Below are 57,348 nucleotides of genomic sequence, written 5' to 3'. Positions count from 1 at the left end.
CCCCAGGGTGCCGGACAACGGCATCAGCAAGCACAAAATACCTGCCTGCCAACCAGCGGTCGGCCCGAACCAGCGCGCGGCCATGCGCACCACAAACCAGGGAATGATTGCGCCGATGGCCAAGAAAGGCAGGCGCAAGGCCAGTACATGCTGCCCACCCAGCTCCACTCCCAGGCGGGTCAGCCAGGCCGTCAGGCCGGGCAGGTCCGAATAAGCCGGCGCCAGATGCTGGCCTTCCTGCCAGTAGAACGCCTCATCGACGAACAGGGGCAATTGCGAAGCAATCAACAGTTTCAACGCTGCAGCAGTAGCCCACAGCACCAGAAACCATTTTTGCCACCGCGTTTGTGCCTCGACCACCATTACACTCCCAGTGTTTTCGTTACCCGAGCTCCCCATGCCCGACTTGCGCTCCATCGACGCCATCGTAACTGAACAACAGAAAAATTCCCTTGCCAGGGCGATTGATCAGGTCAACACGTTGGTGGTGGGCAAACCACAACAGGTCAAGCTGGCCTTTGTTGCGGTGCTGGCCGGTGGTCATCTGTTGCTGGAGGATGTGCCCGGGCTGGGCAAGACCACCCTGGCCCATGCCCTGGCGCAGACCCTGGGCCTGGGGTTCAAGCGCGTGCAGTTCACCACCGACCTGCTGCCGGCCGATGTGATCGGCGTGTCCATCCACGAGCCGCAACACGGGCGTTTTGTCTTCCATCCCGGGCCGGTGTTCACCGGCGTGCTGCTGGCCGATGAGATCAACCGCGCACCACCGCGCACCCAGAGTGCCCTGCTCGAGGCCATGGCCGAACACCAAGTCACCGTGGATGGCGTCAGTCACCCGCTGCCGGACCCCTTCTTGGTCATCGCCACCCAGAACCCGACCGACCTGAGCGGCACCTTCCCGCTGCCGGATTCGCAACTGGACCGCTTCACCCTGCGCCTGAGCCTGGGTTACCCCAGCCCGGCCGCCGAGCGCGCCCTGCTGCGCGGCGAGCATCGCCGGCAGATGATTGCCAACAGCCCGGCGCAACTGGATGCAGCCAGCATCACCGCCCTGCGCCAGGCTGTGACCCAGGTACACGTCAGCGATGCCCTGCTCGATTACCTGCAGGCCTTGCTGGCCGCCAGCCGCCAGCATGCCGACATCGCCACCGGGCTGTCCCCGCGTGCGGGCCTGGCCCTGCTGCAATCGGCCCGGGCCCATGCCCTGCTGCGTGGCCGCGGCCATGTCCTGCCCGATGACATCCAGGCCGTGTTTGTCGCCCTGGCCGGCCATCGCCTGGTTGCTGCCGGCGGCCTGCTTGATGGCCAGGCCCTGGCGCAGACCCTGCTGGCACGGGTGGCGGTGGATTGAAGCGGCGCGCACTCCTGCAGCAACACGCCCGCCGATGGCTGCGCCGGCTGATCCCGGCCCGGCGCCGTGCCCTGCCGTGCGTGATCGAGAACCGCCGCATCTATGTGCTGCCCACCGGCCTGGGGCTGTTTCTGGCCGTTCTGGTCCTGATGATGACCCTGGGCGCACTCAACTACGCCAACAACCCGGCCCTGCTGCTGGCCCTGCTGGTGGCCGGCGCCGGCCTGGCCAGCGCGCTGGCCGCACACCTGCAACTGTCCGGGCTGGTGGTCAGCGCCGTCCACGCCGCCCCGGTAGCGGCAGGCCAGCCATTGCAGGTGCAGATCCAGCTGGAACAGACCAGCGGGCGTGCCCGTGACGGCCTGCAACTGCACTTTGATGATGCGCCGCCGGCCACCGTGACCATGGCACCGGCCGGCCTGCAGGCCACGTGCACCTTGCCGACCCAGCGCCGCGGCCTGCTGCCGCTGCCGCCGCTGTCGCTGTCCACCACCCAACCCCTGGGCCTGGTACTGGCTTTCAGCCGCCTGCTGCCGCACGCGCAGTGCCTGGTCCATCCTTGCGCCGAGCCCAACGGCCCACCCCTGCCCATACCGCCGGCGCCGGCCGGCAACCGCAGCAGCCACCAGGGCGAGGACGAGCAGCTGCGCGACTACCGCGCCGGTGACAGCCGGGCCCGCATTGCCTGGAAGGCATCGGCACACCGCCAGGGTCTGCTGGTACGCCAGCCGACCAGTGGCGGGCCGGCACCGGTGAACCTGGACTGGCAGCAGCTGGGCAGCCTCGGCCACGAGGCCCGGATCAGCCGCCTGACCCACTGGGTCCAGCTGGCCGCCCACAGCGGCGTGCCCTGGCAACTGCAGCTGCCGGGCCAGGCCGCACTGGGCCCGGGCAGCGGCCATGACCACCTGCAGGCCTGCCTGCGCGCACTGGCGTTGCTGCCCGATGGCCGCTGACAGCCTCTCCCCGCCCCTGCCCTTGCCGATGCGCTGGCCGGTGCTGGCCACCCTGGGCCTGGCCCTGCTGCCACTGCTGCTGCAGCTGCCCGGCACCCTCGCACTGCTGGTGGCCGGCAGCTGGTTGCTGGTCAGCGGACTGAGCCTGCGCTGGCCACTGCCGACCATCGTGCGTCTGCTGCTGGTGGCCGTCATGCTGTTCACCATCGCCGCGCAGATGGGCCTGCGCCCGGGGCGCGATACCGGTTGCGCCCTGCTGGCGGCGATGCTGGCGATCAAGGGCAGCGAACTGCGCACCCTGCGCGATGCCCGCAGCGCTGCCGGCTTCGCCCTGTTCGCCCCGTTTGCCGCCTTCCTGCTCGACCAGGGCCCGCTCACCCTGGTTCTGGGCTTGGCGGCCGTGCTGGCCACCCTGGCCTGTCTGGCCCGGCTGGCGCGCTGGTCCACCGGGCTGGCGCCACAACCGCTGCGTCCGATGCTGCGTCAACTCGGCGTGCTGCTCACCCTGGCCCTGCCCCTGACCCTGTCCGCGTTCTGGCTGCTGCCACGCCTGGACGGCCCGCTGTGGGGGCTGCCCGACCGTGCGGTCGGCCGTCCCGGTCTGGGTGACACCCTGGAACCGGGCAAGTGGATCGACCTGATGGCCGATGACAGCGCCGCGGCCCGGGTGCATTTCAAGGGGGCGGTACCGCCGCCGGAACAGCGCTACTGGCGCGGCCCGGTGATGAGCCTGTTCGATGGCCAGCGCTGGGAACGTGCCGACATCACCCTGCCCTTGCCCAGCCACGCCCCTGGCACGGGGCAATGGCGCTACACCATCGAATACGAACCCACCGACCGCCGCCAGCTGGTGGCCCTGGACCTGCCGCTGGCCGCCCCAGCCGGCAGCCGCCTGGATGGCCAGTACAGCCTGCGCAGCGAGCGCCGCCTGACCACCCTGACCCGCTGGGAGCTGGAATCGCGCCCCGCCGGCAACGATTCCACCCCACTGCCCGCCGCCCTGCAGCGCCACTACCTGTCCCTGCCGCCGGGCTACAACCCACGCACCGTGGCCCTGGGCCGGCAATGGCGGCAGCAGGCCGGCGCGGCCACCGACGCCGATGCCGTCGTGGTCCAGCGTGCGCTGGCCTGGATCAGCCGTGATTTCAGCTACTCCCTGTCCACCCCGCTGGCCGGCCGTCACAGCGCCGATGAGTTCCTGTTTGACCAGCGCGCCGGTTTCTGCGAGCACTACAGCTCGGCCTTTGCCATCCTGATGCGCAGCGCCGGGGTACCGACGCGGGTGGTCACCGGCTATGCCGGCGGCGTGCGCAACCGCTATGGCGATTACTGGCTGTTGCGGCGCATGGACGCCCATGCCTGGAACGAGGTCTGGCTGGCCGGCCGCGGCTGGGTCCGGGTGGACCCCACCGCTGCAGTGGCGCCGGAGCGCATCTTCGACACGCTGGAGCAACGCCTGGCCGATGGCCAGGTCGCCGGGGACGGTCTGCTGCCGGCCATCCAGCTGCGCTGGCAGGCCCTGCGCCAGGCCGGGGACTGGCTGCGCCAACGCTGGAACCAGCAGGTGCTGGGCTACGACGCGGCCGCCCAGGCACGCCTGCTGCGCTACTTCCAGCTGGACAACGACCAGCTCGGGCGCAGCCTGTTGCTGCTGGCCTGGCTGTGCGCCAGCGCCCTGGCCATCACCTTGATGTGGTGGTGGCTGGGCCGCCGCCAGCGCCCGGCCGATCCATTGCTGGCCGCCTGGCAGGCCCTGGGCCAGCGCTACCGCAAACTGGGCCTGGAACCTGCCCACAACGAAAGTGCCCAGGCCTGGGCACTGCGGGTCCAACGTCACCTGCCCGACAGCCCGCTGCCGGCCCTGGCCCGGCGCTACAACGCCAGTCGCTATGCCGGCCAGCACGACCGGCAACTGCTGGCCCAGCTGCGCCGGCACCGCCCCAAAAGCAACTGAACGCCTGTACTGCTGCCCGCTGCCACGTCACAGGCAGGCGGGCTACACTGCCGCTACTGCGGTGAGGCCCCACCGACATCAACGGAGTTGCCTTATGAACATTCGTCTCTTGCTGCCCGCCCTGGCCAGCGTGCTGCTGGCCGCCTGCGCCACTGCGCCCAAGCCGCTGCAGGGCCAATTCGCCCCGATCACCCCGCAACAGAGCCTGGCCGCCGGCACCCAGGGCCAGAGCGTGCGCTGGGGTGGCCGCGTGATCGAAACCCTGCCCGGTGCCAACCAGACCTGTTTCCAGATGCTGGGCCGCCCGCTCAACAGCCTGGGCCGGCCGATGACCAACAACAGCGACGCCAGCGACGGGCGTTTCCTGGCCTGCCGCGCCGGTTTCTATGACCCGGCCGTGTTCCAGCCCGGCCGCGACATCACCTTCATCGGCCGCGTCGACGGCCAGGAAGACGTCACTATCGGCGAATATCAGTACAAGCTGCCGCGCCTGGCCGCTGAAACCATCTACCTGTGGCCGGAACAGACCACCTCCAACCTGCCGCCGCCCTACCCCTACCATGGCCCGTGGGGCCCGGGTCCGTGGGGACCGCGCTGGGGTTGGTACGGCTGGTGGTGAACCGCCTCGCCCAATAAAAAACGGCGCCGCAAGGCGCCGTTTTCACATGCACCAAACCACCGCCTCAGACGCCGAAGTCCCCCAGCGCAGCACCGGCCAGCAGGTGCATGTGGATGTGGAAGACAGTCTGTCCGGCATGTTCGCGGCAGTTCATCACGATGCGGTAGCCATCCTCGGCCAGCCCCTGCTGGCGGGCATAATTCGCCGCGGCCAGGGCCAGTTTGCCGACCAGCGGCGCCTGCCCGGCAGTCAGGTCATCCAGGGTCGGGATGATCACGTTCTTGGGGATGAACAGCACATGCACCGGAGCCTTCGGCGCGATGTCCTCAAAGCCCAGCACCTCCTCGTCCTCGTAGACGATGGTGGCGGGAATCTCGCGGCGGATGATCTTGCTGAAAATCGTTTCCTGGCTCATGGGCTGCCTTGTGCAATCAAACTGAAAGGCAAGCTTAGCCGATGGATCAGCGTGGCACTTCGGCGCGGCTGCCGAAGGCATGCGACAAGGTGCCGCGGTCCACATATTCCAGTTCGCCGCCCAGCGGCAGGCCTTGGGCCAGACGGCTGGGACGCACCCCGTGCCGACGTGCCAGCTGGGCCAGATAGTGCGCGGTGGCCTCGCCCTCCACGGTGGCACTGGTGGCAATGATCAGTTCGCCGACCTCACCCTGGGCCAGGCGCTGCCCCAGCAGCTCCAGCCCCAGCTCGACCGGACCGATACCGTCCAGCGGCGACAGGCGCCCTAGCAGCACGTAATACAGGCCGCGAAAGCCGGTGGCCTGTTCAATGGCCAGGCGATCGGCTGGTGATTCCACCACACACAGCTGGCCACGTTCGCGCCCGGGGGCACGACACAGCGGGCACAGCGCGTCCTGGCTGAAATCACGGCAACTGTCACAGCGGCCGATCACTTCCACGGCCTCGGCCAGCACCCGGGCCAGCTCGGCGCCACGCTCGCGGTCGCGCTCCAGCACGTGGTAAGCCATGCGCTGGGCACTCTTGGGCCCGACCCCGGGCAGGATGCGCAGGGCCGAAATCAATTGATCCAACAAGGGGGCAGTCACGATGGCACCTTCGATGGCAGTGTGCGGAAAAACCGCACACTGGCCGGTCATGCTCAGAACGGCAGCTTCATGCCCGGCGGCAGCTGCATGCCGGCGGTGGCCGCACCCATCTTGCTCTTGGACTCAAGGTCGATCTTGTTGGAGGCATCGTTGAAGGCGGCCGCGATCAGATCCTCAGCCATTTCCTGGTCCGCCAGGATCGACGGATCGATACGCACCTTGCGGCATTCCTTGGTGCCGGTCAGGGTCACGCTGACCATGCCGCCACCGGCGCTGCCGGTCACTTCCAGCTTGGCCAGGTCTTCCTGGGCGCGCTGCAGGTTTTCCTGCATCTTCTGCGCCTGCTGCATCAATTGAGCGATATTGCCACGCATAGTTTTTACTCTTGGTAAGGACGAATGGAATCGGGCACCACACGTGCGCCCTGCTGTTCAACCAGCGTGCGCACATGGGCATTGCCCAGGAAGGCAGCCTGGGCTGCATCCTGACGCTCGTTGCGCTCGCGGTCCTGGCGGGCATGCAACGTCTCGGCCTGCGCCTGGCCGGTGCCGAACACGATCCTGCGCTGCCCGCCGAAGCGGGCTGTCAGGGCCTGCTCCAGCTGCTGCAGCGAACGATCGGTCTGCAGGTAATCAAACCCGTCGGTCAATGCCAGACGCAGCACGCCATCGGCATGGGCAACAAAGGCACTGTTGGCGGCCAGCTCACGCGCCGGCCCGCTCAGCTCACTGGAAGCGACAAAGGCCAGCCAGTCATCGGCATCATGCAGCCCCCCTGACGCAGCGACTGGCGCCACAGGTGCGGGTGCGGGTGCGGGTGCGGCAGGCTGCGCCGGCGCGGCAGGCATGGCGAGCTGATCGTCCGCCTGTTCGGCATAGTGCTCGGCCATGGCCAGATCCCGCGCATCAGCCAGATCGCTGGCCACCATCGGCGGCGCAGACACCTCCGGGGTCGCCTGCACGGGCGCAGCTGCTGGAGCTGGAGCTGAATTTGGAGCCGATGCCACCGGCCACGGCGGCAGATCATCGCCGGCCGCCACCGGGGCAACCGCAGCGGGTGTCGGAGCCGGCGCCAGAACAGGAGCTGCCGGAGCAACCGGAGCAACCGGAGCAACCGGAGCAACCGGAGCAACCGGAGCAACCGGAGCAACCGGAGCAACCGGAGCAACCGGAGCAACCGGAGCAACCGGAGCAGGATCGACACTGGGCGTACTGCCGGCAAGCGCGCCGCCAGCCACCTGCGCCGGCACCTGGGCCGACGGACGGAAGGCCAGCATGCGCAGCACCACCATTTCAAAACCGGCGCGCGGATTGGGCGCCAGCGGCAGGTCGCGGCGGCCGGCCAGGGCCATCTGGTACCACAGCTGCACCACTTCGGCGCGCAGATGCGGGGCGAACTGGTCGGCATCGATGCCCTCGGCCACCAGTGGCGCGGACGGCACCAGCTGGCGCACCTGAATGCGGTGCAGGCCTTCGGCCAGTGCATCCAGCACCCCGGCCCAGTCCGGCGAGAACTCGGCCAGGGCCTGCACCACACCGAGCAAGGCGGCGCCGTCACCGGCGGTGAGCGCCTGCAACAGTGCGGCTACCTGCGAGCGGTCCACGCTGCCCAGCATGCTGGCCACCACGTCACTGCGCAGCTCGCCACCGGCATAGGCAATGGCCTGGTCCAGCAGGGAAAGACCATCACGCAGCGAACCATCGGCCGCACGCGCCAGCTGGGTGATCGCCGCGTCCTCGGCCGGAATCTGCTCGGCAGCCAGGATTTTGTGCATCTGCCCGCTGATCTGGGCCTGGTCCAGGCGCTTGAGGTTGAACTGCAGGCAGCGGCTGAGCACGGTGACCGGCAGTTTCTGCGGGTCGGTGGTGGCCAGCAGGAACTTCACATGCGCCGGCGGCTCTTCCAGGGTCTTGAGCAGCGCATTGAAGGCCGCCTTGGAGAGCATGTGCACTTCGTCGATCAGATAGACCTTGTACTTGCCACGGCTGGGCATGTACTGGGCGTTCTCGATCACCTCACGCACGTCATCCACACCGGTGTTGGAGGCGGCGTCGATTTCCAGCAGGTCGATGTAACGGCCGGCATCGATGTCCAGGCAGGCCGCGCATTCCCCGCAGGGATCGGCACTGGTGCCGCGCTCACAGTTCAGCGACTTGGAAAAAATGCGCGCGATGGTGGTCTTGCCCACGCCGCGGGTGCCGGTGAACAGGAAGGCGTGATGGACCCGGCCGGTGTCCAGCGCATTGGACAGCGCGCGCACCACATGCTCCTGGCCGACCAATTCGGCAAAACGCCTGGGGCGCCACTTGCGGGCCAGAACGAGATAGGACATCGGCTCGAGAGGTAAGGTGGATGGGACATTGTGCCATGCCCGACCCACCCGTACCGACGCCTGCAAAGAAGCTTGCACGCAACCCTTGTCCTCACCGCAAAGTAACGTTATGATTTGCGCCCCTGCACTGCTGCATACGCAGCCGGTACAGGTCCCGGAGAGGTGTCCGAGTGGTTGAAGGAGCACGCCTGGAAAGTGTGTAAGCGTCTAAACCGCGCTTCGGGGGTTCGAATCCCCCTCTCTCCGCCAGATTCAGTTGTAAACCCGGGCCGCGCTCAGCGCGGCTCGCGTCTATGGAGGCCCTGTCGGCCCCTCGCGACGCTAGATCGAAAACTCCGCCAGGGCCGGAAGGCAGCAACGGTATCGATCGACGCGGGCGCCGAGGTCAGCCGGCAGGGCTTCCACCTTTTTGCAACACACAAAAAGCCCGGCGCTGCGAGCCCGGGCTTTTTTGTTGCCACAAAGCGCCGCTCAACCGGCGCGCGGTGCCTGTGGCTCGGCCAGCGGCCACACCTGCCCGGGCCGGGCCACGCGCAGGCCACGCTGCTCTAGGGCCTGGCCATCGGCCACGCTGGCATAGTGGTAAAGCAACATGCGCGCGCGCAGCTCGGCACTGTATTCACGCTCCAGGTCATCCACCCCGGTATGCGACGGGTTGCCGACCAGGCCACAGTCATGGGCAATCAATTCACCTTGCCCGGCATGGCGCGCCAACTGCTCGGGAATCGGCCGGGTGTCACCGGTCCAGACCACACTGCCGGCCAGACGCAGGCCGTAGGCGGTCTGTGGCCAATGATGGCGGGCCTCGAACACCTCCAGGCGCAGGCCGTCATGCCAGAACGCCTCACCCACCACCACCAGCTGGAAGGCATCCCAGAAATTGACCCCACCCTCGGCCAGCACATTGGGGTAATCAGCCACCCGCCGGTGCAGCAACGGCACCACCGTGGCCGGTACGTACAGACGCACCTTGCCGCGCCGGGCCGGGTCGAACCAGGTGGCAATGAACAGGCGCTCGAAACCGGCCACATGGTCCAGGTGGACATGGGTGACAAACATCGCTTCGGGCATCGCGCCGTAAGTGGCGCGGTAAGCCGTGAGCCCTTCGCCGCCGCAATCAATGGCCAGCCACGGCGCGCCGTCGCGCTCGATCACCGCCATCGGCGAACCCAGCTCGACGGCAGCGGCGCTGCCGACACCCAGAAAACGCAGCCCCCAGGACATCAGCAGCCTCGCGACCAGGCCAGGTCGTAAGCCCGACGCAGGCGGGCAAAATCACGCTCGACCATCTCCATGCTGCGCTCGCCGCGGTACTTGAGCAGCGACCGCTTGAGCCGGCGCAGGTTGCGCTCACGCCAGCCGGTGGCAAGGATGCGGATCTGGCCACGGTCAAAATCAATCAGCCAGCAGTGGCCATTGGCATCGATCAGGATGTTGTGGGCATTGAGGTCGGCATGGTCCAGCCCGGCGCGATGGAAGCGGGCAATCATCCGCCCCACCTCTTCCCAGGGGGCGCCTTCGCCGGCCACCAGGGCACGGTCGGCCAGCGAACGCACACCCTCGATACGCTCCATCAGGATCGCGGCGCGATAACCCAGGCCGTTACGCAGGTAACAGGCCGCCAGTGCATGCGGCACCGGCAACCCCTCGGCACGCAGCCGGCGCATCAGCCGGAATTCGGCAAAACTGCGGCTACGCTGCGAGCCTGTCCACAGGTAACGGTCAGCACTGACGCGCGCCACCAGGCCTCCGCGGCGATAATGGCGCAGCACCGTCGCACCGAACGGCGCATCGACAAACCAGGCACTGCCACGGCCGCCATCACCCACCGGACGCGCACGCCCGGCCCAGTAGCCCGGGTCGAACAGGGCCGCATCGACTTGTCGCAGCCGCTCCCGGTCAAACACAATGGCACCGTAACTCCGCCCCGAGCGGCATGGCGTCATTGCTTCATTGGCGTCAAAAGCGACCATTCCATTGAGTCTAACAACACCATGCAGCAATCGTCCTCCCCCCTGTGCCTTTTACGCCTGTCCGCACTGGGCGATGTGACCCATGTCGTCCCCCTGGTCCGCACCCTGCAACGGGCCAATGCGCAGCAGCCGATCCACTGGATCATCGACAAGGCCGGGCACAAACTGCTCGAAGGCCTGCCGGGTGTGCACTTCCACACCTATGACAAGAAGACCGGCCTGGCCGGCATGCGCGCCCTGCGCGCGGAGCTGATGCCACTGTCCCCGTTCGATGCACTGCTGCAGCTGCAGGTCTCCCTGCGCGCCAATGTACTGTCAGGCTTCATCCCGGCCCGGCGCCGGATCGGCTATGACGCCAGCCGCTCCAAGGAGCTGCACGGGCTTTTCATCAACGAGCGCATCCCCGCCTTCCAGGGCGGCCACGTGCTCGATGCAATCGGCCGCTTTGCCCGCCCACTGGGCGTGGAGCAGACCGAGGTCAGCTGGGACCTGGCCACGCCGCAGGCGGCCATCGACTGGGCACAGGCGCAATGGGAGGACGACGGCCGCCCGGTACTGGCCATTTCACCGTGCTCCAGCCATGCCCTGCGCAACTGGCACGCCGCCGGCTACGCCGCCCTGGCCGACCACGCCAATGCAAACGGCTGGCGCGTGGTGCTGGTGGGCGGGCGAAGTGAACTGGAACGCCAGGTCAGCGACGCCATCCTGGCGCAGGCACAGCAGCCGATCCTGGACCTGGTCGGCCGCGACACCCTCAAGCAGCTGCCCGCCCTGCTGGCCCGCGCCAACCTGCTGGCCACCCCCGATTCGGGCCCGATGCACATCGCCAATGCCGTCGGCACCAAGGTGCTGGGCCTGCATGCGGCCACCAACCCCGAGCGCAGCGGCCCGTACTCGGACCGCCGCTACTGCGTGAACCGCTATGACGATGCCGCGCGCAAGTTTGCCGGCAAGCCCGGCCACGCCCTGAAATGGGGCAGCAAGATCGAGCATGACGGCGTCATGGACCTGATCACCGTCGATGACACCCTGGCCGCGTTCCAGCGTTACTGCCAGGACCATCCCGGCGGCCACCGCTGACAACCCCATGCAAAAGGGCTGCCCCATGGCAGCCCTTTTTTCCTCGTGCACAACGCCCTGGTGATCAGCCGGCGCGGTAATCGCGGTAGGACTTCTCTTCCACGTAGCCCGAGCCCAGGGCCAGGTTGATCGCCTTCTTCACCCGTGCCCGTTCGTCATTGTTGAGGTAGACGCTGCGCGCCAGGGCCACGAAGTCGGCATCAAAGGCCTGGTCACGCTCCTTCAGGCGCACCGCATCCTCGATGTCCCAGAGCGCCTCGTTGACCACCTTGAGCTCCTCGCGCAGGCCGGACACCTCGCGCACCGCCGCCGGATGCGCCTGCCAGGTCGCCTCCAGGGTCTGCAGTTCGTGCCGCACATTGGCCAGCTTGGCTGCATCGGTGATGCGCTCGGACTTGATCTGCAGGATGGAGATCTTGTCCAGCAACTCACCAAAGGACACGGGCACCTGGATCTCGGACATGACACACACTCAAAGGATGACCGGGCCAGTTTAGCGCCCGCCTGCCGCCACGCCCAACACCACGGATGGCCGACCGATGCGATCCGGCCATGGCAGGCCCGTAACGAAACAAGCCGCCCGAAGGCGGCTTGTTTCTTGTATCTGGCGGAGAGGGGGACTGCCATAGATCCGTCCAAGGAAATCCAGTGGCATCGCAAATAACATATATTTGCCATTTAGTTTCAATGGCTTACAAGTGACATCATCCAGCACCGTCCAGCAACACCCATCACCACCCAACGCGAAATGGCATACCAGATGGCATACTGGATGGCATACCAGATGGCATACCAGACACCCATGGCACTGCTTACCGACATCAAAGCCAGAAGCACCACTCCCGGGAGCACAGCACTGCCACACGGCGGAGTCCCCGGCCTAAGCCTGCATCCTTCACGCACAAAGAAGGGGCAAGGTAAGTGGGTCCTACGCTACGTGAGCCCTACCACTGGCAAACGCCGCAATGCAGGCCTCGGCAGCTACCCGCATGTGAGCATCGCCCTTGCCGGCAAGCTGGCTCGCGAAATGCGCGAAGAGATTGCACTTGGGCAAGATCCCCTGGCGACCAAGGCGCCCGCAGTTGCTGCACCCGTGATGCCAACCTTCCAAGAGGCGGCAGAACAGGTACATGCCGAACTCAAGCCAGGGTGGAAGAATGCCAAGCACGCCCAGCAGTGGATCAACACGCTTACCGAGTACGCCTTCCCCAAGATCGGCTCCTTGCCGATGGACCAACTTCAGCCCCGTCATATGGCCGATGTCTTGCGCCCGATCTGGCTGGAAAAAGCGGAGACCGCTTCCCGGGTAAAGCAGCGTTTGCATGCCGTGATGGCCTGGGGCTGGGCGCACGGGTTCAACCAAGCCAACCCTGTGGATGTAGTCACCCATCTGCTACCGGTACAACCCAGCAAGACGGTCCGACAAGAGCACCAACCTGCCATGCCCTGGACTGACATCCCGGCGTTTGTCAAAACCAGACTGGTGGATACATACGAGCTAGATGTCACCAAACGTGCGCTGCTGTTTTTGATCTTGACCGCTGCGCGCTCTGGCGAAGTCAGGGGAATGACTTGGGATGAGGTCAATTTGCGCAACAAAGTCTGGATCATTCCTGCCGATCGCATGAAAGCCAGCCAGACCCATCGAGTCCCACTCTCTGAGCAAGCCATCACTTTGCTGCAGGTACAGGTAGGCAAGCACGATCATCTGGTCTTCCCATCGATCCATTCCCGAACAGTCCTCTCGGACATGACCCTAACTGCGCTATTGCGCCGCCTGAAGGCCCACAGCGATAGCGACAAGCGGATAGCCACCGCGCACGGCTTCCGGTCAAGCTTTCGCGACTGGTGCAGCGAGGAAGGCTATGCTCGGGATCTTGCTGAACGCGCGCTGGCCCACACTGTCCAAAACAAGGTCGAAGCTGCCTATCACCGCACCGATCTGCTGGAGCAACGACGCCCCATGATGCAGGCATGGGCTGATTTCATCCTCCCCAGACCTGCTCCGGACTGAACCGCCCCGACTTTCTTGGAGGCCATTTGGTTTGAGTCAGGCCGCTTTGGCCTGACCGGCTTGCTGCCGATAGTAAGCCGCTTCGGCTTCCGCTGGCGGGATGTTCCCGATCGGCCCCAGCAGTCATTGGTGGTTGTACCAGTACACCCAGTCCAGCGTGGGGCCAGCTCCACCTGATCGCGATTGCGCCACGAATGCCGATGGATCACCTCGGCCTTGTACAGCCCATTGGTCGTCTCGGCCAGCGTGCTGCCATAGCTATCGTGCACGCTGCCCGCCGACAGTTCGACCCCGGCCTCGGCTAGTTGTGTAGCGACCCATCGGTTCCTGCTCAGGTCATGCTACTAACAACCAAGCAGTTGGACAGCGCCGCCAAACGAAGTGGTCACAGCAGCCAGCCAGTTGGACTCTTGGCATGGCACCGATGTCCGCTTTCGGCCAACTCCTGCCGTTTGCAACGGCAGGTTGTGCGGTTGGAAATTCGACAGAGTCGGCGAACAGCAGATTTGGAGTGTGCTGATTCTATTGATCCTTTCAGGCTGATCTGCGACGCACGAACGAGGGGATGACGTCACTCTGTCGCGGTAAGTTATAGTACTGACATGGGCGACCATATAACCACGTGGAAAGCATGAGAATTCTTTTTAGCGGCAGCGAATTTTCCTGTACATTCGAATCGACCCGTTGACTTGAGTCGACAAGTCTTGAGTTCCTCTCTCGTTTTTCCTGCGAAGTCGCCGCCTCCGGACCGAGTGATCTCACTTGGCAGCGGTTTGCCCGTCGTGCCGGAGAGATTGTTACTCGCGCACGCGCGAGGGCACGTTCTATTTATCGCCGGCGCCGGTGTGTCCAAGCCCGCGGGGTTGCCCGACTTCCGCGAGCTGGTGGTCGACGTCTACGCGAAGCTAGACACGGGCGTGCATGCTGTTGTGACCGGCAGCAAGGATGACGAGCCCGGCGACCTTAGCGGCCTGACCAGCCAGCAAATCGCTGAAGTCAAAAGATTCAAGCGGCGGGACTACGATGTCGTACTAGGCATGCTTGAGCGCAGGATCGACGACAAACCCAGCGGCACGAGTCGGGTGAGAGCAACGGTCACCGAAGTCCTTCGTGCCGCTGGGACGAAGCCGGCCCCGATCCACAAGGCGCTCATGCGACTGGCCGACCGTGGTGGCGCTTCCGCTATCGTCACCACGAACTTCGACCTCCTGCTACAGAGCGGGGTTAGCGGGAAGGCAAAACTGCAAACGTACTCACTTGGTGGGATTCCTCGGCCGGGGCGAGGCGGCGAGTTCGCGGGCATTCTTCACATTCATGGCGCCTTGGACCGCAACTCCAGAAGAACCTCTGATCTCGTCTTTACCGATCAGGATTTTGGCGAGTTTTACATGCGCAGGCGCACCGTGCCAGATTTCATCTACGATGCAGCGCGGCTGTTCCATCTCGTGCTCATCGGCTATAGCGCCGACGACCCTCCGATGCGTTACCTATTGAACGCCATTGCCGCCGACGGAGTACGCTTCGACGATCTCAAGGAGCGCTTCACGTTCGTCGGCGTCGAAACGCCGGATCCGGTTCTTGTTGAAGACTGGAAGGGCCGTGGAATCACGCCAATCGCCTACGATAGCAAGGGTCATCACCAGTCGCTTCTGAAGCTACTGGAACGCTGGGCCGAACTCTCCGCTGTAAACGGAAGGCCCGGGAAGATTGAAGCCGAGGTCAAGCGAATCGTAAAGACGCCAAGGAATGCCGCAGACGAGTCCGATCGTGACCTGTTCGACCACTTGGTTCGCCGCGGAAACACCAGCGAACGCGTAAGGATTTCCAGTCTAGCCTCTAAAGCCGGAGCAGACACCGGTTGGCTTGATGCCATCGCGGAGATCGCTTCGGAGCGAGAGAGCGAGGCGTCAGCATGAAGCCCCACTGGCCCCTATTGAACGACAGGGATCGCGATGCGGTACGGATGCTGATGGCGTTTCTGCATGGGCGGCTTTCGGAACGGCCGATTATCGAATGGGCGCTGAGGTCCAAACCACACGAGATCGTCAAGCGCGTCGCCGTCCTGCAATCTCTGGAATTCCTGGATGCGAAACAGCTCAAGGAACCATGGCGCTCGGCATGGCGCCTGATTGAGGAAAGCTGGGATCAAGAACTGCCGCAGTCATCGGGAATCGATGCCTACCGTGTACAACGACGCATCGCTGCCGGCGAGCGCTCCGGCTCCCTGATCTCCGCCATCATCGCTTTAGTGCAACCGAGGCTTGAGGTCGATGCACGATCTGAACGGCCCAAAGCAGTGACTTCCAAACGCCCACGCCGGGTAGAGGATCTGTTCCATGCCTCGCTCAGTAGCCAGAAGTTGGCTGATCTCGACATCTATCGACTCGATAGTATCGACGAGGTCGATTTTCTCACCTCACTTGGCATAGCGATCGAAGGAGCAGTGAACTACGGCATTGCCCTCGGGCGCAGGTTGGGATGGGAGGGCGACCACAAGTTCTGGCGGATTGGACAGCTGCACTACGTTGGTTACCAGGTTCGAAACGAAGACGGATACAACTGGGACGTAGACAAGTTTCACGATGGAATCGCGCCGTCGGTCAAGCTTCTCGACGCTGTTGTGAAAAGGATAGGTGCACTCGATCCGGGACAAGCGCGGGCGTTTGTGTCCCGCTGGAAACAGATGTCGACTCCGATTCATTTGCGGCTCTGGGCCTCGCTTTCGCAGGTCGGAGAACTCACGTCGGCCGACGAATTGACGGAAGCTCTGCCCGCATTGGAGGATCGACCGTTCTGGGATATTCATGCATTCCCAGAGATCGCCGAGTTGCGCGCACTTCGCTTCGACGACGTTGCGGAGAAGGCACGGAACAGGATGGTGGCCCGCATCAAGAGGGGGCCACCGCGGACGTTCTGGCCACGGGGCACGGATCGCGTCCGTGTCAAGGGCGCGCAGCAGTATTGGGCGGCGCGCGAGTTGCGTCGCATAGAGGTGGCCGGTAGTCGACTCCCGGCATCAGCTGCGAGTTGGCTGGCTGGGCTTCTGGACGAGTTCCAGGAGCTGAGGAACATGAACTCGATCCAGTTCGGGTTCCTGACCTCCGGGACAGCACGATGGGTCAAACCCGAGCCTGACGATCGCTTCAACGACCTTGTCGGTGAAGCGCTTCTGCGCGCCTTGGAGGGGGCGCTAGCCTCTGCTAGCAGCAGTTGGAGCGACGATCCCGCCGAGCGCGCTTCGGATTGGATCCGGAGTGGCGATAACGCCAGCCTGATTCTGTCCGAACTTGAGGCCGCTCGCGATGGCGGCGCCGAGTTTCCCAACACATGGGATCGTTTCGGCTGGTCTCACAATCCGCCGAATCGGGATAACGAGGGAGCCCCGGAGCACCGGCGCACGGGCGATCGAGTGCTAGCTTTGCTGGAGCTATTGCCTGCCGCGACGGTCGAGCCCGCAATCCAGGGAATCACGCACTGGATCTCGTCGTGGGAGCGTGTCGTCACGCAGTCGCCAACACTATTGGCGGTGTGGATCAAGCTCTGGCCAATCGCGGTGGCGGCCACGAACGAGACGACCGACGAAACTGACACGATTGATCTGAACCAGATCGTCGGATCTAGTCCCGAAGAAGAACCATCGGACTTGGACACTCTCAACACGGCGACGGGCCGGCTGGTGGGCGTCTTCCTTGCCTCCTGCCCCACCATCCAGGGAGATGAGAATCCCTTCGAAAGGAACGAACCGTTGCGCGTCATGCGTGATTCGATCATTGCGGCGGACGGCAAGTCAGGCTTGATTGGGCGGCACCGACTTATAGAAGAGCTTCCATACTTCCTGAAGGCCGACGAGGAATGGGCCAAGCGCAACCTGGTGGCGCCGCTGGCCGAAAACGATGCGGAATCCCTAGCTCTTTGGCGCGCCATTGCGCGCCGCACGCAGTTCACCAAGGTGTTGGAGGTAATCGGCCACCAGTTCGCGGACAGGGCAACCGACCGCCGACTCGGGCGCGAGACTCGAAGCTCCCTGCTGTCCAGCCTAGTGCTTGAATCCCTACACGCCTTCCGCGAAGGAAGGGATCCGGTGATCGCGAACGCGAAGGTCCAGCAAACGCTACGGGCTGCAGATGACGAAGTGCGGGCCAATGCCGCACAAACGGTGCAGCGCTTCCTAAGTTGGATGTCCACGGATCCGACGGTTCGGCCGCGGCAGTCCGCGGACGAGATATTTCGCCTTGCCATCGCACCTTTCCTCGAGAACGTCTGGCCGCAGGAGCGCTCGCTGGCCACGCGCGGTGTTAGCGCGGCATTCGCAGACTTGCCTGCCGCCGCAGGCCGGGCATTTAGCGAGGCGGTCGACGCGGTCGAGCGCTTCCTCGTGCCGTTCGATTGCTGGTCGATGTCCGACTTCGGACTGGGGGGCGACGTTGACGGCACTCCCCGATTGGCATTCATCAGTACGCCTGAAATAGCAGCCGCGCTCCTGCGCCTGCTGAACATTAGCATCGGCACCGCTGAAGGCTCGGTCGTCCCTATGGACCTGGCGGAGGCGCTGGATCAGATCCGATCCGCCGCCGGCAGGCTCGTACAAGATTCTGCGTTTCGGCGGCTGGAGACTGTAGCGCGTCGGCGATAGGCCGAGTCATGTATGCCACAAAATTACTCGCCTCCAACAATGATCGACTAGGGAGCGTTTGGATGGGTGACAGATGTCTGCTTAGGGTCGAAAGCAGCCATCCGCCCTACCCCGATAGCCAGCCCTAACCGTCACGGCGTCCCGCTCACATCGTTGCGGATCCGAGCGCCATGACGCCATCGCCGTAGGATCGCCAAGGCGACCACGAGCAGTGTCGCCAGCGTCCCGAGTCCAACCCACACCGCTCCTCGACCGATGCCCATTGTTTGCATCAGCAAGCCCAGCTTTCCTTGCGCCATAGCCGGAGGATGCACTTTCAGTTCCGCATCGCTCACGCGGCGTCCCACAAGGAAATCGGCGATCTGCGCGGCCATTTCAGGGTTACCTAACCACAGTTCGTCGTCATGGCTGGCACCGCGGACGAGCAAATGAGCGGCATCACTGAAGCCGGGCAACAGCGCCTCGGCATTTGCCGGCGGCGTGCGGCCATCGAGCGTACCGCTGACAAACAGCGCCGGAACATCACTCTGCAGGGGAGCACGGAACGCCTCGCCGAGATCCACCAGCCCAAGGCCATCGCCAATCATCGGAAAGGGAAAGTTCATCGCGTCGCCGAACAGGCTGTCCTTTGCCTGAGCCTCGACCATCGCGCGTCGATGCGGGCTCTGACCGGATGCCACATCCATCGCCAGCGGCATCGCCCGGAACTCGCCAAGCTGCTCCCGCACCGCAAGCACCAGGCTTGCCAGCAGGTCGTAGTCCCCCGCTTCGGCATCACGCAATACCAGGGGCAGCATCTGCTGGGTGGATCGTCGTCCGAGCGCGGCCGCGATCGCCAGCTGCGCGTCGTAGACGCCGAAGGTCACTTCCCTGCCTCGGTGCATGAGGCTGCGGCCTCGTGCGGGTTCCTGGCGCAGCTTGGCCAGCACGCGTCTGGTCATTCCTGTCAGGTCTTCAAACCCCTGCTCCCGGGCGACAAGGGCAAGGTCGGCGAGCACCGTATCTGCCGCCAGCGGTAGCTTCAGGGTGTCGTCGGGCCCTTCAACGCCGATCAGCACCACGCGGTCGATGCCCGCACCGTGCAGGCGGAGGCTTGCCAGGGCCAGGTGAGTGCCGTAGCTCATGCCCCACAGGCTGATCCGCGATACGCCGAGCGCACGCCGCAGGTCCTCGAGGTCGGCAGCACTCTCGGCAGTGGTATAGGCCTCGAGGTCGACGCCCTCCTCCCGCCAATGGGCGATGCATCGGGCGGCCGTGTGGCTCAGCGCCGCCAGCGCGACTTCGCGGTCCAGGGGCGTGGCATCGTCGAAGCGCTGGACGTACGGGCACGGCGGCGGAGGCTCGGAGAGGCCGGTGCCCCGCTGGTCGAACAGGAGGACGTCGGTTTCGCGCCGGACCTGGTCGAACACCGGCCAGCGCGGTCCGCGTGCCGTACCGACGCCGGATCCGCCAGGACCGCCGGCAAGATAGACCACAGGTGCGGCGCTGCCGTCGCCACCGGTGGCCGGCAGGCGCACGACGCGCAGCCGCATGCGTGGGCCGTCCGGTTCGTCGTGCCGACGCGGTACGTCCAGAAACGCGACCTGCGCGTCGATCGTGCCGTGTCGCTCGGTCTCGAATGCGTAAGGCGCGAACTCCAGCGGTGTATCGGCGCCGTTCGCATGCATCGGCAGCATCCCCACGAACAGCATGCAGGCCACCATCCAGCGAAGGGGCAGCGTCAGCGGTCGGGGGCTCGGTCTGGAAATCTCACTCAGGACATGGGGCATGACGGGCTCCGGATGGAAGGATGCAAAGGCGTTCCACCAGCATCCACGCTGCTCCGAAGGTCAGGGCGTCCCCGTCCGCCCAACGGCTCCAAGCAGGGGACGAATGTCTCCGTGCGGCCAGTACGATATGGCGCATGAAGATCACGAAGGTCCTGGCCGCCCCTGCCGCGCTGGTGATGATGGTCGCCGCTTGGCTGCTGGCGGCGTCGCATGGTCCAGTGGCCGTGCAGGTGCTGTCCGCCGAGATGGCGCCCGCCACGATGCCGATGTCGGGCCGCCTGCCGGAACGCCCACCGGACGATCTGGACTGGCAGCCGCTCGATCCCGGCGTGCTGTCCGGGTGGCAGGATCCCCACTGGCTGCGCTGGCGCCTGTCCGCCCCGGCGGACGATGCCGGCCGCCTGCTGCACCTGTCGCTGCGTGCCGCCAGTCAAGCTTATTGGAACGGACAGCCGCTGGCTGCCAACGGCATCGTCGGACGCAGCAGGGATGAGGAGCAGCCGGGGCTGATCGACATCGTCCGCGTGCTGCCACCATCCGGGCGCACCGGCGCCGATGAGCTGACCGTTCTCGCATCGAGCCACCATCAGTGGCTGCGCATGGACACGACCGATGCCGGGCTCCGGGTCGTGCCGGTCGGGGGTCCTCCCCTCCATCGTGCAGGACCATGGCTGATCGTGGCCTTTGCCGTAGGTGCGCTCACAGCCGCCTGCCTGTACTTCCTCGCGGCGCAGCGCGGACAGCCGCGCGTACACGGCGCTCCGCTGCTGCTCGCGCTGGGCGCCGTCGGCCTCGCGCTGCCGGTGGTCGAAGCCTGGCGTCCGCTGTTCGGATATCCCTATCCATGGCACGGCCTGCGCATGTTCGTGCTGCTGGCGCTGCACGCGGCGGCGGCGGTGCTGTTGCCGGCCTACCTTGCGCGGCGCTTCGACGTCGACGTGCCGGTGGCTGCACGCATCACCTATCTGGCGACGCTGGCCGGCGTCGTGGCCTTCCTGCCCAGCTTCGATGGCCGCGGAGCGACTGCCCTGCTGCTGAGCCTGTTGGCCTCCGTATGGCTGCTGCGGCGCGCACAGGGCGAACACGGGGAACGCCGGCCGATCCTGGTCCTGATGCTGGTCGCTGCGCTGACGATGCCGGTCGCCGGCGGCGCATTCCTCGACGGGCCGTATTTCCTGCTGCTGGCGGTCCTGATGGGATTCCTGCTGCTGCGCCATGCGGAGCGGCTGCGCACGCTGGACCGACACAATGCGCGGCTGCGCGAGGAGCGTGCCCGGCTCTCGCTGCAGCTGTTGCAGCGTGGCATCCAGCCGCACTGGCTCATGAACACGCTGACCTGCCTGCAGGAACTGATCGAGCAGGCACCTCCGCGTGCCAGCCGTCTCGTCGAGTCGCTGGCAGAACAGTTCGACCGCCTGCGCGAGAGCAGTCGCCACGCGCTGGTTCCGCTGGAGGACGAGCTCGCGCTGTGCCGCAATCATCTGGACATCGTCAACATGGCGCTGGGCCAGCCGATCGCCTTAGAGGTCGACGTCGACGACATCGATTTTCTGCTGCCGCCAGGGGTGCTCCACGCCCAGGTCGAGAACGCACTCACCCACGCCGGCGCCAGCGCCTGCACGCAGCAGCCCTTCCGGCTGCGCGTGCAGCGCGAGAACGGGCGCAGGGTGCTTGAATTGCGCAGCGCCCTTGGGTCCGCGGCGCATCGCGGACAAGGCACCGGCACGCGCTACATCGAGGCCAGCCTGGACGCCGCCTTCCCCGGCGGGTGGCGCTTCGCCCAAGGCCCTGACGGCGCGGACTGGTGCGGTCGGATCGAGTTGGCATGCGCATCCTGATCGTCGAGGACGAACCGCTCATCCGTGAGCGCCTGCTGCGCATGTGCGGTGAACTGGCGGGCGGACGGGCGCGTTTCGATGCCGTCGCAGACCTGGACCTGGCCGGCGACCGGCTGCAGCGCACCCTGTACGAGGGCCTGCTGCTTGACCTGAACCTCGGCGGCGAGGACGGCTTCGAACTGCTGCGACAGGCGGTGGCCGGACGCTACCAGTGCGTGGTGGTATCTGCCCATCGCGAGCGCGCCCTGCAGGCATTCGAGTACGGGGTGCTGGATTTCGTCCCCAAGCCGTTCACGCGTGAGCGCCTCGGCCTGGCTCTCGATCGCCTGCTCGACGCCGCCCGCTATCGCCCGGGGCTCTCGCGATACCTTGGGATCTGGCGGGCAAATGGCACGGCTCTGATCGAGCTGGCCGACGTGCTCTGGATCCGTGCAGACGGCGACTACAGCGAGGTGCGTCTGATTGATGGCCGTAGCGAACTGCATGACAAGTCCTTGGCCGCGCTGACTGCCGTGCTACCGCCTGATTTCGTGCGCTGCCACCGCTCCTGCCTGGTCAATCTGCGCCATGTCCGCTCACTGCATGCCGGCTCAGGCAGCCGCTACTGGCTGGTCATGGCGAATGGGAAGGAACTGCCGGTGGGCCGCGCTCATGTTTCCGGCCTGCGGCGGGAGCTTGGCATCGAATGATGCTTCCGGTGCCCTACCCGCGATAACGTCCCCTAATCCCAGCACTCACCTGCCCTTGATTGGGTCGGACGAGGACCTTCCCGAGTGCACTTCTGCCTTGTAGACCGTTCGCCGACCGATCGATCTGACATCCTTCACAGTGGGTCGGGTTCTACCCCGGGTTCACCCCCGTTTTCACGGACACTTACAAGAAGGCCGATCGAGGCCATGAGGAGTGTTCATGTCAAAGCGTCGCAAGTTCAGTGCCGAGTTCAAGCGTGGCGCGGTGGAGCAAGCCAGTCGGCCAGGTGTCAGCTGCGCCCAGGTAGCCCGTGAGCTGGGCATCCGTGACAGCCTGCTGACTCGCTGGAAGCGGGAGGCACAGGCGGTGGGAAAAGCCGCCTTTGTTGGCACCGGTAGCCCGCGTGACGAGGAAGTTGCCCGGCTCAAGCGCGAGTTGGCCCGGATCACCAAGGAGCGGGATTTTTTGCGAGAAGCGGCGACGTTCTTTGCCAAGGGATCATCCTGAGGTATCAGGTGATCGAACGTTGCCGCGATGAGTTTCCGACTCGCCTGATGTGCCGCTGCCTGCGGGTATCGACCAGTGGCTACTACGACTGGAGCAAGCGCCTGCCCAGTGCCCGCCAGCGCGACAACGAGCGCTTGCTGGGCCGTATCCATGCGCTGCACCAGGACAGCCGGGGCACGCTGGGTGCCGGCCGCATGCAGGAGGATCTGGTCGAGGAAGGGTTGATGGCCAGTCGGAACCGGGTTGCCCGGCTGATGGCGGTAGCCGGCCTTCAGGGCTGGCCACGCCCGAAACGGCGTGGTCAGCGCGCCCAACCGGCACTGACGCCGCCGGGCGTGCGCAACCTGCTGGAGCGTGATTTCAGCGCCTTGGAGCCGGAAACCAAGTGGGTGGCCGACATCACCGAGATCAAGACCCAGCAGGCCAAGCTGTATCTATGCGTCGTGCTGGATCTGTTTGATCAGCGCATTGTGGGCTGGTCCATGCATCATCGGCAGGACCGGCAGATGGTGATCAGAGCGGTGCAGATGGCGGTTTGGCAACGGCAGGAGCGGCATCCGCTGATCCTGCACTCCGACCGCGGCAGTCAATTTCGTAGTGGCGATTACCAGGGCTACCTGGCCGCCAATGGCCTGCTCTGCTCGATGAGTGCTGTGGGGCATTGTGGCGACAATGCAGCCTGCGAGGGCTTCTTCGGATTGCTCAAGCGCGAGCGGATATATCGCACAACGTATCCAACACTCGATGCCGCCGTAAGCTCCCCCGATCGGCAGGCATCCCATAAGTAGAACTTTCTGGCATCTTTCCCCAGTCAGGAGGTTTCATGCGCACATCAAAGTTCACCGAAACGCAGATCGTCGCCGCGCTCAAACGGGCCGATGCAGGCGTGCCAGTCAAGGACATCTGTCGCCAGACTGGGATCAGCACAGCGACCTACTATCAATGGAAGAGCAAGTACGGCGGCCTGGAGGCCTCCGAGTTGAGACGGGTCAAGGAGCTGGAGGCCGAGAACGCCAAGCTCAAACGGATGTATGCCGAGCTGGCGCTCGACAACGCGGCGATGAAGGATTTGATCGCAAAAAAATTCTAGGGCCGGTGCATAAGCGTGAAGCAGTGCAGTTCCTTGTCCAGGTCCATGCGCTGCCACTGCGCCGGTCGTGTGCATACGCCGGGCTATCGCGGGCTGCATGGTACGCACCGCCTGTGGAGTGGACCGTGCGCGATGCCGAGCTGATCACGCAGATCACGCGATACGTTGAGGCCCATCCCAGTCGTGGTTTCTGGAAGTGCAGCGACCACCTGCGCAAGCAGCAACCGGCCTGGAATCCGAAACGGATCTACCGTGTGTACAAGGCCATGAAACTCAACTTGCGGCGTGCAGCCAAACGACGCCTGCCCAAACGCGAACGTGTACCGCTGTACGTGCCGAGGTTGCCAGACATGGTCTGGTCGGTCGATTTCACCAGCGATGCACTGGCTTGTGGTCGCAGGTTCCGCACCTTCAACGTGCTGGATGATTTCAACCGTGAGGCGGTACACATTGAAGTGGATACCTCACTCAACTCACAGCGGCTGGTGCGTGTGTTTGAGCAGCTAAAGCGTACCCATGGCTTGCCGCAAGTTGTACGGTCGGACAACGGGCCGGAATTTCTGGGGGAAGTATTCACCAGCTGGCTCAAGGCCAATGGGGTAGCTCTGCAGTACATCCAGCCAGGCAAACACAATCAGAACGCCTTCATCGAACGCTTCAATCGCACCTTCCGTGAAGAAGTTCTCGACCGAAATCTCTACGCCCGTCTCGACGATGTACGCGAAGCCACCTACTGGTGGATGATCAATTACAACGAAGAGCGACCTCACGATTCGCTTGGCGGCATGAGTCCGGTCGAGTACCGCAACCAGTACGTCGAAGGTTCTACTTCTGAAGTGTCTACTTGCCGGGGAAGCTTACGCAATTGGTCAGAAACCGGCGGGTCATTACATTCGTTCGCAGATCAAAACATTGGATTTGACGATGGCACACATTAATATTGAATCCAAAATTTAAATGCTTTACCAACAAAGAAGGTTGAATGATGACCAAGAGGCTCACGGAGCAGAGCAAGTTCGAGAAAGATAAGTCAGTATTCGACTTCAGGGCAAGTGAGGAAACAAGCACCCTTGGAAGCCTTATAAATGAGCTCAACGCTCAGTACATCAAGAAAGGTGGCGAGCCGATAGCAGCAAGAGATCTACGGAGGACGCTCGATTTCCTAGAACAAGCTATTGATGTCAAGGTAAAAGACAGTACCCAAAGGATGCCTTTCTCGACTTTAAAAACCATCAAGCTGCTGTATGTGACAGACGCTAATAGCGGAAAGCATCTACTTAATTTAATTGCTCCGCCAAGCGAGGGCGAAGCGACGATGGAGTTCAGCACAGGCACGACCATACCACGAGACAAGAATGCCGCAGCAATAATTAATTTACTTACGAACAATTTATCCATAGAAGTTGACCCCGCGAAGCTGAGGCTCTTCTACAACATGCTTGGCAACAAGGAGCTACACACCTCAGCGGAAAAACTTCTGTTACATTCCGAGCGCGCCAACGATGAAGCAAGACATATCCTAACGAGCTCAATACGCGGCGATGACTATACACTTGCTTGCGCGTATACCAAGCTTTCAAAGCTTTTGAATTCATTAGGCGTGCGTCGAAATTCAGATTTGAAAACACATGCGCATGAAGCTCTATTCATATATTTAGAAACGCTAGCATTCCGACACTTCGTCCATCACTATCCACTACACCTTAATGAAACCCGAATCAAAAAAGAAATCGGGCAAACTAAGGAAATCATGGAGAAATTCTTTCGAATATTGCGCAAGGAAGCCAACGCCCACCATTCCCCTTCGACGAAGATTTTCTCTGTCAACAATTTTCACCATCTAGTCTTTGGCTGGCCTAAGGAAGTTGCAGCCTTGGTGAAGGCTGCCACCGGCTTTGACACATCACCGTTACTATTGAAGAAAAATACAGTCAGGTCCAGAGCACTTCTGACCTCACATGCCTACCGCTCATTCGACTGCTGTGATCCCGATGCCCAGGTCATCTCCATTCATGACATCGTGGCTGCATTGTGCTCGTTCCGGTATCAGCAAGAGGCAGGTGATGACTACAAGCCGTATTGGCACGGACAAAGTGAACAAGGAAAGGATCCACAGAGGCTCTATGACAAGGGATTTAGGAAGAACGATCCCCATCAGCACCAGGGCGTTATTCAGATCTACCTTAATCGATTCTATGAGTTCCAAGCATCATTCCAAGGAACAACGCAGAGCCATCACGCCTGGATGCAGCTCCAGATTTCTCGTCTAAGGGCCTACTTCCGCCTAGTTGAGGTCAACGACATTGTCGGCTTTGTCACGGGTGTGATAGCGATGAACTACGTCTGCATGGATATGGCCAAGGACATCGCGATCAAACACCTGAATCACGATAAATAAATTTTAACTGAATATACCCTTATCTCTATGGAGATGGAAAACGCAGTCCGATAGCACAGAACAGAAATTAACTGATGCATCGGATAGAGAGAGAAAGAGCACGCGCACTTACCCTTTCTTCTGAACTATTAAGTTTATGCAACAACTCATCTCCACAGTGGCCGTCGAGAATTCCCTCGACGGCCTTTTTTTATTCCTCATGGAGAAAGGGTGATACATCAATGGCAAGCTTCCACTACAGCATCAAAAGCGGCAAGAAAGGAAGTGCTCGCAGGCACGCCAACTACATCGAGAGACAGGGATCACATAGTGACAAGAAAGACCTTGTCCATACAGGACACGGGAACATGCCGGAATGGGCGGACAACGATCCGAAACATTTCTGGAGCATTGCTGACAAGCATGAGCGCGCCAATGGAGCAGTCTACCGTGAGCATGAAATCGCACTACCGAGTGAGCTCAGCACCCAACAACAGAACGAACTTGCCGAACGGCTCGCAAAGAACCTGGCAGGAATTAAACCGTACCAGTACGCGCTCCATGCACCTGAAGGAAAACTCGGTGGCGATCCGAACCCGCACATCCATCTGATGTGCTCGGACAGACTGCCTGATGGCATCCCCCGTACACCTGAACAGACCTTCGCCCGCTACAACGCCAAGAACCCTTCCGCAGGCGGATGCCGCAAGGATAGTGGCGGAAAGAGCCCAATGGAGTTGAAGCAGCAGGTGACTGCACAGCGAAAGCTTGTAGCGGACACCCAGAATCAGTTCCTTGCTGAGAACGGATACTCCGCCCGTGTAGACCACCGCAGCTTGCGCGACCAGGGCATTACCAGGTCACCGGAGCGCCACCTCGGTCAACGCTTCGTCAAGGAGATGGCAGATGCAGAGAAGTCACAGTATGCTCAATGCCGTAAAGAAGCGCAGGTAGCTTCAGTCACTTAAAACCGGGTAGAGGCCAGTACCTCACCCAGTGATTATGCGACAAAGTCGCAGAATCGCAATGGCACCTACTGACCACAGCAAAAAAGCCCCGGCCTATCGCCGGGGCTCCCTTGGTATAAAGACCGCTTACAGCGCCCTCCGATCGAAGTAGTTATTCATCAAGAGCAGATACGTCCTCTTGTCCCGGTACCCACTGCAGATCTGAATTGCTCCCTGGCCTTCAAGAACCGAGATAGCTGCATTCAGCCTTGCTCGGTCACGTACAGGTCCACAGCGCAAAATCTGATTCTTAGGTGCGTATGTATCGGAATAACGCCCCTGCCACCACCGCGTGAAGAGATAACTATCCAGTGCTTGGGCATCAACTTGGTCCTGAGCCATCACGAACGCAGGCGAGAACAGATGCTTGTACTCATCAACATGCCACCGAACGATGTCGAAGGCACGATTGATCGTATCGAGGGTGATGTCACCGCCCTCTCCACTGAAGTACTGCATCGATGCAGCGAGTCGTGCCACGATCTCCATGATCTTTGCCGCGAAGTCATTGATATCACTCAAGTACTCCCCGTCGCGCAGCAGAGACTCAGTTTCTGATGCCAACTCTACCCAGCGTGCCCTAGCATCGATGGAGAAGCACACCACTTCACGAGCAATGGCGCCCGAGGCTGACCGCTCCTTATACTTGAACAACAGCTCCGCGATTCGCTCATGGAATGCCGGCAAATGCTCCCACACCGGTTCTACGTCCTCGATTCGCCGGTAGCCCATCATGGAGCGAGGCCACGCAACCAAATAGCGTGCCCAGTGTCCACTCCCCTTTGCAACAGAGCCTCGCCTATTGAGGAACTGCTTGAACGGTTCGTACTGGGTCATGATGCTCACAGAAACGCGCGGATTCATCGCAATCAGATGCTCGTTCTCCGCACGATCCAACGGCATCATTCCTGGCGAATCCCAGAGACGATTGAGCAGGCCCACATTCGCCATTGCTTCGCTCTTGAACAGCATGTGACCTTCATCAGTCGTGATGGCGATCGATTCACCATCACCCTGCACAGCTTCCATGATGGCCTTGGCCGTTATGTCTTGCCTGAGGAAGCAACGAAGGCGAGGCTGCAGAGGCTTCTTTTCTGCATACTCCTTCATCTGTGCCTCCAGTGCTTCCACAGACTTACCACCGGCAACCGTTTTACTGATCGCGCTCTTCAGGCCCTTCATCTTGGCCATCCAGAGTCCAAGCTCGATCTCATAAGACTCTGACTGCTGCTTGAACGCAGTCATCGCCTTCGTATCTGCATCGCGGAAAGGTGCCTGCAGCAGCTCGAACACCGTCGACTTGCGCTCACCTGACTCAGCCACAAGCATCAAGTTCTGCGTTACGGGCCTGATCTGGCCCGTCGGCAACTTGACATCAATCAGCCCCTGGCATGCCATCGAGATGGCATTGATGAGACCCATGCCAACCATGGCATCAGGAACCTGCACGTTGCGGAAGAGCTCAAGACCAGCCTCACGCGCAATGTGATGGAAGCTTTCCAGGGGATATTTGGGGGCATAACGCTGCCAATGGGTAGTCATCATGCATCCTCCTCTGCCGCGCCAAACGCGGTCTGCTCTTCAGCCTCGACCAACAGATGGCCACAGCTCTGGCACCGAGCAGCATCGCCCTCCGCATGGCGACGAGCACGCTCCTCCTTGAGCAGCTTTCGGAACTGAATCAGGTTCAGCTCATGCTTGTACGCAGCATTGAACTGATCTACCAAGACCTTCTTGCGCATCTTCCTTGCTATGTGCTCTTCCAGGATCGGATAGGCCTCCCTGAAATCCTGCTCAAGCTTGTTCTTCCCCTTGGACAACTGCTCACCCAGAGCGTGCGTGAGTGCGTCAAGCGGCGAGGTGTGGCTCACGAAATTAGTCATCATCACTTCGCCTCCTTCGCACGGCGGAACTTGACGGCACGCCCTTCAGCCCATGCCATGGCCTCATGCGTCCAGTAGAACTTCGGGGACAGTTCGCTGTCATAAAGCGGAATGCCCTTCGGGAAGTCCGGATCGGACTTCATGAGTTCGTAGGCCTTGCTCCTGCTGACACGCAGCAGCTTGATCAGCTCCTTCAAGCGCAGCGTCGGGCTATCCGGCCAGCCGGCCTTGCATTCCGTCTGGTTCACATTGGACAAAGTCGGGCTCTTGTCCGCGCCGTGGCGCAGGCCATTCATCTTGTGCTGCATGTTGACTCCTAAACGTTGTGAAAGTACGTGTGTAGGAAAACGGCCGGTTCCTGACTGGAGCCGTGCTCCAGTGGAGGAGATTTCAACCGAACAGGTCTCCCTGAGCCATGCAAAAAAAATCAAGATTTGATCTGGTCACTACCCGTAACCGCACGAATGTACTCATTCCATAAAAAAATCATGTACTTACAAAGCCAGGGAGCTTTCGCTCCCTGGCATGTCTCGTCCTTTGCGCCCACAAACCGGTCCGTTCCATCCGATGTCCGCTCAGGACCTGAACTGCCTCTTGTCCGTACCTGATACAGATCCGTACCGGTACTGCTCTCCTACGACACCAACCGAGACGCTTGCGCTTCCAGTCTGTCCTTGAGACTTCCGTTCGCAGGAGCCTGTTCAACCTCGCCGTGACCTGACGGATAGAACTCCTCGACCACAGCCGGCACGTCCTCATCCAAGTCCTCGAAGGCCCCGTTAGCGAAGCCCTGTCTCGCCGCCTCATCCAGGGCCGCTTGGTCGATGCCCGCTGCAGCTCTTGTTGCGTGTCGCTCAACCGCCTCTGCGACAGCCTGTTCGAGCGTCAGCCCGCTCCGAACCACCAGATCGACGTAGTAGATCGCTGATCGATAGCTCATCGTCGTGGACTTGCCCCGCAGCTTCAGCTCGAGCGGCAGACAAGACAGCCGGCCACCTGACACTGCACTGAGGTAGTGCAGCCGTGCTGCCAGTGTGCGGATGGTGTTGTAGGAGGTGGTGCGCAGAACAAAGCTACCCATCGCATCCCCCTCCCCGTCCCCAATGACCACATTCAAGCGGGCATAGGCTTTGCAGCCACCACTGGCAAACTGGCACCCACCCGGACCAGGACAAGGCAACGTCTCCATGCCTTCAGGGCCAGCTCGCCGGCAGGTGTCTCCGTTGCCTACACACAGCGGTCTTCCGTTCTCGCGATTGAACAGCGAGTAGTCAGCCCGGAGGTTCAGGGTTGGATCGTCGAAGAGCAGGCGCACTGGAATAGACCTCAGCTTGTTACCGTCCGATGCCTGCCGCAATTCCTCATCCAACGGGTGCAGCACCCAGCCCCCCCGGTTCTGTACCTGGCTGGTGAGGGTGAACTGATCGTCCTTCTCAGGTAGCCGCTTGCCATTGCGCTCTACTACCCGGCCAATGGAAATACGCCCAATCACGGGCGGCGTTATGGCCAGTCCCTTCAGCATGATGTGACCTCTTTGATCGTGGTGTTGATCCGGAATCGGCGCGATCCCGGACGGACTACCGTGTAGGCCGCAGCGATCTCCGGGTGCTCGGCTGCGAGCCGCTTGGTATCCAGTGACGTGCCATCCTTGCTACGGCGGTAGATGACTTCTCCCAGTGAACCGAACCGGGCAATGGAAGCGTCCCCCATAGCTTGCTGCAGCGTCTGCTTGAGCAGTTCTACCTGCTGTTCCTGCTCGGCAACTGCCTCAGTGAACGAGACCAGGTTGGTGAAGGTCTCGACCAATTCCTGGTCCTGACTGAAATCGACAACGGTATCCTTGCCTGGGTACAAGCTCCGCAACGCCCTGGCCGCTGACTCCGAGCCATCGGCTGGTGGCTCAATGTCATTGATGACGTGCTCCCAAAACCGGGCCTCCAATACCACCAGGCGGCTGATGATCTCTTCATCTCGCTCAATACGGTGGATCCTTAGCGCCTGGCCGCACAGCAGCACTGCCACATCTGCTGCCTGCTTCCCCGTCACTGCCAACTGATGCTGTACCTGCAGCTGCACGTACTCGGGAACCCCGTCTTTCCACAGCCGAGAGCCGAACTCCCCTGCTGTCTTGCACTCAAGAATTTGGACCGCCGGGGAACCAATTACCTCTCGATCGAGGTTGGCCAGCATGTGCGGGAAGGTCGGATGCTGCAGAACGGCGTTGACCCGGCGTACCCGGTTCCCCGTGCGCTCCTGGTAGGCCGTGGCCACCATGGGTTCGAGCAGGGTTCCCCAGTAGCGGGGATCCTCTTGTCCAGGGGGGATCTCTTCCATTGGCTTGCGGCCCGTCTTCTCCTGCCACAGCTCCAGCTGGCTCTTGTAAGGGTTCAACCCGACGGCCGTGGCGGCATCCGAACTACCGATGCCGCCATTGCGGACCTCCAGCCACTGCTGGCGATCCAGTGAACGCGTATCAACCAAACGCAACGCGGTGTGCTTGCTCATTGGCAATCTCCAGAATAAAAAAGGCCGCCTTGATGGGCGGCCTTGGTCAGGTCTTTCATTTCAAGCTATCGATGTGGGCAAGATGGATGAGCGAAGCGACAGCACTGCTCGCTGCAGGTCTGTCAGACCATGCCTTGAGAGGCCATCGAGACCACCTCATGAGTGGTTACGACGAAGTGGTCCAACAGCCTCACGTCCACGGTGTCCAAGGCAGCCTTCAGCCGCGCCGTGACTGCCCGATCTGACGCAGATGGCTGCAAGCTACCGCTTGGATGGTTGTGAGCCATGAGTACCGCCGATGCATTGTGGGCAAGTGCCCTCTGAACCACGATCCGAGGATGGACCTCCGCTGCATCAATCGTCCCTGAGAAAAGCCGCTCAACTGCGATGAGCTGGAACTGCGTGTTGAGAAAGGCGACCTCGAAATGCTCGCGGTCTTCGCCCCCCAGACGTAGCCGGAAGAACAATGCACCCTGGGTTGCTCCTCCCAGCACTTCCCCTGGCAACGATGCCCGTTTCTGCAGGATCTGCAGCGCCCTCGCAATCGTCCTGTCCTCACGTACCCGGATCCTGCTCTCCTCCTCATTGGATCCGGCCCCTGATGTGGTCATGTGATAGGCATGCGCTTCCATCAGGCCACCAACTTCATCACTTCATCCCACGCGCGCTGCTTGAGCTGAGCTCCAGCACCGAACCATGCCGCATCACGGCGGTGATCATCGCTACGGGCTCGTCGGTGGTGGTCAACGTACTCCGTGACGCTGTTGAGTACGCCCCAGGCCGTTGCACGGCTGGAAGGCAACAACGCGCCACGACCGCCGCCCTCATACAGGGCACGGACACTGGCCAGCGCCTGCTCGTTGACGACCTCAGCGGTGGTGCCCTGGCCTTGGTAGGTAAGCACCCGTCGCAACAGACCATCGACCGTATCGGGGTCAACTGGACGGTCACAGAGGGCTTTCATGCGAGACACGAAGTTGTCCCAGGTCGAGACGGTGATCCCCAACTGGCGCTTCACAGCATCCGGGTCGAACTGACTGCGGTGCGGGACCTTGATGGCTCCACTGCTGTCTCCCAGAGCGATCTGTAAGGTGTTGTTGCACACCACGCGCACCGAGGTGAACTGCGCCGTGGTGGCCAACGTGCCGTCACAGGCAGTAGCAAGCAAAAGATAGCCATCCACCCGGTCACGCCCCTTCAGCGAAGTGCTCTGGCCCGTCCGAGCCATGGCCCAGAACTTCTTGCCACCCTTGAGCACCCCCGCCGTCTCCAGTTCAAAGCCACTGTGATGCGTCAGATCACGGTAGAACTCCAGGATCTCTCCCGGCTGGACAACCTTGAACCGCTTGGAGACGACAGCCAGCGGCTCCCTGGTATCGGAGCGATACAGAACCTTCTGCTCCGGGAAGGAATGGATGGCACCGATGGCATTGCTACCGGTGATGAAGCGGACCTCGGAGTCCTCGATCTGCCAATCCATGCCTGCCTGACGCTTCCAGACCTCAATGGGCTGGTGCTGTTCAAGCTTATTGCCCAGACCATGCCACGGCTTAGCACCCGCATAAGCCATCGTTTCAACCAGATGCATCGTATTTTCCTCGCTTCTTATGGCACAAACGCACAAGGCCCGGACGATGCCGGGCCTTGTGCGTATGCCAATGCAGTATCAATTAAAGGGTTCGATGTCTTCACTGCCCGAAGACAGAGCACACCGAGCAACCGCAGCGATGATGGAGGCTGCGACAACCAAAACACAGTACAGACAATCGGATCTTTCTTTCATACAGCCATACCCAAGGAAGATGCTTCATTGCGGAGCATCGACACGCGAAGCCAGCAACCACCGGCATCAACTGGGTAATATGTGTTTGAAATTATTTTGAATAACTGAAACCCCGGCCACCATCACACTAGATTCGAAATACTTCCTCAGCCATATTGTCGAGCTTCTCCTTGACAGCTCTCCAGTTAGGCATGTGTCGATCAAGTGTCCGATAGAACTTTGGACTGTGATTGTGGTGAAGAAGGTGACACAACTCGTGAAGCAGCACGTAGTCGATGCACTCACGTGGGGCCTTCACCAGCAACGGGTTCAGTGTGATGCGGCCCAAGGGTGAGCAACTTCCCCATTGCACAGTCATGAACTGCAGGCGTGTTGATGGAAGCTGCTTGATCCACCGGAGGGGAGCTGAAACTACCGCAAGCCGGTCAGCAAACACCTCCCGCGCTCGCTGGCGATACCAGACATCCAACGCTTTTTTGATCTTGGCTGGCGCTTGCTCTGGTGTCGTCACGACGATGAAAGCACCCCGCATCCTAGCTTGGGCCTTTGATCCTGCGTCGATAACAACCTTCAGGCGATAACGCCGGCCCAAGTAGTGCAATGATTCACCACTCACGTACTCTCTAGGCAGCACATGGGCCAATCGCACCTTGGCAGCACTGACATGCTGACTGATCCAACGCGCACGTTTTTTCACCGCAGCCAAAACCTCTGCCAATGGTGCCGTATCGGAGGCATCCACCAGCACGCGTGCGTCCGGCTCCACATGAATGGCGACACGCGTCACTGACCGTGATGGCTGACGGCGCAGATGAAACGCAATGACTTCATCGCCATAAGCGATGCGGTGCTGGGATAGCTGTTCACACATCGGCATGCTCAAGACCTGATCAAACCGATACGCGTGATCTGGATCACTTGCTCGACCACCAACTTGGCGTTGTCCAAGCCCAGCGTGCCAAACAACAGGGGCAACAGACCCTTGCGAATGGCAGCCTCAATGTTCTGTGGGTTAAGTGAGTTCTCTGCCACTGCGTCGCGCACCACGGTGTCCATGGCAATCGCTTGTTGCACCAGCTTGTCCTTCAAATCCCCATTCAACCCTGCAAAGGTCTCGTCCCCCAGCACGAGACGCATTGCGCCAAAGTAGGCCTTGGCATTTGGCTTGTCTGCCAAAGCATCCGGCAGATCCGGGGCGGAACGGGCGTCCAGCTTTTCTTCAAAGGACTTGAACAGGGCGTACTGCTTCAATGGATGGTCGAACATGGCCTCCGCTTCAGCGATGGCCTGACGCAGCAGCTCGCCAAACACTTTCTGTGCATAGGGGTCGGCCGCCAGCTCCTGCTCGATGGTTTTGCGCAGCCGGGTACGGATCATGTCCGTCTCGTTGCGCGTTTTCTCTTCCGACCAGTCCTTCGGGTCTTCCGCCTGCCCCAATTGGTGCACCAGATAGACGCCATCAGGATCTCGCACTTCCGTTCCGATGACCTGTTTGTCCACCAGCTTTCGGATTTGCTCTTCAAAGACGCTGTAATCCACCGTCTCCATCGCATCACGACGAGCGGTCTGGCGCAGCTCGGTGAAGAAGCGGAGATCAGCCTTGTACCGGGCGATCTGCGCTTCAGAAAAGCTCTTGTCCTCGAAGAAGCTGCGGGATGAAAGCGCTGTCTGCAAGCACAGGCCAAATGCTGTCAGTGCCTCGTAGAAGTCGTCTCGCAGCTTCTGCCGCTCGTCATACTCCTCGCCATCGCTACCCTTCACAAATTTCGGTGCCAGTACCTGCCGGTACTGCTCGCTGTCGAGCTTGTTGGTTACCGACTTGAAGAACGACCACAGTGCATCGTGCAAAGCAGGCAGGCGCTTGTACTCCGTGTTGAACTGTCGGCACAGGCCCTCCAGGTCGCTGATGTCAAAGCCGCCTTGCGTGCGAGCTTCCAAGTCCTGGTAGGAGCGGATGGCAGTGTCGAGTTCCTTCAAGATCCCTCGATAGTCCACCAATACGCCGTAACGCTTGGCGTCATGCAGGCGGTTGACGCGTGCCACGGCCTGAATCAGATTGTGTCCTTTCAGGGGCTTGTCGATGTACAGCACCGTGTTTCGGGGCTCATCAAAGCCCGTCAGCAGCTTGTCTACAACGATCAGCAAGTCAGGGGCACCGTCCGTACCAAAGTCACTGACCACCTGCTTCTCATAGGTCTCGGCATCGTTGCCGCAGGTGGCCATGGCTTGCTTCCACCACTTTTGCACCTCGGGCAGCGTGTCCTCGTCCACATCGGAATTGCCTTCACGCGTGTCCGGGGCCGAGATCACCACCGCACTGGTCACCAAGCCGGTGTCGTCCAGCGCCTTCTTGTAGCGAATGGCGTCGAGCTTGCTGTCGGTGGCAACCTGTCCCTTCAGGCCAAGACCCAGCTTTTTGATGTTCTCGTTGAAGTGGGTGGCGATGTCCCAGGCAATCAACTCAATGCGGTTGGCTGCACCGTAGATGGCGCCCTTCTTGGCGAACTTCTTTTTCAGGTCGGTGCGCTGGGCATCGCTGAGGTTGCTGGTGATCTTCTCGAACCAGCGGTTCACCGCCTCTTCGTTGATGTCCAACTCGGGTACACGCTCTTCGTACAGCAGCGGGGCCACGGTTTCGTCCTCCACCGCGCGCTGCATGGTGTAGGCATGCACGATGGGGCCGAACTTGTTGGCCGTCTTTTCGTCCTTGAGCAATGGGGTGCCGGTGAAGGCGATGTAGGCCGCCTTGGGCAGCGCCTTCTTCATGCGCTCATGCGTTTCACCGCCATGGCTGCGGTGGCCTTCGTCCACCAGCACAATCATGTCGGCCGAGTCGTTGCGGCACTCCGGCAGTTTGGATGCCGAATTGAACTTGTGTACCAGCGTGAAGGTGATGCGCTCCGTGCCAGTACCAATACGCTTAGCCAAGTCGCGCCCAGAAAGACTGCGGCTTTTTTCACCCTCTTTTTGCGTGGCGATACTGGAGCCAAAGGCGCCACCGGTCATGAAGTTACGGGCAAGCTGGGTTTCCAGGTCAATGCGGTCGGTCACCACCACTATGCGGCATTCCTTCAAGGCATCCACCAGCAGTAGCGCCTTGGTCAGGAACACCATAGTGAAGCTTTTGCCCGACCCCGTGGTGTGCCACACCACGCCACCCTCGCGGCCACCGCCTTGTGATTCGGGCTTCTTCTGGCTGATGCGTGCCAGCAGCGCACGGATGCCAAAGAACTGCTGGTAGCGGGCCACGATCTTGCCCACCTTGCGGTCGAACAGGACATAGCCGCGCAGGAATTCAAGCAACCGAGCCGGGGTCAGCAGGCTCACCAGCAAGCGATCCTGCTCGGTGGCCTGCATGGGGGCGCTCCACAGCGTGTCGAAGTACGCCGCCAGCGCGGCAGGTTTGCCGTCGAACAGCTCCGCACGCACATCCGGCTTGAGGGCCTTGTTCTTGAGCGCCTGCATGTGGGCCTCGTCAAACTCCTCTTCCCGCCACTTGGCCCAGAACTTGGCCGCCGTGTGCGTGGTGCCGTAGCGCCCCTCAGTCTGGCTGATGGACAGAAGCAGCTGGGCGTAGGCAAACAGGTTGGGAATCTCGTCTGGCCGCTGGTTGCGCAGGTGCTGGCTGATCCCCTCCTTCACCATCGCCTTGGCAGGGTGGCTGCCGCCGCCCGACTCGGGCCGCTTGGCCTCGATGACGGCCAGCGGGATGCCGTTCACATACGCCACCACATCGGGCGTTCGGTGGTGCGTGCCCTGCGCAGCCAGCACTTCCAGCTCTTCGGTCACATCCCAGCGGTTGGCCAGGGCGTCGGCCCAGTCGATCACCGCGATGGTGGGCTGGTGCTTTTTGCCATCGGGCATGAACTCCGTCACCGTGATGCCCAGCGCCAGCTTGCCATACAGCCGCTCATTGGCGGGCATCAGCCCTTCAGCCAGACTGAGCGCCGACAACTCCCGCACGATCTGGTCGATGCCGCTGGGCGACAACGGGTACCACTGGCCCTTGTATTCGTAGCGCCGGGTTTGCAGCACCTCGATCAGCCTGGGCTTGAGCAGCACCTCGCGAGTGCTGCCACGCATCGCCAGCGCCTGCGCCGTGGTCAGAAAGCTCCAGCCCAGGTTGCACAGCAGGTGCAGCGCGGGCAGGTGGGCGCTGTACTGCTCGCGAGAGTTGGGCGTACTGTTCATGCCTGCACCTCTGCCTCGGTATCCAGCAGCTTGACGCGGCGTTTGCCGGTCAGGAGCTGGGACATGAGGGCAGTTTTTTCTTGCTTGAGCAGTTCTAAATCACGCTCCTGCAATGCGACCCGTTTCGCAGCGGTCGTAAGCACCTCAGCGATTCGGTTCTGCACATCCAAAGGTGGTACCGGCACCTGACAGGCCAGGAAGTCCACCGGCTTGATGTTCAGCAGCCCGTTGTTACGCACCCCCGTGTTGACCAGAGCGCCGAGCTGGTCATGCAGGAAATCGGCTCGAAACAGGTGCTCGTAGAAAACTGCGTTCAGTTCGGGCGACAGCTTGAAGCAGACATAGACATTGGGCACCAATCCCCGCTCGTATGTGTTCAATGAAAAGACGCAGCCAAACTCGTATGACTTGGAGTTGCCCTTGTTGTACGCGAACTCACCTTGATCCAGCGCGATGTAGTTTTCAACGCTCTTGCCCGCCATGAAGCGGCTGTACTTTTCGTCCTGGCGCACGAAGCCGCTGCCCGACGAGATCATCAGAATAGGCAATTCTTGATCTTCATTCGCCCGTCGTTGAATCCTTTCAGAAATCTCGCTAATCGGGCGTGTATTCCAATCGCCCCGCACCGTGGGCTTTATGAGCAGTTGCTGAAGCAAGCCATCCATCTGCAGTTGAGCATTTACCAACAGACCCTCAGATGTAGCGATAGCTTGATCCCATGTGGACAGAGCTCGCACGATTGCAGCCTGTTCTGGTTTGGGCGGCAGTGGAAACTCAAGCTTTTCTAAGCCAGCCTTCGTTAGCTTGTAGCGTCCGACCCCCTGCCTCGAAAGCATGGGCGTGAGGTCGCGATGCATAAAGCAGTAATAGAGCCACTTGGCCAGGCACTCCTCAGAGTCGCCGATGATGTGTGCATGGTTGTTGACGTTGGCCTTGCCTTCAAAGTAGATCGTCATCGGGCGATCTCGGAACTTCAGGAAGTGGTCACCGTCCTCACCGATAAGAGCGAACGGTTCGTCGATCCGATAGTGGTCAATCGAGTCCAGTTGTCCAGTAGGACCGAAGTAAGGGTATTGGCCCTGCATACCAGCTCGATTTTCTGCACTCAAAGGGAAGCGCAACTTGTTTCTGATCGAGCAGCTCTGGCCGACAGTTGTGGTCCTCCATCCATCAGGCAACATCATGACCTCCCTTCTTCTTTGTCAGCCGCTTTGCGATCTGTCCCAGCTCGTTCAAGGTATCTGCGTCGGCAGATACTGAACCAAGCATGCGCACCGCATAGTCCTCGCCTGCTGTCTCCAATGCAGCCCTCCGCTGCGCCGCAAACTGTTCGTACTCGCTCTGTGCATGTGCCACGGCCTGCTTATGCGACACCTTGCCGGCGCCCACCAGCACCTGACGGTCGTTGAAGCTGAGGAAGGCGTCGAGCTTCTCGGTCCAGTCCTTCAGGAAGACTTCCTTGCGGCGTGTCGCCTGGTCTTCGGCAAAATCCAGCCACATGGTGACGATGCGGTTCAGCTCGGTGATCTCCTGCTCGGTCAGGTAGTTCTTGGCCACTCCCACGTCGGCCTTCTGCACCTGGCCCTTGCGGGTGGTGGTCAGGCCCATGTTGGGCTGGGTGTGGTCGGCGCGGGTGCGGATGATCTCGGCGGCGGTCTGGCCCGATACGGCGTAGTGCAGCTTGTTCTGGATGATGCGGAAAAAGGCGGTGGTCTCGGGCAGCGTGGGTGCGTAATCAGCCGCCAGGGCGAAGATTTCGCGCACCCTCAGGTACATGCGACGCTCGCTGGCGCGGATGTCGCGGATGCGCTCCAACAACTCGCCGAAGCGGTCTGGTAGTACAGAGTCACCCACAGGCGGGTTCTTCAGGCGCACGTCGTCGAGCACGAAGCCCTTGAGGAGGTATTCGCTCAAGTTGGCCGTGGCCCATTGGCGGAACTGAGTGCCGCGTGCCGAGCGCGCCCGGTAGCCGACGGCCAAGATGACCTCCAAGCTATAGAAGCGCACATTGCGGCGGACGAGCCGCCCACCCTCCTGGCGAACTTGTAAGCTGGACTTACAAGTTGCCTCTGGGTCTGCCTCCCCCTCAGCATAGATGGCTTTCACATGCTGGGTGACGTTTTGCGGCGTGGTCTGGAACAGCGTGGCGATTTCGGCCTGGCTGAGCCATAGCGAGTCGCCCTCGGCCCGCATTTCCACGCGGGTGAGGCCGTCGTCTGTGGTGTAGAGAACAAATTCGCCTTGGCTTTCGACGTTGGCCGATGCCGTCAACTCCACCGGTGCAGCCATCGCCTTGGTCGGCTTGCTGGGTTTTGGTGTTTTACTCATAGCCCAGCTCCTTCAGGTAGACGGCCATCTGGGCTTCCAGGCTGGCCAGCTCGGCTTTGAGCTGCTCGCGCTCCTTGCGCACGGCCATCAGGTCGATCTCGGCTTCTTCCTCAAAGGTGTCCACATAGCGCGGGATGTTGAGGTTGAAGTCGTTCTCGGCAATTTCGGCTGGCGAGGCGAGGTAGGCGTACTTGTCCACGCTTTGCCGTGTGGCGGCGGTATCCAGGATGCGCTGCAGGTCAGCTTCGCGCAGCAGGTTCTGGTTCTTGCCGGCCTCGAAGTCGCGGCTGGCGTCGATGAACAACACCTTGTCGTCGGCCTTGTTCTTGCGGAACACCAGCACCGCGGCGGGGATGCCGGTGCCATAGAACAGTTTTTCCGGCAGGCCAATCACCACGTCGAGCAGGTTCTCTTCGATCAACTTCTGGCGAATACGCCCCTCGGCAGCGCCACGGAACAGCACGCCATGCGGCACGACAACCGCCATGCGGCCGGTGCCGGGCTTCATGGTCTCGATCATGTGCAGGATGAAGGCGTAGTCTCCCTTGGTACGCGGCGGCACACCCCGCCGGAAGCGGCTGAACTTGTCGGCATCGGCCCCCTCGAAGCCCCACTTTTCCAGGCTGAACGGGGGGTTGGCCACCACGATGTCGAAGTGCTTGAGACTGGCGGCACCGTCGAGCAGCTTGGGGTTGCGGATGGTGTCGCCCCACTCGATACGGTGGTTGTCCTCGCCATGCAGGAACATGTTCATCTTGGCCAGCGCCCAGGTGCTGCCGATGGCTTCCTGCCCATAGAGCGCGTACTTGCCTGAACCGGTGTTCTCACGGATCAGGCGACCGCACTTCATCAGCAGCGACCCGGAACCGCAGGTGGGATCACAGATTTCATCGCCTTCTTGCGGCGCCATCAGGCGCGCCATCAGTGCGGAGACTTCGGGCGGGGTGTAGAACTCGCCCGCCTTTTTGCCGCTGGTGGAGGCAAAGTTCTTGATGAGGAATTCGTAGGCGTTACCGATCACATCGAGCTGGCCGACACGGCTGGGGCGCAGATCCAGCTCGGGCTTGGCAAAGTCTTCCAGCAGGTGGCGCAGGATGTCGTTCTTCTGCTGCTCATCGCCCAGCTTGTTGGAGTTGAAGCTGATGTCCTGGAACACATCGCGCAGCTTGGTGATGTTGGCTTCTTCGATGGCGTGCAGGGCCTTGTCGATGCGCTCACCGTTGCCAGGGCTGTGCCGCAAGGTGTGCAGAGCATAGAAGCTGGCGCTGGCGGGCAGCACGAAACGCTCGTTCTTGAGCATTTCCTCGATCAACTCGGGGTGGTCACCGTACTGCTTCTTGTAGGCGTCGTAGTGGTCTTGCCAGACATCCGACACGTACTTCAGGAACAGCATGGTCAGGACGAAGTCCTTGTAGATGCTCGGGTCCACGGTGCCGCGGAAGGTGTCGCAGGCGGCCCAGACAGCGGCGTTGATGTCGTCCTGGCTGACGGAGGCGATTTCAGTGGTTGTGCTGTTCATGATGTTTGAGCTCCTGCGTTGTTCAGTGACTGGCCTGTGCGGCATGCACAAGACTCTCTGCGAGCGCTTGAAGTTGCTGCTCGCGGTTGTGAATGAGCTGATTGAGCACGTGGCGCTCCTGACGGGTAAGGTCAGCCAGGGCAACGATGCGTTGCTGATCCACCAGCGACGGCACGCTCAGCGTGAGCGATTCCAGTACGGGGCGGCGGATACTCAGCTGGCTGCTGCCTTCAGCGGCTTGCTGAAGCTGACGCTGAAATGGCGGTTGGTTTATTTGCCACGCCAGGAAAGCAGGCAGCAATAGACCTTGGGAGGCCACTCGGAGCAGAAAGAAGTGAGGGCTGCACACAGCAGGGCTCGGCGGCTCATCAATGCATACGGCATAGAACCGAGCACCTTTAGCGACGAACAGTATGTCCCCAGCCTTGAGCCAGTCAGGGTGTTTGCGGCCTGCAAGCGAGGTGCGCGTGACGTCAGACCATTTGACTCCATGGTCAAGGTCAACATCCCTCATCTGTACCGCCAGAGCTTCACCATCGGCCGACTCCTCAATGGAGCCGCGAAAGGGGTAGCCCGCTTGAATGGAGACCAACTCTCCAACCATGAAATTTTCTGCATCAATGTTCATGATGCAAACTCTCGCACGGCATCAACGCCAATGCAAGCATTTTGCATCAACTCGATTGATGCGATCCCCCCCCCCTCCTGCCGCTACTCAAGTGAGTAGCGGCAGGAGGGGGTCAGGCGCGCTTAGCGCAGAGCTGGGTAGCTCTGGGCTGTTTTTCACGCAAGCGGTCCAGGTAATCAGCCCATGCCTGCATCATCTTCCGACGCTCTGGCAGGTACTCTGCACGGTTGTATGCCGCTTTGATGGGATTCCTCTCGGAGTGTGCCAACTGCCGCTCGATGGCATCAGAGGTCCAGCCCATCTCATGCAGCAGGGTGGAAGCCATACTTCGGAAGCCATGACCGGTCATATCGTCCGTGCCATAGCCAAGGCGCCGAAGCGCGGCGTTCACCGTGTTCTCGCTCATCGGATCACGGCCACTCCGTATCGACGGGAACACATAGCAGCCCCTGCCTGCAGCCCGACCAGCAAAGCCGATGCGCGCCACTTGCAGGCGCCACGATGTCCAGAATGGTCCAGCAGCAGCCAATCTTCCGTGGCATACCAGATGGCATACCAGCCAAGCCGAAAATGAAAAAAGCCCTTGAAATTCAAGGGCTTAGTTCAATTATCTGGCGGAGAGGGGGGGATTCGAACCCCCGATACGCTATTAACGTATGCCTGATTTCGAGTCAGGTACATTCAACCACTCTGCCACCTCTCCTGGATGGTCCCCGACCGCTTGGCCGGGGTGCGTATCATACGGCGGCAAAAGCGGGCGCGCAAGTCTTTTTCACATCCTTGTCCAATTGCCCCGCAGCGCTTGTCTGCGCCGCCGCTGCGGCCGATCATCAGCCTGCCTTCCCATGGTTGTCCCTGCCCCGCAATGATCGAATTCGGCCACCTGACCCACGCCGGCCTGCGCCGCCAGCTCAATGAAGACACCTATTACGGCGATGCCGGCCTGGGCCTGTGGCTGGTGGCCGACGGCATGGGCGGCGCGGCTTGCGGTGAAGTGGCCAGCGCCCTGGCCCGCGAAGTGATCGTGCGCCAGGTCCGGGCCGGCAGTTCGCTGCCCGATGCCATCAGCCGCGCCGGCGAGCAGATCATCGCGCAGACCCGGCAGCGCAATGACCGTCTGCCAATGGGCACCACGGTGGTCTGCGCGCGGGTCACCGGCACCCACTTCGAGCTGGCCTGGGTTGGCGACAGCCGCGCCTACCTGTGGCACGACGGCAAGCTGACCCAGCTCAGCCGCGACCACAGCTATGTGCATGAACTGATCGCCAAGGGCGCGCTGACCGCCGAACAGGCGCGCCTGCACCCGCACCGCAATGTGGTCACCCAGGCCCTGGGCGTGACCGCACCCGAACACCTGAACGTGGCGACCCTGAGCGGGCCGTGGCGGCCGGGCATGCAGCTGCTGCTGTGCAGTGACGGCCTGACCGAGGAAGTGGGCGAGACCAGCATCAAGGCCATCCTGGGCGATGCCGACTGCAGCGCCCAGGAATGCGTGGACATCCTGGTGGCCAGCGCGCTGGATGCCGGCGGTGGCGACAACATCACCGCCGTACTGGTGCGCGGGCTGTAAGCCGGCCTGGCCGGCCACGACTCAAGCCGCGGGCTCGGCCTCGGGCTGCGGCCCGTCCCAGATCGCCCGCCCCGCCTTCTTGCGCAGCACGCCCAGGCGCGCCTCGTGCGCCTGCGACTCCTCGTCGCTGACCACCACCGACGGGCGCGGCGGCAGGCTGGACAGGTCCTGCACCAGCAGCGAGATACCCGCATCGCTCTGGCTGGCGGTATCGGCAAAGCCGATCTCCTCCTGGCCCGAGGTCAGGCCGATGTAGACATCGGCCAGGATCTGCGCATCGAGCAAGGCGCCGTGCAGGGTACGGTGGGAGTTGTCCACGCCCAGGCGCTTGCACAGCGCATCCAGCGAATTGCGCTGGCCCGGGTACTTCTCGCGGGCCATCAACAGGGTGTCGGTAACCGTGACCCGGGCCGCCAGCTTGTCCTTGCCTGCCAGGGCCAGCTCGTTTTCCAGAAAGCCCATGTCGAAGCTGGCGTTGTGGATGATCAGCTCGGCGCCATCCACATAGGCCAGGAAGTCATCCACCACGTCGGCGAACAGCGGCTTGTCGGCCAAGAACTCCAGGCTCAGGCCGGTCACCTCGGCCGCGCCTTCCTCGAAATCCACATCCGGCTTGAGGTAGACGTGGAAGTTGTTGCCGGTGGGCCGGCGCTTGATCAGCTCCACACAGCCGATTTCCACCACCCGGTTGCCCTTGCGCCAGTCCAGGCCGGTGGTTTCGGTATCCAGCAGGATCTGCCGCAGCGCGCTCATGCCCGCACCCCGTCGCGCACCCGCTCGGCGGCGCTGCGCGCCAGCACGTCCACGCGCTCGTTGTCCGGGTCGCCGGAGTGCCCCTTGACCCAGCGCCAGTCGATCTGGTGACGCGCGGTGGCCGCATGCAACCGCTCCCACAGGTCGCGGTTCTTCACCGGATCACCGCCAGCGGTCTTCCACTGCTTGCGGATCCAGCCGGGCATCCACTCGGTGATGCCCTGGCGCACGTACTGCGAATCGGTGTGCAGGATCACATCACACGGCTCGGTCAGCGTCTCCAGGGCCATGATGGCGGCCATCAATTCCATCCGGTTGTTGGTGCTCTGTGCCTCGCCACCGGAAAGCTCACGCTCGTGCTGGCGGTAGCGCAACAGCGCGCCCCAGCCACCCGGGCCGGGATTGCTCAGGCAGGAGCCGTCGGTATGGATCTGGATCTGTTTCATGTCACCTTCAAACGTTGCCGCGAGGCCACCTGGACGGCGAGCCTGCGGATGGGGCGTGGCCCGATCGGGGCCAGTGTGCGTTTTTCCGCCTCCAGCACCACACAGGCACCGGACAGCGGCAAACCAGGGTCAAAGCGATGCACCGCGCGCAACTGCAGGCCATTGTCGGCCAGCAGACCACGCCAGCCACCGGCCGGGGCCGCCCACAGCGGCAGGCCCGGATGCAGCACCCGGCTGGTGCATACCCGGCGCCCGACCACCAGCAGCACCACCCCGCCCGGCAGCAGCAGGCGCTGGCAATCAGCCAGCAGCGCGGCGGCATGCGCTGCCGGCGGATGCTGCAGCACCAGGGTGCCGATACTGGCATTGGCCAGTGGCAACGGCAGCGTGGCGCACAGGTCGCCGGCGTAGCGCCGGCCGTCCCCGTGCAGGGCCAACAGGCGCGCAATCTGCGGCCGCGGCGCCGGCCAACCGGCACCCGGCCCGAGCCAGAGCATGGGTTGGTGCGGGCGGCTGGCCAGGCAGCGCAGCAGCAGTGGCGACTGCGCCGCAGCCAGCGCCAGGGCAGCGTCGGTATCAAACCAATCTGCGACGCTAACTTGACGGGGGCGCGGATCGGCAGGCATGGTCGCCATTCTATGCCAGCCGTCCCCCTGCCCGCATTTGACGACAACTACATCTGGTGCCTGCGCGATGAGCAGGGCGCCTGGCTGGTTGTCGACCCCGGCCAGGCCGCGCCGGTGCTGGCATTCGGCCGCGACCAGGGCTGCGCACCGGCGGCCATCCTGCTCACCCACCACCACGGCGATCATGTCGGCGGCGTGGATGAACTGCTCGCGCACTGGCCCGGCGTGCCGGTGTTCGGGCCCGACGATGCCCGCCTGCCCGCCGCCAGCCGCCCGCTGCAGGGCGGACAATGCCTGCAGATCGGCCCCTGGGCGGTGCAGGTGATCGATGTGGCCGGGCATACCCGCAGCCATCTGGCCTATCTGGCAGCTGACCATCTGTTCTGTGGCGATGCCTTGTTCAGCCTGGGCTGTGGACGGATGTTCGAAGGTACGCCGGCTCAGATGCTCGCCAGCCTGGACCGGCTGGCAGCCCTGCCCGCCCATACCCGGGTGTGTTGCGGGCATGAGTACACCCTGGCCAACGCGGCCTTTGCACTGGCAGTGGAACCGCACAACGCGGCGCTGCAGCACCGACTGAAGGAGGCACAGGCAATGCGCGCATCGCATCGCCCCAGCCTGCCCAGCACCATCGGCAGCGAGCTGGAATGCAACCCGTTTTTACGCACTGCCCAGGCCAGCGTGGCCCGGGCCGTGTCCGGCAGGACCCCGAGCCACGGCAATCGCGTCGCCGTGTTTGCCGCGCTGCGCGGCTGGAAAGACGGGTTCGCCGCATGAGGGGCTGGCATCTGCTGCCGGCCGCCCTGCTGATGGGCATGGCCGGCACCCTTGGCGTGCCGTCTGCGGCCCAGGCCAGCAACCTGCCGGCCTTGTTGCCCAGCCTGGCCCAGCCCCCCTACGCGGCCGACAGCCTGCCGCCCCCGACCACCCGCAACGGCCAGGAAATCTTCGCCCAGTTCCGTGAAGGCCTGGCCCAGCCGCAGTGCGACTCCAGCGCCACCTCCGAGCGCTGGAAGCGTCAGTTCCGCCATGCGGCCAGCCGCATGGGCAAGCATGACGACAACCTGCTGCCCCTGTTCGGCTATGTGGTGGACCAGCTGCGCGCCGAAGGCCTGCCCACCGAATTTGCGCTGATCCCGTTCGTGGAGAGCGGCTATCGCCCGGATGCGCGCAGCAATGCCGGCCCTGCCGGCTTGTGGCAGTTCATCGCCAATACCGCGCGCAACCACAAGGTGCCGATGGGACAGGGCATCGACGGCCGTTATTCGGCCAGCGAATCGACCACCGCCGCCATCCGCTACCTCAAGACCCTGCACGGCATGTTCGGCGGGCGCTGGGAGCTGGCGGTGATGGGTTACAACGCCGGCGAGTACCGCATCCTGCAGGCCATGCGCCGGGCCGGGGTCAATGCCGGCAATGCCACTCCCGACCAGCTCGCCGGGCTGTCACCGATCACCTACAGCTACGTGGAAAAGCTGCACGCCCTGACCTGTGTGCTGGAGGATGCTGCCGACAACGGCAGCCTGATGGCCCACCTGGACCGCGAAGTGCCTTATCTGGCCGCCTACCAGCTGCCGGCCGGCAGCTCCCTGCAGCAATGGGCCGATGCGCGCGACCTGGACCCGGCCAAGATGGCCAGGCTCAACCCGCTGGCCAGCAGCCGCTCGCCTTCGCGCAGCCTGGGGGTACTGGCACCGCGCCACCGCGCGATTGCCGAACCCACCGCGCTGGCCGTTGCCGGCAACAGTGTGGCCGCTGCCAGCAGCCCGGCACGCCAGCAGGCCGCAGCAAGCACCGCCGCCGATACCGGCAAGGCCCGCCGTCACACCGTCCGCGCCGGCGAGTCGCTGTGGGCCATCGCCCGCCGCCATGGCATACCGCTGGCGCGCCTGCTGGCCAGCAACGGCCTGAGCAGCAGCAGCGTGCTCAAGCCGGGCATGGAACTGCATATCGACAGCCTGTAGCAAGCAGCACCAGCTGTCAGCAAAACGGCCGCAGACATCCTGCGGCCGTTTTTTTGTCCGCCCCACGGCACCGCCTTGAACCCCAGCCAGGCAGCGGCCGCGCCAGCAAACAGCATCCGCCGCGCTGCGGGCAGGCCTTGGCAAGCAGGCAATCGGCCGGCAGCGTGGCGCAGCCGCCGCATCGATCAGACAAGCGATCCGCCCCCCCTGACCAGCCGGGCGCGCACAAAAAAACAGGCCCGGCAAAGCCGGGCCTGTCTTCAACACGCTGGAGCGCGGTGCTTACAGCTGGTCTTCGCTGACCTGCACCTTGAAATGCTCGCGCATGCCGCGCACGAACGCTTCGGCAGCGTTGTTGCCATCAATCTGGCTGAGCTGCTCGGTGAGCATCTGACGCTGCTGCTCCGGCACCTGGGCCACTTCACCGGCGGTGACGGCGGTCAGGGCGAACAGGGCATGACGGCCGTCATCGAGCTTGAGCTTGCCGTAGGTCGGCTTGCCTTCGGCCGGCGCCTGGGCGCGGAAGATCTCGGCATTGGCCTTGGTACCGGGCACCGGCACGCCACGCGGCAGCTTGTCCAGGGCCTGCACGCTCAGGCCGGCCTTGCCGGCCGCATCGGCCAGCGTGGTCTTGCCATCGGCCACCGAGGCCAGCAGCGCATCGACCTTTGCCAGCATGGCCTTGTCAGCCACGTCCGCGGCCACTGCAGCAGCCACCTTGTCGCGCACCTGCTCCAGCGGCTGCGCCGCTTCGGCCTGATGGGCGCTGACGCGCAGCATCACGGTGTGGCCCGGGGCAATTTCCACCGGCTCGCTCACGGTGCCATCGGCGATAAGCACTTCGGAGAAAGCCAGACGCAGCAACTGCGGGTGGGCCAGGATGCCGACAGCATCATCGCGGCTGTACGGGCCAGCCGTCTTCAGCTCGACGCCGGCAGCAGCAGCGGCCGGGGCCAGCGCGGTCGGGTTGAGGTAAACCTCGTCCACCAGCTTGGTGCTCAGGGCATTGAAGGCACCTTCGGCGTCAGCGCGCAGCTGCTCGGCAGCCAGCTGCTCACGCACTTCCTCGAACGGCTTGCCCTCACCACCCTTGGTTTCTTCCAGCTTCAGCACATGGAAGCCGAAGTCGGTTTCCACCGGGCCAGCGATCTCACCGGTCTTCATGGCAAACAGCGCGTCCTCGAACGCACCGACCATGACCCCACGCTCGACCCAACCCAGTTCACCACCACTGTCCCTGGAACCCGGATCAGCCGAATTCTCACGTGCCAGCTGGGCAAAATCGGCACCGGCACGGGCCTGCTCGGCCAGGGCCTGGGCCTTGGCGCGTGCGGCGGCCTTGTCGCTGCCGGCTTCGATCAGGATGTGCGCGGCACGACGCTGCTCAGGCGCAACAAAGCGCACCTTCTCGGCCTCGTAGCGGGCACGCAGGGCGGCCTCGTCAGCAGCCACCGGCGGCGGCAACTGGCTGGCCAGCAACTCCACATACTCCACGCTGACCTGCTCGGGCTGACGGAAGTCATCGCCGTGGTCGGCATACCACTGGGTGATCTGTGCATCGGTCACGGCGGCAACGTCGGCGGCCACCGGATCGACCACGGCCAGCTGTACGTCACGGGTCTGGCCAAGCAGCTTGAACAGACGCTCGGCCTCGCCAGCGGTGACAAAACCGCTGCGTGCCAGCGCCGTCGGGATCACGGCCTGCTTGAGCGAATCGCGCACCAGCGCATCAAAAGCCGCCGGGCTGCGCGCCACACCGCCCTGGGACAGGGCCAGGCGGTACTGGTCGGCATCGAACTTGCCGTCGCGCTGGAATGCCGGGATCTGCTGGATGTACTGGGCCACGGCCGCATCGCCGATGACGATGCCGGCCTCGTCGGCGGCCAGGCGCACGACCTGCTCGTCAATCAGCTGCTCCAGCACCAGACGCTTGTTTTCCAGCGACTCGAACTGGCGCGGATCGAACGCATCACCCTGCTGCTCACGTGCGCTCATGCGCACTTGTTCAAAGCGGGTACGGAAGTCGTCGGAAGTGATTTCGGCACTGCGCCACAGCATCGAGACCGGCCAGAACGACGGAGCGCTCTTCCACCAGCTCGGCGGAGCCTGTACACGGGCCACATTGTTCGCACCCACACCGCCCAGATAACTGGAATCGATGACGAACAGGAAGGGAACCATCAGCAGGACAATGATCGTGGTAGCGATCCAGCCTGAACTCTTGTCGCGAAGTTTCTGCAGCATTGGGACCAAAGGCCTGATGTCGAGCCGGGCAGTGTAACCCGCTTCGGGCCCTCACTCACGATTGACAATGCACAAGACAGAAAAAACAAACCCCCGCACCAGGCGGGGGTTTGAGAACAATGGCGGAGCGGACGGGACTCGAACCCGCGACCTCCGGCGTGACAGGCCAGCATTCTAACCAGCTGAACTACCGCTCCACATCGATTCTTTTGCCGAGCAGGCCCGAAAGCCTGACGGGATACAACTGGCGGAGCGGACGGGACTCGAACCCGCGACCTCCGGCGTGACAGGCCAGCATTCTAACCAGCTGAACTACCGCTCCGCGCTTGAAACTTGGTATTTGCCCAGTATACAGAACAAATCTCAAATTGGAAGGGTTTTATTCAAGTGGCGGAGCGGACGGGACTCGAACCCGCGACCTCCGGCGTGACAGGCCAGCATTCTAACCAGCTGAACTACCGCTCCGTACTTGAAAACCCGGCCCCGCAAGCTTTTGGCTTGAGGGAAATGAAAGCCCCCGCCGCAGCAGGGGCTTTCTTGAAACTGGCGGAGCGGACGGGACTCGAACCCGCGACCTCCGGCGTGACAGGCCAGCATTCTAACCAGCTGAACTACCGCTCCACATTTCAAATCAGCATCAAGGCCTAGCCTTGGTGGGTGCTGAGGGGATCGAACCCCCGACCCTCTCCGTGTAAAGGAGACGCTCTACCGCTGAGCTAAGCACCCGTGCCGAGCAGATTAGTTTACAGCATCCTTCAGGGCCTTACCAGCCTTGAACGACGGATTGTTCGAGGCGGCAATCTTGATGGTGTCGCCGGTCTTCGGGTTGCGGCCGGTGCGCTCGGCACGCTCACGCACCTGGAAGGTACCGAAGCCGACCAGGGTCACGGCTTCGCCATTCTTCAGGGCCTTGGTGATTTCGCCGATGATCGCATCGACGGCACGACCGGCTTCGGCCTTGGTCAGATCAGCTGCAGCGGCGACGCCATCGATCAATTCGGTCTTGTTCATTTGGTAAAGCTCCCTGTGCGGTTTGCCGCGGAAATTGGATACCGGCCTGTCCGGATGGGAATGCAACAGGCTGGTGGGTTTTGGTTGCGGGGCGAGCCGACCGGCCGGCCCCGCAAGAGCTGCTTTTATACCAGCGCCCCCTACCCCACGCAAGCTTGAAAAGCCTTGAATGACGCGGGTTTTGGGCATTTACTGCGGGTTGGTTCAGTGCTTTACGCGCGAACCGGTACTGCCCTTGCCCTTGCCGCGCACCGTGACCCGCTGCGCAGTCTTGGATGTGGCCCGCTTGGCCGCGGCCTTGCGCACCTTGGGCCGGGTCGGGCGCTCCAGGGCGATATCCAGCACTTCGTCGATCCACTTCACCGGCACGATGGTCAGGCCATCGGTGACATTGGCCGGAATGTCGGCCAGGTCCTTGCGGTTCTCCTCCGGGATGATGACCGTGGTGATGCCACCACGCAGGGCCGCCAGCAGCTTCTCCTTCAACCCACCGATGGCCGTGACCCGGCCACGCAGGGTGATCTCACCGGTCATCGCCACTTCGGCACGCACCGGCACCTTGGTCAGCGTGGACACCAGGGCCGTGACCATGGCGATACCGGCGCTGGGGCCGTCCTTGGGGGTGGCACCATCGGGTACATGCACGTGCAGGTCATGCTTCTGCAGGAAATCGGCATTGATGCCCAGCAGCGGCGCGCGCGAACGCACCACCGACAGGGCCGCCGTGGCCGATTCCTTCATCACGTTGCCGAGCTGGCCGGTCAGCGTGACCGCGCCCTTGCCCGGGATCAGGGTGGACTCGATCTGCAGCAGCTCGCCGCCGACCTCGGTCCAGGCCAGGCCGGTGACCAGGCCGATCTCGTTCTGCTCCTCGGCGCGGCCGAAGTCGAAACGACGCACGCCCAGGTAGCTGTCCAGGTTGGCCGAATCCACCACCACCAGCACCGTGGTGGCATTCTTGCCACGGCCACGCTTGACCGGCTTGATCCCCTTCGGGCCAGCCAGGGCAATCTGCTTGACCACCTTGCGGCAGATCTTGGCGATCTCGCGCTCCAGGTTGCGCACGCCAGATTCGCGGGTGTAGTAACGCACGATGTCGCGCAGCGCTTCCTGTTCGACCGCCAGCTCGCCGTCCACCAGGCCGTTGGCCTTGAGCTGCTTGGGCAGCAGGTAGCGGCTGGCGATGGCCAGCTTCTCATCCTCGGTGTAACCGGGGATGCGGATCACTTCCATGCGGTCCAGCAGCGGGCCGGGGATGTTGAGCGAGTTGGAGGTGGCAACGAACATCACCTCGGACAGGTCCAGATCCACTTCCAGGTAATGGTCGTTGAAGGCGCTGTTCTGTTCCGGGTCCAGCACCTCGAGCAGGGCCGAGGACGGGTCGCCACGGAAATCCATGCTCATCTTGTCGATTTCATCGAGCACGAACAGCGGGTTCTTGCTGCCGACCTTGTTCAGGTTCTGCACGATGCGGCCCGGCATCGAACCGACATAGGTACGGCGGTGGCCACGGATCTCGGCCTCGTCACGCACCCCGCCCAGGCTCATGCGCACGAACTTGCGGTTGGTGGCCTTGGCAATGGACTGGCCCAGCGAGGTCTTGCCCACGCCCGGCGGCCCGACCAGGCACAGGATCGGCCCACGCATCTGCTTGACCCGCGACTGCACCGCCAGATATTCCAGGATGCGTTCCTTGACCTTCTCCAGGCCGTAGTGGTCCGCGTCCAGGGTTTCCTGCGCGGTGGCCAGGTCCTTGCGCACCTTGGAACGCTTGTTCCACGGCACGCCCAGCAGCCAATCCAGGTAGTTGCGCACCACCGCCGCTTCAGAGGACATGGCCGACATCTGCTTGAGCTTGGACAGCTCGGCACGGGCCTTGGCCTCCACCGCCTTGGGCATGCCGGCTTCGCTGATCTTGCGCGACAGCGCCTCCAGCTCGTCCGGGGCGTCATCCAGGTCGCCCAGTTCCTTCTGGATGGCCTTCATCTGTTCGTTGAGGTAGTACTCGCGCTGGCTTTTTTCCATCTGCGACTTGACCCGGCCGCGGATGCGCTTTTCCAGCTGCTGTACGTCCAGCTCGCCGTCGACCAGACCGACCAGCATTTCCAGCCGTTCGGAAACGGCCAGGGTTTCCAGCAGCTTCTGCTTGTCGGCCAGACGCACGCCCAGATGGGCGGCCACGGTGTCGGCCAGACGGTCCGGCTCTTCGATACCGGCCAGGGTCTGCAGCAGTTCCGGCGGCAGCTTGCGGTTGGTCTTGACGTACTGTTCGAACAGCGACATCAGCGAGCGCGCCACCGCGCGCACCTGCTTGTCATCGCCGGCAGCGGCATCGGCCAGCTCGCGGCCATCGCCATGCAGCGCGCCCTGCTCTTCGACCACCTTGTCCACGGCCACACGCGAGACGCCTTCGACCAGCACCTTGACCGTGCCGTCAGGCAGCTTGAGCAGCTGCAGCACCTGGGCCAGGGTACCCACGCCGAACAGCTGCTCGCCGGACGGGTCATCGATGTCGGCCGAGGTCTGGGCCACCAGCAGGATGCGCTTGTCCGCCTCCATCGCCAGCTCCAGGGCACGCATGGACTTGTCGCGCCCGACAAACAGCGGGATCACCATGTGCGGGAACACCACCACATCGCGCAGGGGCAGCACGGGCAGGTGGATAACGTCGGTACGGGATGCAGCCATGGGGATTCTCTCGGGCTGGTGGGGCAATAAAACGCCGATGGCCCCGTTATGGGGCCATCGACGTGCACTTGCAAGGGGCAGCTACGGCGACTCAGTCGCCCGAGGCCGCCTTGGCCGGCGCCGCCGGGGTGGCGTAGATCAGGTACGGCTCGGACTTGCTCTCGATCACCGACTCATCCACCACCACCTTGGTCACGTTCTCGGCCGAGGGCAGTTCGTACATGGTGTCCATCAACACCGATTCAACGATGGTGCGCAGGCCACGGGCGCCGGTCTTGCGCTTGAGCGCCTTCTTGGCGATGGCCGACAGCGCATCGGGGCGGAACTCCAGCTCCACGCCTTCCATCTCGAACAGCTTCTTGAACTGCTTGGTGATGGCGTTCTTCGGCTCGGTCAGGATCTGCACCAGGGCTGCTTCGTCCAGCTCTTCCAGGGTGGCAACCACCGGCAGACGGCCGACAAATTCCGGGATCAGGCCAAACTTGACCAGGTCTTCCGGCTCCACCTGGGCCAGCACCTTGCCCACTTCCTGCTTACGCTCGGAAGACTTGACCTTGGCGCCGAAACCGATGCTGCCGGCCTCGGTGGAACGGGCCGCAATCACCTTGTCCAGGCCGGCAAACGCACCGCCGCAGATGAACAGGATGTTCTTGGTGTCCACCTGCAGGAATTCCTGCTGCGGATGCTTGCGCCCGCCCTGCGGCGGCACGCTGGCCACGGTGCCTTCGATCAGCTTGAGCAGGGCCTGCTGCACGCCTTCGCCGGACACGTCACGGGTGATGGACGGGTTTTCGCTCTTGCGCGAGATCTTGTCGATTTCATCGATGTAGACAATACCCTGCTGGGCCTTTTCCACGTCGTAATCGCACTTCTGCAACAGCTTCTGGATGATGTTTTCCACGTCCTCGCCGACATAGCCGGCTTCGGTCAGGGTGGTCGCATCGGCCATGGTGAAGGGCACGTTGAGCATGCGCGCCAGGGTTTCGGCCAGCAGGGTCTTGCCCGAACCGGTCGGACCGACGAGCAGGATGTTGGACTTGGCCAGCTCCACGTCATCGCTCTTCTGACGGCTTTCAATGCGCTTGTAGTGGTTGTACACGGCCACTGCCAGGGTGCGCTTGGCACGGTTCTGGCCGATCACGTACTGGTCCAGGACTTCCAGGATTTCCTTCGGCTTGGGCAGCGAGCTGCGCGCCGAGGAAGCCTTTTCCTCCAGTTCCTCACGAATGATGTCGTTGCACAGCGCCACGCATTCATCACAGATGAACACGCTCGGGCCAGCAATCAGCTTGCGGACCTCGTGCTGGCTCTTTCCACAGAACGAGCAGTAGAGAATCTTGCCGCCGTCTGCGGAACGCCCTTGCCGGTCTTCAGTCATGCTTCGCTTATCCAGTTGCTCCCCTGCAAGATGCAGGGATGTGTGTTCGAGAATAGCACAGGGCCGGGCGGACTCCCGTCCAGCGCCGACCCTGCCTTTACCGCTTTGTTTTCAATCACTTGCCACGGTCAAACGGGCTGGATCGATTCCTCGGGGCGGCGTTCGAGCACCTGGTCGACCAAGCCGTAGGCCTGGGCTTCGAAGGCACTCTTGAAATTGTCGCGCTCGGTATCGCGGGCGATGGTTTCCAGGTTCTGGCCGGTGTGCTTGGCCAGCACCTCGTTCAGGCGCGAACGCAGGGTCAGGATTTCACGGGCATGGATGTCGATGTCCGTGGCCTGGCCCTGGTAACCGCCCAGCGGCTGGTGGATCATCACGCGCGAATTGGGCAGCGCAAAGCGCTTGCCGGCCGCGCCGGAAGCCAGCAGCAGCGCGCCCATCGAGCAGGCCTGGCCGACACAGATGGTGCTCACATCCGGGCGGATGTACTGCATGGTGTCGTAGATGGCCATGCCGGCGGTGACCACGCCACCGGGCGAATTGATGTAGATGCTGATGTCCTTTTCCGGATTTTCCGCTTCCAGGAACAGCAGCTGTGCCACCACCAGGTTGGCCATGTGGTCGTCGATCGGACCGACCAGGAAAATCAGGCGCTCCTTGAGCAAACGCGAGTAGATGTCGTAAGAGCGCTCACCACGAGCGGTCTGCTCGACCACCATCGGAACCAGGTTCAAGGCTTTGGTTCGGTTGTCCATTCACGGGCACCTGTATCTGAAGGAATCGCCCCGCGCCATGCGGCGCGGGGGCGTAGCCAGCTTACGCCGGCCGGTGTTACTGGCGGATCGCTTCCTGGAAGCTCAGGCTGCGCTCGGTGTGCTGGGCGCGCTCGGCGATCCAGTCGATCACCTGCTCTTCCATCACACGGCCCTGCAGGCCATTCATCAGTTGGGGATCCTTGCGGTACATCTCAACCACCTGCTCCGGCTCTTCGTAGGTCGAAGCAATCAGGTTCAGGGTTTCGTTCAGGCGTGCCGGCTCCAGACGCAGCTGGTTGATGCGGGCGATCTCGCCAACCAGCAGGCCGACCAGCACGCGCTTGCGGGCTGCATCGGCAAAGCCCTGGTGGGCATCGGCCGGGACCTGGCCCGGGTTGCCGCCCTGGCGACGGATCTGCTCGATCTGCTGGGCCAGCATGCTGCGGGCTTCAGCCTCCACTAGACGTGCCGGCAGCTCGATGTGGGCGTAGGCGGCAATCAGCTGCTCGCCGACTTCACGGCGCAGGCGGTTCATCAGCGCACCCTTCAGCTCGCGCTGCAGGTTGGAACGGATGTCGGCGCGGAACTGCTCGACGTCACCACCCTTCACACCGAAACTCTTGATGAACTCGGCATCCACTTCCGGCAGCACCGACTCGGCCACATCAGCAGCCTTCACGGTGACCTGGGCGGTCTTGCCAGCCAGGGCCGGCACGCGCCAGTCCGCCGGGAATTCCACATCCAGGGTCTTTTCCTCGCCCTTGGCCAGACCGACCAGGCCCTGCTCGATCGGGGCATACATCATGCCGCCACCGATGATGACCTGGCCCTTCTCGGCGCCTTCGGCCGGCAGACGCTCACCGTCCACCACCGAATAGGTTTCCACTGCGACCAGGTCGCCTTCGGCTGCGGCACGGGTGACCGGCACGAAGCTGCGGCGCTGCAGGCGCAGGTTTTCGATCATCTGCTCGATGTCGGCATCGGTGATCTCGGCGGTGTCACGGACCACGGTCAGCTTGGTCACGTCGATCTCGCCGAATTCCGGCACCAGGTCGACGGTGGCAACGAAATCCAGCTCGCCTTCGCCAGCCTTCTCGATACGCGGATTGCCGACAACACGCAGTTCATTGCTGCGGATAGCCGAATCAAAACCCTCGCGCAGCAGGCCTTCGATTGCCTCACCGCGAACCTGGGCACCGAAACGCTGCTCGACCACCTTGGCCGGCACCTTGCCCGGGCGGAAGCCCTTGATGCGCACATTGCGGCCGATGTCGGCCAGACGGCCGGCAATCAGGCTCTGCAGGCGGTCTTCCGGCAGGGTGATGGACAGGCGGCGCTCCAGGGTGCCAGTGGTTTCAATCGAAGCTTGCATGTTGACTCCTGCCACCGGCAGCTCCGCCGCCGGCTCGATAGGGAAGAGAAACGGTTATGGACGAAGGGCATCAAAAAACCCTTCACAGCCCTGTAGTTTGGCGTATAACGGCGCTGGCCGCCAGCGGACAATGCAGCCGCATGGACAGAGGCTGCAGCAGGCCGTGAGATGGTGCGAAAGGGGGGACTCGAACCCCCACGTCTTGCGACACTGGAACCTAAATCCAGGGCGTCTACCAATTCCGCCACTTTCGCAACTTGCATGCCGCTGCATTCTCGCAGCTCGGCAGATAAAGAAAAAGGCACCTGCTTGTCACAGATGCCTTGGTCTTGGTGGGCTGTCAAGGATTCGAACCTTGGACCTATTGATTAAGAGTCAACTGCTCTACCAACTGAGCTAACAGCCCTGATTTTCCCGTTGGCGCCAGAGGCGTTACCGGCTTAGCAACATTGA

47 protein-coding genes, 9 tRNA genes, 1 other RNA gene and 3 pseudogenes (1 of these 60 only partly in view) are annotated in these 57,348 nt (G+C 62.6%); 19 read left to right on the top strand and 41 right to left on the bottom strand.

Translation table 11 applies throughout. The features are described 5' to 3' along the window. Positions 1-363 carry the start of an ArnT family glycosyltransferase gene (locus ABB30_RS01755; RefSeq protein ID WP_057636550.1) on the bottom strand. 1,491 nt of this gene lie to the left of the window's left edge, so 363 of the gene's 1,854 nt are visible here — the first part of the coding sequence; the start codon lies at positions 361-363; its stop codon lies off the left edge, out of view. A gap of 34 nt (positions 364-397) precedes the next feature. Here ABB30_RS01755 and ABB30_RS01750 point away from each other — a divergent pair, with 34 nt between their 5' ends. From ABB30_RS01750 to ABB30_RS01735, 4 genes are all read left to right on the top strand, one after another. Beyond that, entirely contained in the window at positions 398-1,351 is a 954-nt protein-coding gene (locus tag ABB30_RS01750; RefSeq protein WP_057636548.1) for an AAA family ATPase, read from the top strand. Then, complete coding sequence (locus ABB30_RS01745) at positions 1,348-2,307, top strand: DUF58 domain-containing protein (protein ID WP_245626395.1); 960 nt, start codon at positions 1,348-1,350, stop codon at positions 2,305-2,307. The genes ABB30_RS01750 and ABB30_RS01745 overlap by 4 nt, the downstream gene beginning before the upstream one ends. Continuing rightward, positions 2,297-4,261 (top strand): transglutaminase TgpA family protein, encoded by a 1,965-nt coding sequence (locus ABB30_RS01740; RefSeq protein ID WP_057636546.1) that lies wholly within the window; start codon positions 2,297-2,299, stop codon positions 4,259-4,261. Before ABB30_RS01745 ends, ABB30_RS01740 begins: the two co-directional genes overlap by 11 nt. Before the next feature lie 94 nt (positions 4,262-4,355). Beyond that, positions 4,356-4,880 (top strand): Slp family lipoprotein, encoded by a 525-nt coding sequence (locus tag ABB30_RS01735; protein WP_057636544.1) that lies wholly within the window; start codon positions 4,356-4,358, stop codon positions 4,878-4,880. A 64-nt stretch (positions 4,881-4,944) separates the two neighbouring features. Here the strand turns inward: ABB30_RS01735 and ABB30_RS01730 are convergent, their stop codons facing one another. The 4 genes from ABB30_RS01730 to dnaX are packed head-to-tail and all read right to left on the bottom strand — an operon-like array spanning position 4,945 to position 8,273. Then, positions 4,945-5,295, bottom strand: coding sequence for a histidine triad nucleotide-binding protein (locus tag ABB30_RS01730; RefSeq protein ID WP_057636543.1), 351 nt, complete (start codon positions 5,293-5,295; stop codon positions 4,945-4,947). A 46-nt stretch (positions 5,296-5,341) separates the two neighbouring features. Then, complete coding sequence (gene recR, locus ABB30_RS01725; protein WP_057636640.1) at positions 5,342-5,941, bottom strand: recombination mediator RecR; 600 nt, start codon at positions 5,939-5,941, stop codon at positions 5,342-5,344. 53 nt (positions 5,942-5,994) lie between these two features. Further along, a complete protein-coding gene (locus ABB30_RS01720; protein ID WP_057636541.1) occupies positions 5,995-6,315 on the bottom strand; it encodes a YbaB/EbfC family nucleoid-associated protein in 321 nt (106 codons plus the stop codon). A 5-nt stretch (positions 6,316-6,320) separates the two neighbouring features. Then, complete coding sequence (gene dnaX / locus ABB30_RS01715; protein WP_057636539.1) at positions 6,321-8,273, bottom strand: DNA polymerase III subunit gamma/tau; 1,953 nt, start codon at positions 8,271-8,273, stop codon at positions 6,321-6,323. A gap of 156 nt (positions 8,274-8,429) precedes the next feature. Here dnaX and ABB30_RS01710 point away from each other — a divergent pair. Then, a tRNA-Ser gene (locus ABB30_RS01710) sits at positions 8,430-8,522 on the top strand. A gap of 53 nt (positions 8,523-8,575) precedes the next feature. Further along, positions 8,576-8,672, top strand: an RNA gene (gene ffs / locus ABB30_RS15575) — signal recognition particle sRNA small type. Positions 8,673-8,744: 72 nt separating this feature from the next. On the opposite strand, the gene ABB30_RS01705 is transcribed toward ffs, so the two are convergent. After that, positions 8,745-9,497: an MBL fold metallo-hydrolase gene (locus ABB30_RS01705; protein ID WP_057636538.1), complete on the bottom strand. Its 753-nt coding sequence runs from the start codon at positions 9,495-9,497 to the stop codon at positions 8,745-8,747. Continuing rightward, positions 9,497-10,246 carry a 3-deoxy-D-manno-octulosonic acid kinase gene (locus ABB30_RS01700; RefSeq protein WP_057636536.1) on the bottom strand — a complete coding sequence of 250 codons (750 nt, stop codon included), beginning with the start codon at positions 10,244-10,246 and terminating at the stop codon, positions 9,497-9,499. Before ABB30_RS01700 ends, ABB30_RS01705 begins: the two co-directional genes overlap by 1 nt. 21 nt (positions 10,247-10,267) lie before the next feature. Here ABB30_RS01700 and ABB30_RS01695 point away from each other — a divergent pair, with 21 nt between their 5' ends. Then, positions 10,268-11,326: a glycosyltransferase family 9 protein gene (locus ABB30_RS01695; protein ID WP_057636534.1), complete on the top strand. Its 1,059-nt coding sequence runs from the start codon at positions 10,268-10,270 to the stop codon at positions 11,324-11,326. Between the two features lie 64 nt (positions 11,327-11,390). Here the strand turns inward: ABB30_RS01695 and ABB30_RS01690 are convergent, their stop codons facing one another. Then, a complete protein-coding gene (locus tag ABB30_RS01690) occupies positions 11,391-11,789 on the bottom strand; it encodes a DUF6165 family protein (protein WP_057636532.1) in 399 nt (132 codons plus the stop codon). A gap of 285 nt (positions 11,790-12,074) precedes the next feature. Here ABB30_RS01690 and ABB30_RS01685 point away from each other — a divergent pair, with 285 nt between their 5' ends. Continuing rightward, the gene (locus tag ABB30_RS01685) at positions 12,075-13,340 is read left to right on the top strand and encodes a tyrosine-type recombinase/integrase (protein WP_337778018.1); all 1,266 of its coding nucleotides are present in this window, start codon (positions 12,075-12,077) and stop codon (positions 13,338-13,340) included. 36 nt (positions 13,341-13,376) lie between these two features. Here the strand turns inward: ABB30_RS01685 and ABB30_RS15570 are convergent. Next, positions 13,377-13,648: pseudogene (locus ABB30_RS15570) on the bottom strand (integrase core domain-containing protein); the annotation flags it as partial. A gap of 537 nt (positions 13,649-14,185) precedes the next feature. Between ABB30_RS15570 and ABB30_RS01680 the strand changes: the two are divergent. Continuing rightward, positions 14,186-15,256: an SIR2 family protein gene (locus tag ABB30_RS01680; protein WP_152980497.1), complete on the top strand. Its 1,071-nt coding sequence runs from the start codon at positions 14,186-14,188 to the stop codon at positions 15,254-15,256. Further along, positions 15,253-17,973: a hypothetical protein gene (locus ABB30_RS01675; protein ID WP_152980496.1), complete on the top strand. Its 2,721-nt coding sequence runs from the start codon at positions 15,253-15,255 to the stop codon at positions 17,971-17,973. Before ABB30_RS01680 ends, ABB30_RS01675 begins: the two co-directional genes overlap by 4 nt. A gap of 131 nt (positions 17,974-18,104) precedes the next feature. Here ABB30_RS01675 and ABB30_RS15565 read toward each other — a convergent pair whose 3' ends face one another. Beyond that, the gene (locus tag ABB30_RS15565) at positions 18,105-19,742 is read right to left on the bottom strand and encodes an alpha/beta fold hydrolase (RefSeq protein ID WP_245626394.1); all 1,638 of its coding nucleotides are present in this window, start codon (positions 19,740-19,742) and stop codon (positions 18,105-18,107) included. 134 nt (positions 19,743-19,876) lie between these two features. Between ABB30_RS15565 and ABB30_RS01665 the strand changes: the two genes are divergently transcribed. The 6 genes and pseudogenes from ABB30_RS01665 to ABB30_RS01630 all read left to right on the top strand — a co-directional run bounded on the left by ABB30_RS01665 (position 19,877) and on the right by ABB30_RS01630 (position 27,212). After that, entirely contained in the window at positions 19,877-21,580 is a 1,704-nt protein-coding gene (locus ABB30_RS01665) for a histidine kinase (protein ID WP_057636526.1), read from the top strand. Beyond that, positions 21,568-22,269 (top strand): LytR/AlgR family response regulator transcription factor, encoded by a 702-nt coding sequence (locus tag ABB30_RS01660; RefSeq protein WP_057636524.1) that lies wholly within the window; start codon positions 21,568-21,570, stop codon positions 22,267-22,269. Before ABB30_RS01665 ends, ABB30_RS01660 begins: the two co-directional genes overlap by 13 nt. 220 nt (positions 22,270-22,489) lie before the next feature. After that, positions 22,490-23,529: pseudogene (locus ABB30_RS15555) on the top strand (IS3 family transposase); the annotation flags it as partial. 71 nt (positions 23,530-23,600) lie between these two features. Further along, a pseudogene (locus ABB30_RS15550) lies at positions 23,601-24,712 on the top strand (IS3 family transposase); the annotation flags it as partial. A gap of 140 nt (positions 24,713-24,852) precedes the next feature. After that, a complete protein-coding gene (locus tag ABB30_RS16025; RefSeq protein ID WP_152980495.1) occupies positions 24,853-26,265 on the top strand; it encodes a hypothetical protein in 1,413 nt (470 codons plus the stop codon). Between the two features lie 221 nt (positions 26,266-26,486). Further along, complete coding sequence (locus ABB30_RS01630; protein ID WP_057636516.1) at positions 26,487-27,212, top strand: MobA/MobL family protein; 726 nt, start codon at positions 26,487-26,489, stop codon at positions 27,210-27,212. Positions 27,213-27,338: 126 nt separating this feature from the next. Here the strand turns inward: ABB30_RS01630 and ABB30_RS01625 are convergent, their stop codons facing one another. From ABB30_RS01625 to ABB30_RS01560, 15 genes are all read right to left on the bottom strand, one after another. Then, positions 27,339-28,796, bottom strand: a complete 1,458-nt coding sequence (locus tag ABB30_RS01625; protein WP_083489619.1) for a YfjI family protein — start codon at positions 28,794-28,796, stop codon at positions 27,339-27,341. Further along, a complete protein-coding gene (locus ABB30_RS01620) occupies positions 28,793-29,137 on the bottom strand; it encodes a hypothetical protein (protein ID WP_057636513.1) in 345 nt (114 codons plus the stop codon). Before ABB30_RS01620 ends, ABB30_RS01625 begins: the two co-directional genes overlap by 4 nt. Beyond that, positions 29,137-29,442 (bottom strand): helix-turn-helix transcriptional regulator, encoded by a 306-nt coding sequence (locus ABB30_RS01615; RefSeq protein ID WP_057636511.1) that lies wholly within the window; start codon positions 29,440-29,442, stop codon positions 29,137-29,139. Before ABB30_RS01615 ends, ABB30_RS01620 begins: the two co-directional genes overlap by 1 nt. A 326-nt stretch (positions 29,443-29,768) precedes the next feature. Further along, on the bottom strand, positions 29,769-30,656 hold the full coding sequence (locus ABB30_RS01610; RefSeq protein WP_057636509.1) for a recombination directionality factor: 888 nt from the start codon (positions 30,654-30,656) through the stop codon (positions 29,769-29,771). Next, positions 30,650-31,639 carry a YqaJ viral recombinase family nuclease gene (locus ABB30_RS01605; RefSeq protein ID WP_057636507.1) on the bottom strand — a complete coding sequence of 330 codons (990 nt, stop codon included), beginning with the start codon at positions 31,637-31,639 and terminating at the stop codon, positions 30,650-30,652. Before ABB30_RS01605 ends, ABB30_RS01610 begins: the two co-directional genes overlap by 7 nt. A gap of 122 nt (positions 31,640-31,761) precedes the next feature. Then, a complete protein-coding gene (locus ABB30_RS01600) occupies positions 31,762-32,271 on the bottom strand; it encodes a JAB domain-containing protein (protein WP_425477366.1) in 510 nt (169 codons plus the stop codon). Then, positions 32,271-33,227: a DUF932 domain-containing protein gene (locus ABB30_RS01595; protein WP_057636505.1), complete on the bottom strand. Its 957-nt coding sequence runs from the start codon at positions 33,225-33,227 to the stop codon at positions 32,271-32,273. The genes ABB30_RS01600 and ABB30_RS01595 overlap by 1 nt, the downstream gene beginning before the upstream one ends. A gap of 322 nt (positions 33,228-33,549) precedes the next feature. Then, positions 33,550-34,299: a M48 family metallopeptidase gene (locus ABB30_RS15545; RefSeq protein WP_083489618.1), complete on the bottom strand. Its 750-nt coding sequence runs from the start codon at positions 34,297-34,299 to the stop codon at positions 33,550-33,552. A 2-nt stretch (positions 34,300-34,301) separates the two neighbouring features. Further along, positions 34,302-37,613 (bottom strand): type I restriction endonuclease subunit R, encoded by a 3,312-nt coding sequence (locus tag ABB30_RS01590; RefSeq protein ID WP_057636503.1) that lies wholly within the window; start codon positions 37,611-37,613, stop codon positions 34,302-34,304. Next, the gene (locus tag ABB30_RS01585) at positions 37,610-38,797 is read right to left on the bottom strand and encodes a restriction endonuclease subunit S (protein WP_152980494.1); all 1,188 of its coding nucleotides are present in this window, start codon (positions 38,795-38,797) and stop codon (positions 37,610-37,612) included. Before ABB30_RS01585 ends, ABB30_RS01590 begins: the two co-directional genes overlap by 4 nt. Next, a complete protein-coding gene (locus tag ABB30_RS01580; RefSeq protein WP_245626393.1) occupies positions 38,784-39,941 on the bottom strand; it encodes a virulence RhuM family protein in 1,158 nt (385 codons plus the stop codon). The genes ABB30_RS01585 and ABB30_RS01580 overlap by 14 nt, the downstream gene beginning before the upstream one ends. Next, the gene (locus ABB30_RS01575) at positions 39,934-41,460 is read right to left on the bottom strand and encodes a type I restriction-modification system subunit M (RefSeq protein ID WP_057636500.1); all 1,527 of its coding nucleotides are present in this window, start codon (positions 41,458-41,460) and stop codon (positions 39,934-39,936) included. The genes ABB30_RS01580 and ABB30_RS01575 overlap by 8 nt, the downstream gene beginning before the upstream one ends. A gap of 22 nt (positions 41,461-41,482) precedes the next feature. Next, complete coding sequence (locus ABB30_RS15540; protein WP_083489617.1) at positions 41,483-42,088, bottom strand: restriction endonuclease subunit S; 606 nt, start codon at positions 42,086-42,088, stop codon at positions 41,483-41,485. Between the two features lie 112 nt (positions 42,089-42,200). Then, entirely contained in the window at positions 42,201-42,575 is a 375-nt protein-coding gene (locus ABB30_RS01565) for a tyrosine-type recombinase/integrase (RefSeq protein ID WP_425477365.1), read from the bottom strand. A 125-nt stretch (positions 42,576-42,700) separates the two neighbouring features. Next, a tRNA-Ser gene (locus ABB30_RS01560) sits at positions 42,701-42,791 on the bottom strand. Between the two features lie 162 nt (positions 42,792-42,953). Between ABB30_RS01560 and ABB30_RS01555 the strand changes: the two genes are divergently transcribed. Continuing rightward, entirely contained in the window at positions 42,954-43,658 is a 705-nt protein-coding gene (locus ABB30_RS01555; protein ID WP_057636495.1) for a PP2C family protein-serine/threonine phosphatase, read from the top strand. A 21-nt stretch (positions 43,659-43,679) separates the two neighbouring features. Here ABB30_RS01555 and dnaQ read toward each other — a convergent pair whose 3' ends face one another. The 3 genes from dnaQ to ABB30_RS01540 are packed head-to-tail and all read right to left on the bottom strand — an operon-like array spanning position 43,680 to position 45,483. After that, entirely contained in the window at positions 43,680-44,402 is a 723-nt protein-coding gene (gene dnaQ, locus ABB30_RS01550; protein WP_057636635.1) for a DNA polymerase III subunit epsilon, read from the bottom strand. A gap of 5 nt (positions 44,403-44,407) precedes the next feature. Further along, a complete protein-coding gene (gene rnhA / locus ABB30_RS01545) occupies positions 44,408-44,857 on the bottom strand; it encodes a ribonuclease HI (protein ID WP_057636494.1) in 450 nt (149 codons plus the stop codon). Next, positions 44,854-45,483 (bottom strand): hypothetical protein, encoded by a 630-nt coding sequence (locus tag ABB30_RS01540; RefSeq protein WP_152980493.1) that lies wholly within the window; start codon positions 45,481-45,483, stop codon positions 44,854-44,856. The genes rnhA and ABB30_RS01540 overlap by 4 nt, the downstream gene beginning before the upstream one ends. 12 nt (positions 45,484-45,495) lie before the next feature. On the opposite strand from ABB30_RS01540, the gene gloB reads away from it, so the two are divergent. Next, on the top strand, positions 45,496-46,260 hold the full coding sequence (gene gloB / locus ABB30_RS01535; RefSeq protein WP_057636490.1) for a hydroxyacylglutathione hydrolase: 765 nt from the start codon (positions 45,496-45,498) through the stop codon (positions 46,258-46,260). Next, a complete protein-coding gene (locus tag ABB30_RS01530) occupies positions 46,257-47,447 on the top strand; it encodes a lytic transglycosylase domain-containing protein (protein WP_057636489.1) in 1,191 nt (396 codons plus the stop codon). The genes gloB and ABB30_RS01530 overlap by 4 nt, the downstream gene beginning before the upstream one ends. Before the next feature lie 282 nt (positions 47,448-47,729). Here the strand turns inward: ABB30_RS01530 and ABB30_RS01525 are convergent, their stop codons facing one another. From ABB30_RS01525 to ABB30_RS01465, 13 genes are all read right to left on the bottom strand, one after another. Further along, complete coding sequence (locus tag ABB30_RS01525; RefSeq protein WP_057636487.1) at positions 47,730-49,691, bottom strand: peptidylprolyl isomerase; 1,962 nt, start codon at positions 49,689-49,691, stop codon at positions 47,730-47,732. 120 nt (positions 49,692-49,811) lie between these two features. After that, a tRNA-Asp gene (locus ABB30_RS01520) sits at positions 49,812-49,888 on the bottom strand. Between the two features lie 48 nt (positions 49,889-49,936). After that, positions 49,937-50,013: transfer RNA gene (locus ABB30_RS01515), tRNA-Asp, on the bottom strand. A 66-nt stretch (positions 50,014-50,079) separates the two neighbouring features. Beyond that, positions 50,080-50,156 (bottom strand) — tRNA-Asp (locus ABB30_RS01510). Between the two features lie 79 nt (positions 50,157-50,235). After that, positions 50,236-50,312 (bottom strand) — tRNA-Asp (locus ABB30_RS01505). Between the two features lie 30 nt (positions 50,313-50,342). Then, a tRNA-Val gene (locus tag ABB30_RS01500) sits at positions 50,343-50,417 on the bottom strand. A 12-nt stretch (positions 50,418-50,429) separates the two neighbouring features. Further along, a complete protein-coding gene (locus ABB30_RS01495; RefSeq protein ID WP_057636485.1) occupies positions 50,430-50,702 on the bottom strand; it encodes an HU family DNA-binding protein in 273 nt (90 codons plus the stop codon). A gap of 204 nt (positions 50,703-50,906) precedes the next feature. Further along, positions 50,907-53,390 carry an endopeptidase La gene (lon, locus tag ABB30_RS01490; protein ID WP_057636482.1) on the bottom strand — a complete coding sequence of 828 codons (2,484 nt, stop codon included), beginning with the start codon at positions 53,388-53,390 and terminating at the stop codon, positions 50,907-50,909. Positions 53,391-53,481: 91 nt separating this feature from the next. Then, entirely contained in the window at positions 53,482-54,768 is a 1,287-nt protein-coding gene (gene clpX, locus ABB30_RS01485; protein ID WP_057636480.1) for an ATP-dependent Clp protease ATP-binding subunit ClpX, read from the bottom strand. Positions 54,769-54,896: 128 nt separating this feature from the next. After that, a complete protein-coding gene (clpP, locus tag ABB30_RS01480; protein ID WP_057636479.1) occupies positions 54,897-55,523 on the bottom strand; it encodes an ATP-dependent Clp endopeptidase proteolytic subunit ClpP in 627 nt (208 codons plus the stop codon). A gap of 76 nt (positions 55,524-55,599) precedes the next feature. Continuing rightward, positions 55,600-56,895, bottom strand: a complete 1,296-nt coding sequence (gene tig, locus ABB30_RS01475; protein WP_057636477.1) for a trigger factor — start codon at positions 56,893-56,895, stop codon at positions 55,600-55,602. 169 nt (positions 56,896-57,064) lie between these two features. Beyond that, positions 57,065-57,149: transfer RNA gene (locus ABB30_RS01470), tRNA-Leu, on the bottom strand. 76 nt (positions 57,150-57,225) lie between these two features. After that, a tRNA-Lys gene (locus ABB30_RS01465) sits at positions 57,226-57,301 on the bottom strand. Positions 57,302-57,348 lie beyond the last annotated feature (47 nt).

Source organism: Stenotrophomonas ginsengisoli, assembly GCF_001431485.1.
GTDB lineage: Bacteria > Pseudomonadota > Gammaproteobacteria > Xanthomonadales > Xanthomonadaceae > Stenotrophomonas > Stenotrophomonas ginsengisoli.
The sequence above is the reverse complement of the archived record's forward strand: the minus strand, read 5'-3'. Positions and strand labels throughout refer to the sequence as shown.

Excerpts from the sequence above, each read along its gene's own strand:
- ABB30_RS01750 (WP_057636548.1), top strand. The coding sequence starts at position 398 with ATGCCCGACTTGCGCTCCATCGACGCCATCGTAACTGAACAACAGAAA.
- ABB30_RS01740 (WP_057636546.1), top strand. The coding sequence starts at position 2,297 with ATGGCCGCTGACAGCCTCTCCCCGCCCCTGCCCTTGCCGATGCGCTGG.
- ABB30_RS01735 (WP_057636544.1), top strand. The coding sequence starts at position 4,356 with ATGAACATTCGTCTCTTGCTGCCCGCCCTGGCCAGCGTGCTGCTGGCC.
- ABB30_RS01730 (WP_057636543.1), bottom strand. The coding sequence starts at position 5,295 with ATGAGCCAGGAAACGATTTTCAGCAAGATCATCCGCCGCGAGATTCCC.
- ABB30_RS01720 (WP_057636541.1), bottom strand. The coding sequence starts at position 6,315 with ATGCGTGGCAATATCGCTCAATTGATGCAGCAGGCGCAGAAGATGCAG.
- dnaX (WP_057636539.1), bottom strand. The coding sequence starts at position 8,273 with ATGTCCTATCTCGTTCTGGCCCGCAAGTGGCGCCCCAGGCGTTTTGCC.
- ABB30_RS01705 (WP_057636538.1), bottom strand. The coding sequence starts at position 9,497 with ATGTCCTGGGGGCTGCGTTTTCTGGGTGTCGGCAGCGCCGCTGCCGTC.
- ABB30_RS01700 (WP_057636536.1), bottom strand. The coding sequence starts at position 10,246 with ATGGTCGCTTTTGACGCCAATGAAGCAATGACGCCATGCCGCTCGGGG.
- ABB30_RS01695 (WP_057636534.1), top strand. The coding sequence starts at position 10,268 with ATGCAGCAATCGTCCTCCCCCCTGTGCCTTTTACGCCTGTCCGCACTG.
- ABB30_RS01690 (WP_057636532.1), bottom strand. The coding sequence starts at position 11,789 with ATGTCCGAGATCCAGGTGCCCGTGTCCTTTGGTGAGTTGCTGGACAAG.
- ABB30_RS01685 (WP_337778018.1), top strand. The coding sequence starts at position 12,075 with ATGGCATACCAGATGGCATACTGGATGGCATACCAGATGGCATACCAG.
- ABB30_RS01675 (WP_152980496.1), top strand. The coding sequence starts at position 15,253 with ATGAAGCCCCACTGGCCCCTATTGAACGACAGGGATCGCGATGCGGTA.
- ABB30_RS15565 (WP_245626394.1), bottom strand. The coding sequence starts at position 19,742 with ATGCCCCATGTCCTGAGTGAGATTTCCAGACCGAGCCCCCGACCGCTG.
- ABB30_RS01665 (WP_057636526.1), top strand. The coding sequence starts at position 19,877 with ATGAAGATCACGAAGGTCCTGGCCGCCCCTGCCGCGCTGGTGATGATG.
- ABB30_RS01660 (WP_057636524.1), top strand. The coding sequence starts at position 21,568 with ATGCGCATCCTGATCGTCGAGGACGAACCGCTCATCCGTGAGCGCCTG.
- ABB30_RS16025 (WP_152980495.1), top strand. The coding sequence starts at position 24,853 with ATGACCAAGAGGCTCACGGAGCAGAGCAAGTTCGAGAAAGATAAGTCA.
- ABB30_RS01630 (WP_057636516.1), top strand. The coding sequence starts at position 26,487 with ATGGCAAGCTTCCACTACAGCATCAAAAGCGGCAAGAAAGGAAGTGCT.
- ABB30_RS01625 (WP_083489619.1), bottom strand. The coding sequence starts at position 28,796 with ATGATGACTACCCATTGGCAGCGTTATGCCCCCAAATATCCCCTGGAA.
- ABB30_RS01620 (WP_057636513.1), bottom strand. The coding sequence starts at position 29,137 with ATGATGACTAATTTCGTGAGCCACACCTCGCCGCTTGACGCACTCACG.
- ABB30_RS01615 (WP_057636511.1), bottom strand. The coding sequence starts at position 29,442 with ATGCAGCACAAGATGAATGGCCTGCGCCACGGCGCGGACAAGAGCCCG.
- ABB30_RS01610 (WP_057636509.1), bottom strand. The coding sequence starts at position 30,656 with ATGCTGAAGGGACTGGCCATAACGCCGCCCGTGATTGGGCGTATTTCC.
- ABB30_RS01605 (WP_057636507.1), bottom strand. The coding sequence starts at position 31,639 with ATGAGCAAGCACACCGCGTTGCGTTTGGTTGATACGCGTTCACTGGAT.
- ABB30_RS01600 (WP_425477366.1), bottom strand. The coding sequence starts at position 32,271 with ATGGAAGCGCATGCCTATCACATGACCACATCAGGGGCCGGATCCAAT.
- ABB30_RS01595 (WP_057636505.1), bottom strand. The coding sequence starts at position 33,227 with ATGCATCTGGTTGAAACGATGGCTTATGCGGGTGCTAAGCCGTGGCAT.
- ABB30_RS15545 (WP_083489618.1), bottom strand. The coding sequence starts at position 34,299 with ATGCCGATGTGTGAACAGCTATCCCAGCACCGCATCGCTTATGGCGAT.
- ABB30_RS01590 (WP_057636503.1), bottom strand. The coding sequence starts at position 37,613 with ATGAACAGTACGCCCAACTCTCGCGAGCAGTACAGCGCCCACCTGCCC.
- ABB30_RS01585 (WP_152980494.1), bottom strand. The coding sequence starts at position 38,797 with ATGATGTTGCCTGATGGATGGAGGACCACAACTGTCGGCCAGAGCTGC.
- ABB30_RS01580 (WP_245626393.1), bottom strand. The coding sequence starts at position 39,941 with ATGAGTAAAACACCAAAACCCAGCAAGCCGACCAAGGCGATGGCTGCA.
- ABB30_RS01575 (WP_057636500.1), bottom strand. The coding sequence starts at position 41,460 with ATGAACAGCACAACCACTGAAATCGCCTCCGTCAGCCAGGACGACATC.
- ABB30_RS15540 (WP_083489617.1), bottom strand. The coding sequence starts at position 42,088 with ATGAACATTGATGCAGAAAATTTCATGGTTGGAGAGTTGGTCTCCATT.
- ABB30_RS01555 (WP_057636495.1), top strand. The coding sequence starts at position 42,954 with ATGATCGAATTCGGCCACCTGACCCACGCCGGCCTGCGCCGCCAGCTC.
- rnhA (WP_057636494.1), bottom strand. The coding sequence starts at position 44,857 with ATGAAACAGATCCAGATCCATACCGACGGCTCCTGCCTGAGCAATCCC.
- ABB30_RS01540 (WP_152980493.1), bottom strand. The coding sequence starts at position 45,483 with ATGCCTGCCGATCCGCGCCCCCGTCAAGTTAGCGTCGCAGATTGGTTT.
- gloB (WP_057636490.1), top strand. The coding sequence starts at position 45,496 with ATGCCAGCCGTCCCCCTGCCCGCATTTGACGACAACTACATCTGGTGC.
- ABB30_RS01530 (WP_057636489.1), top strand. The coding sequence starts at position 46,257 with ATGAGGGGCTGGCATCTGCTGCCGGCCGCCCTGCTGATGGGCATGGCC.
- ABB30_RS01525 (WP_057636487.1), bottom strand. The coding sequence starts at position 49,691 with ATGCTGCAGAAACTTCGCGACAAGAGTTCAGGCTGGATCGCTACCACG.
- ABB30_RS01495 (WP_057636485.1), bottom strand. The coding sequence starts at position 50,702 with ATGAACAAGACCGAATTGATCGATGGCGTCGCCGCTGCAGCTGATCTG.
- lon (WP_057636482.1), bottom strand. The coding sequence starts at position 53,390 with ATGGCTGCATCCCGTACCGACGTTATCCACCTGCCCGTGCTGCCCCTG.
- clpX (WP_057636480.1), bottom strand. The coding sequence starts at position 54,768 with ATGACTGAAGACCGGCAAGGGCGTTCCGCAGACGGCGGCAAGATTCTC.
- clpP (WP_057636479.1), bottom strand. The coding sequence starts at position 55,523 with ATGGACAACCGAACCAAAGCCTTGAACCTGGTTCCGATGGTGGTCGAG.
- tig (WP_057636477.1), bottom strand. The coding sequence starts at position 56,895 with ATGCAAGCTTCGATTGAAACCACTGGCACCCTGGAGCGCCGCCTGTCC.